This is a genomic window from Pseudocalidococcus azoricus BACA0444, from assembly GCF_031729055.1.
In the GTDB taxonomy this organism is placed as follows: domain Bacteria; phylum Cyanobacteriota; class Cyanobacteriia; order Thermosynechococcales; family Thermosynechococcaceae; genus Pseudocalidococcus; species Pseudocalidococcus azoricus.
This window is the reverse complement of record NZ_JAVMIP010000024.1, coordinates 1-47,011: the sequence shown is the minus strand read 5'-3', so window position 1 is coordinate 47,011 and position 47,011 is coordinate 1. Positions and strand designations below refer to the sequence as shown.

The 47,011-nt window shown below is 47.6% G+C and carries 44 protein-coding genes and 3 pseudogenes; 18 read left to right on the top strand and 29 right to left on the bottom strand.

The window, feature by feature from the left end; translation table 11 throughout:
* The 7 genes and pseudogenes from RIF25_RS15650 to RIF25_RS15620 all read right to left on the bottom strand — a co-directional run.
* The coding region (locus RIF25_RS15650; RefSeq protein WP_322879456.1) for a P-loop NTPase fold protein at positions 1–803 on the bottom strand (803 nt) is incomplete at its 3' end.
* 291 nt (positions 804–1,094) lie between these two features.
* Positions 1,095–2,804: an urease subunit alpha gene (gene ureC / locus RIF25_RS15645; RefSeq protein ID WP_322879455.1), complete on the bottom strand. Its 1,710-nt coding sequence runs from the start codon at positions 2,802–2,804 to the stop codon at positions 1,095–1,097.
* Between the two features lie 112 nt (positions 2,805–2,916).
* A complete protein-coding gene (rsmI, locus tag RIF25_RS15640; RefSeq protein WP_322879454.1) occupies positions 2,917–3,789 on the bottom strand; it encodes a 16S rRNA (cytidine(1402)-2'-O)-methyltransferase in 873 nt (290 codons plus the stop codon).
* A gap of 35 nt (positions 3,790–3,824) precedes the next feature.
* A complete protein-coding gene (locus RIF25_RS15635) occupies positions 3,825–4,208 on the bottom strand; it encodes a type II toxin-antitoxin system PemK/MazF family toxin (protein ID WP_322879453.1) in 384 nt (127 codons plus the stop codon).
* Positions 4,201–4,437: a type II toxin-antitoxin system MazE family antitoxin gene (gene mazE, locus RIF25_RS15630; protein ID WP_322879452.1), complete on the bottom strand. Its 237-nt coding sequence runs from the start codon at positions 4,435–4,437 to the stop codon at positions 4,201–4,203. The genes RIF25_RS15635 and mazE overlap by 8 nt, the downstream gene beginning before the upstream one ends.
* Positions 4,438–4,551: 114 nt before the next feature.
* Positions 4,552–5,850 (bottom strand): annotated as a pseudogene (locus RIF25_RS15625) (anhydro-N-acetylmuramic acid kinase).
* 21 nt (positions 5,851–5,871) lie between these two features.
* Positions 5,872–6,549 carry a ribonuclease H family protein gene (locus RIF25_RS15620; protein ID WP_322879451.1) on the bottom strand — a complete coding sequence of 226 codons (678 nt, stop codon included), beginning with the start codon at positions 6,547–6,549 and terminating at the stop codon, positions 5,872–5,874.
* A gap of 187 nt (positions 6,550–6,736) precedes the next feature.
* On the opposite strand from RIF25_RS15620, the gene hisF reads away from it, so the two are divergent.
* Together hisF and RIF25_RS15610 are read left to right on the top strand one after the other, a co-directional pair.
* Complete coding sequence (gene hisF, locus RIF25_RS15615; RefSeq protein ID WP_322879450.1) at positions 6,737–7,504, top strand: imidazole glycerol phosphate synthase subunit HisF; 768 nt, start codon at positions 6,737–6,739, stop codon at positions 7,502–7,504.
* Positions 7,505–7,754: 250 nt separating this feature from the next.
* A complete protein-coding gene (locus RIF25_RS15610; RefSeq protein WP_322879449.1) occupies positions 7,755–10,847 on the top strand; it encodes an FHA domain-containing protein in 3,093 nt (1,030 codons plus the stop codon).
* 19 nt (positions 10,848–10,866) lie between these two features.
* Here the strand turns inward: RIF25_RS15610 and RIF25_RS17435 are convergent, their stop codons facing one another.
* Positions 10,867–11,673, bottom strand: a complete 807-nt coding sequence (locus tag RIF25_RS17435; RefSeq protein WP_407682458.1) for an NUDIX hydrolase — start codon at positions 11,671–11,673, stop codon at positions 10,867–10,869.
* A gap of 15 nt (positions 11,674–11,688) precedes the next feature.
* Positions 11,689–12,282 (bottom strand): annotated as a pseudogene (locus tag RIF25_RS17430) (nicotinate-nucleotide adenylyltransferase); the annotation flags it as partial.
* A gap of 164 nt (positions 12,283–12,446) precedes the next feature.
* Between RIF25_RS17430 and RIF25_RS15600 the strand changes: the two are divergent.
* The 3 genes from RIF25_RS15600 (at position 12,447) to RIF25_RS15590 (ending at position 15,031) form a co-directional block, all read left to right on the top strand.
* On the top strand, positions 12,447–13,838 hold the full coding sequence (locus tag RIF25_RS15600; protein WP_322879447.1) for an IctB family putative bicarbonate transporter: 1,392 nt from the start codon (positions 12,447–12,449) through the stop codon (positions 13,836–13,838).
* A gap of 64 nt (positions 13,839–13,902) precedes the next feature.
* Complete coding sequence (gene rpsT / locus RIF25_RS15595; RefSeq protein ID WP_322879446.1) at positions 13,903–14,196, top strand: 30S ribosomal protein S20; 294 nt, start codon at positions 13,903–13,905, stop codon at positions 14,194–14,196.
* Between the two features lie 37 nt (positions 14,197–14,233).
* Positions 14,234–15,031 (top strand): TatD family hydrolase, encoded by a 798-nt coding sequence (locus RIF25_RS15590; protein ID WP_322879445.1) that lies wholly within the window; start codon positions 14,234–14,236, stop codon positions 15,029–15,031.
* Here the strand turns inward: RIF25_RS15590 and RIF25_RS15585 are convergent.
* Together RIF25_RS15585 and RIF25_RS15580 are read right to left on the bottom strand one after the other, a co-directional pair.
* The gene (locus RIF25_RS15585; protein WP_322879444.1) at positions 15,028–15,639 is read right to left on the bottom strand and encodes a plasmid pRiA4b ORF-3 family protein; all 612 of its coding nucleotides are present in this window, start codon (positions 15,637–15,639) and stop codon (positions 15,028–15,030) included. The two genes, RIF25_RS15590 and RIF25_RS15585, sit on opposite strands and share 4 nt — an antisense overlap.
* Positions 15,640–15,667: 28 nt before the next feature.
* A complete protein-coding gene (locus tag RIF25_RS15580) occupies positions 15,668–17,395 on the bottom strand; it encodes an NAD+ synthase (protein ID WP_322879443.1) in 1,728 nt (575 codons plus the stop codon).
* Between the two features lie 385 nt (positions 17,396–17,780).
* Here RIF25_RS15580 and RIF25_RS15575 point away from each other — a divergent pair, with 385 nt between their 5' ends.
* Genes RIF25_RS15575 through RIF25_RS15555 form a run of 5 tightly spaced genes read left to right on the top strand, consistent with a single transcriptional unit; the run spans position 17,781 to position 22,766 of the window.
* Positions 17,781–18,908 (top strand): glycosyltransferase family 4 protein, encoded by a 1,128-nt coding sequence (locus RIF25_RS15575; RefSeq protein ID WP_322879442.1) that lies wholly within the window; start codon positions 17,781–17,783, stop codon positions 18,906–18,908.
* 9 nt (positions 18,909–18,917) lie between these two features.
* A complete protein-coding gene (locus tag RIF25_RS15570; protein ID WP_322879441.1) occupies positions 18,918–19,964 on the top strand; it encodes a hypothetical protein in 1,047 nt (348 codons plus the stop codon).
* Between the two features lie 3 nt (positions 19,965–19,967).
* Positions 19,968–21,071: a glycosyltransferase family 4 protein gene (locus RIF25_RS15565; protein ID WP_322879440.1), complete on the top strand. Its 1,104-nt coding sequence runs from the start codon at positions 19,968–19,970 to the stop codon at positions 21,069–21,071.
* A 7-nt stretch (positions 21,072–21,078) separates the two neighbouring features.
* Entirely contained in the window at positions 21,079–21,507 is a 429-nt protein-coding gene (locus tag RIF25_RS15560; RefSeq protein ID WP_322879439.1) for a PqqD family protein, read from the top strand.
* Positions 21,508–21,554: 47 nt separating this feature from the next.
* Complete coding sequence (locus RIF25_RS15555) at positions 21,555–22,766, top strand: glycosyltransferase family 4 protein (RefSeq protein ID WP_322879438.1); 1,212 nt, start codon at positions 21,555–21,557, stop codon at positions 22,764–22,766.
* Between the two features lie 24 nt (positions 22,767–22,790).
* Here the strand turns inward: RIF25_RS15555 and RIF25_RS15550 are convergent, their stop codons facing one another.
* The 3 genes from RIF25_RS15550 to RIF25_RS15540 are packed head-to-tail and all read right to left on the bottom strand — an operon-like array spanning position 22,791 to position 25,619.
* Positions 22,791–23,867, bottom strand: coding sequence for a nucleotidyltransferase family protein (locus RIF25_RS15550; RefSeq protein WP_322879437.1), 1,077 nt, complete (start codon positions 23,865–23,867; stop codon positions 22,791–22,793).
* Positions 23,864–24,550, bottom strand: coding sequence for a glycosyltransferase family 2 protein (locus tag RIF25_RS15545; RefSeq protein ID WP_322879436.1), 687 nt, complete (start codon positions 24,548–24,550; stop codon positions 23,864–23,866). The genes RIF25_RS15550 and RIF25_RS15545 overlap by 4 nt, the downstream gene beginning before the upstream one ends.
* Entirely contained in the window at positions 24,534–25,619 is a 1,086-nt protein-coding gene (locus RIF25_RS15540) for a hypothetical protein (protein WP_322879435.1), read from the bottom strand. The genes RIF25_RS15545 and RIF25_RS15540 overlap by 17 nt, the downstream gene beginning before the upstream one ends.
* Before the next feature lie 428 nt (positions 25,620–26,047).
* Here RIF25_RS15540 and RIF25_RS15535 point away from each other — a divergent pair, with 428 nt between their 5' ends.
* The 3 genes from RIF25_RS15535 to RIF25_RS15525 all read left to right on the top strand — a co-directional run bounded on the left by RIF25_RS15535 (position 26,048) and on the right by RIF25_RS15525 (position 29,185).
* Positions 26,048–26,521 (top strand): low molecular weight protein-tyrosine-phosphatase, encoded by a 474-nt coding sequence (locus RIF25_RS15535; RefSeq protein ID WP_322879434.1) that lies wholly within the window; start codon positions 26,048–26,050, stop codon positions 26,519–26,521.
* 48 nt (positions 26,522–26,569) lie between these two features.
* Positions 26,570–27,568 (top strand): ABC transporter ATP-binding protein, encoded by a 999-nt coding sequence (locus tag RIF25_RS15530; protein ID WP_322879433.1) that lies wholly within the window; start codon positions 26,570–26,572, stop codon positions 27,566–27,568.
* 645 nt (positions 27,569–28,213) lie between these two features.
* Positions 28,214–29,185 (top strand): LysR family transcriptional regulator, encoded by a 972-nt coding sequence (locus RIF25_RS15525; protein ID WP_322879432.1) that lies wholly within the window; start codon positions 28,214–28,216, stop codon positions 29,183–29,185.
* 4 nt (positions 29,186–29,189) lie between these two features.
* Here RIF25_RS15525 and RIF25_RS15520 read toward each other — a convergent pair whose 3' ends face one another.
* On the bottom strand, positions 29,190–29,708 hold the full coding sequence (locus RIF25_RS15520) for a Coq4 family protein (protein WP_322879431.1): 519 nt from the start codon (positions 29,706–29,708) through the stop codon (positions 29,190–29,192).
* A 7-nt stretch (positions 29,709–29,715) separates the two neighbouring features.
* On the opposite strand from RIF25_RS15520, the gene RIF25_RS17425 reads away from it, so the two are divergent.
* The gene (locus RIF25_RS17425; protein ID WP_407682455.1) at positions 29,716–29,946 is read left to right on the top strand and encodes a transposase family protein; all 231 of its coding nucleotides are present in this window, start codon (positions 29,716–29,718) and stop codon (positions 29,944–29,946) included.
* A 192-nt stretch (positions 29,947–30,138) separates the two neighbouring features.
* Entirely contained in the window at positions 30,139–30,339 is a 201-nt protein-coding gene (locus tag RIF25_RS15515; protein ID WP_322879430.1) for a hypothetical protein, read from the top strand.
* Positions 30,340–30,395: 56 nt separating this feature from the next.
* Here the strand turns inward: RIF25_RS15515 and dnaB are convergent, their stop codons facing one another.
* From dnaB to yqeK, 4 genes are all read right to left on the bottom strand, one after another.
* The gene (dnaB, locus tag RIF25_RS15510) at positions 30,396–31,748 is read right to left on the bottom strand and encodes a replicative DNA helicase (protein ID WP_322879429.1); all 1,353 of its coding nucleotides are present in this window, start codon (positions 31,746–31,748) and stop codon (positions 30,396–30,398) included.
* Between the two features lie 6 nt (positions 31,749–31,754).
* Entirely contained in the window at positions 31,755–32,213 is a 459-nt protein-coding gene (gene rplI, locus RIF25_RS15505) for a 50S ribosomal protein L9 (protein ID WP_322879428.1), read from the bottom strand.
* 63 nt (positions 32,214–32,276) lie between these two features.
* Positions 32,277–32,684, bottom strand: coding sequence for a ribosome silencing factor (rsfS, locus tag RIF25_RS15500; protein WP_407682457.1), 408 nt, complete (start codon positions 32,682–32,684; stop codon positions 32,277–32,279).
* Positions 32,685–32,767: 83 nt separating this feature from the next.
* Positions 32,768–33,388 carry a bis(5'-nucleosyl)-tetraphosphatase (symmetrical) YqeK gene (yqeK, locus tag RIF25_RS15495; RefSeq protein ID WP_322879426.1) on the bottom strand — a complete coding sequence of 207 codons (621 nt, stop codon included), beginning with the start codon at positions 33,386–33,388 and terminating at the stop codon, positions 32,768–32,770.
* Between the two features lie 371 nt (positions 33,389–33,759).
* On the opposite strand from yqeK, the gene RIF25_RS15490 reads away from it, so the two are divergent.
* Positions 33,760–35,403, top strand: coding sequence for a serine/threonine-protein kinase (locus RIF25_RS15490; RefSeq protein ID WP_322879425.1), 1,644 nt, complete (start codon positions 33,760–33,762; stop codon positions 35,401–35,403).
* Here the strand turns inward: RIF25_RS15490 and nblS are convergent.
* Positions 35,400–37,361 (bottom strand): two-component system sensor histidine kinase NblS, encoded by a 1,962-nt coding sequence (nblS, locus tag RIF25_RS15485; RefSeq protein WP_322879424.1) that lies wholly within the window; start codon positions 37,359–37,361, stop codon positions 35,400–35,402. The two genes, RIF25_RS15490 and nblS, sit on opposite strands and share 4 nt — an antisense overlap.
* Before the next feature lie 305 nt (positions 37,362–37,666).
* On the opposite strand from nblS, the pseudogene RIF25_RS15480 reads away from it, so the two are divergent.
* A pseudogene (locus RIF25_RS15480) lies at positions 37,667–37,888 on the top strand (transposase); the annotation flags it as partial.
* Positions 37,889–37,943: 55 nt separating this feature from the next.
* Here RIF25_RS15480 and RIF25_RS15475 read toward each other — a convergent pair.
* From RIF25_RS15475 to lepB, 3 genes are all read right to left on the bottom strand, one after another.
* A complete protein-coding gene (locus tag RIF25_RS15475) occupies positions 37,944–39,185 on the bottom strand; it encodes an acetate/propionate family kinase (protein ID WP_407682456.1) in 1,242 nt (413 codons plus the stop codon).
* 89 nt (positions 39,186–39,274) lie between these two features.
* Positions 39,275–40,177 carry an alpha/beta fold hydrolase gene (locus tag RIF25_RS15470; protein WP_322879422.1) on the bottom strand — a complete coding sequence of 301 codons (903 nt, stop codon included), beginning with the start codon at positions 40,175–40,177 and terminating at the stop codon, positions 39,275–39,277.
* A gap of 40 nt (positions 40,178–40,217) precedes the next feature.
* A complete protein-coding gene (gene lepB / locus RIF25_RS15465) occupies positions 40,218–40,880 on the bottom strand; it encodes a signal peptidase I (protein WP_322879421.1) in 663 nt (220 codons plus the stop codon).
* A 175-nt stretch (positions 40,881–41,055) separates the two neighbouring features.
* Between lepB and RIF25_RS15460 the strand changes: the two genes are divergently transcribed.
* A complete protein-coding gene (locus RIF25_RS15460; RefSeq protein WP_322879420.1) occupies positions 41,056–42,375 on the top strand; it encodes an FGGY-family carbohydrate kinase in 1,320 nt (439 codons plus the stop codon).
* On the opposite strand, the gene RIF25_RS15455 is transcribed toward RIF25_RS15460, so the two are convergent.
* The 6 genes from RIF25_RS15455 to RIF25_RS15430 form a co-directional block, all read right to left on the bottom strand.
* Positions 42,355–42,825 (bottom strand): DUF2752 domain-containing protein, encoded by a 471-nt coding sequence (locus tag RIF25_RS15455; protein ID WP_322879419.1) that lies wholly within the window; start codon positions 42,823–42,825, stop codon positions 42,355–42,357. The genes RIF25_RS15460 and RIF25_RS15455 overlap by 21 nt on opposite strands.
* A 14-nt stretch (positions 42,826–42,839) precedes the next feature.
* The gene (locus RIF25_RS15450; protein ID WP_322879418.1) at positions 42,840–43,538 is read right to left on the bottom strand and encodes an HAD family hydrolase; all 699 of its coding nucleotides are present in this window, start codon (positions 43,536–43,538) and stop codon (positions 42,840–42,842) included.
* Between the two features lie 604 nt (positions 43,539–44,142).
* Positions 44,143–45,375 carry an RNA polymerase sigma factor gene (locus RIF25_RS15445; protein ID WP_322879417.1) on the bottom strand — a complete coding sequence of 411 codons (1,233 nt, stop codon included), beginning with the start codon at positions 45,373–45,375 and terminating at the stop codon, positions 44,143–44,145.
* 5 nt (positions 45,376–45,380) lie between these two features.
* The gene (locus tag RIF25_RS15440; RefSeq protein ID WP_322879416.1) at positions 45,381–46,001 is read right to left on the bottom strand and encodes a glutathione S-transferase family protein; all 621 of its coding nucleotides are present in this window, start codon (positions 45,999–46,001) and stop codon (positions 45,381–45,383) included.
* 17 nt (positions 46,002–46,018) lie between these two features.
* Positions 46,019–46,354: a YciI family protein gene (locus RIF25_RS15435; RefSeq protein WP_322879415.1), complete on the bottom strand. Its 336-nt coding sequence runs from the start codon at positions 46,352–46,354 to the stop codon at positions 46,019–46,021.
* A 318-nt stretch (positions 46,355–46,672) separates the two neighbouring features.
* The coding region (locus tag RIF25_RS15430) for a transposase (protein WP_322879414.1) at positions 46,673–47,011 on the bottom strand (339 nt) is incomplete at its 5' end.

The window sequence follows — 47,011 nt, the reverse complement described above, 5'->3', positions numbered from 1 at the left end:
TTTGACACAGCTTCAGAAAAAGTGTACCAACTTAGCGAGGAATATGCTGTAAAAATACGTATATTAGAAACATTGAGAATTTGAAAAACATTTACAAAATCCTCAAAGAATAGATAATTTAACTCAAACACTTTAAGAAGGTTGTCTCTTATCGTAGGTTGATATTCAATTTCCAGATCGACAACCTTCTCTCGATATTTATTAAATTCTTCTAAATCCCGTTGACTAAGAGTTTTGTCATTCAATATCAGAATAACCTTGCATTTTTTCCTCTTGCTTATCTCATCAACATAACCCATGATCTGTCTTATTGTTAAGTCATCTTCTTTACGCTCAATGTCATCTAGACAAATTAAGTAATTATTAATCAGACTATATTCAACTAAATCAATTATCGGGGAGAAGTCTTTTGACTGCGGTAAGAGTTTGGAAATTTGAGAGATTCGACCTAAAGATCGCAGAAGATTTTGTCCGCTTGATCGTATATCCAGCATGGCTCTCAAAATCTGGTTCTCTTCCTGAGATGAATCTTCAAGTTCTTTTTCAACTTCTTTCTTGGTTTTCAATATCTTGCCAACACGAAAGATCCTAGATTTCAACTCGGATAAGCCGTGTAGGCCAAATAAAGATACGTAAGAGTAGGCTGTCTGTTCTATTTCTTTTTTATTTATTTTTTCTGATATATAATTTTCCCAAAAATAAGTTTTCCCAATACCCCAAGCTCCTCTTAAAACAAGTACTGAAAATTTATTTTCACTAAAAAATGAGTTTAATGTATTTTCTATGGTTGCTGTACTGTTCATATCTATAAGCAAACGATGACCTTGAACGCCAACAAGTAACCCAAGGCTGAACCATATAACTAGGTATTAGGCTGAAAGATTCCACCTAAAGGGATGATTAAGGTGTTTAGGCTGAATGTCAAGCCTTTACCTCAGAAACCTATAAGGAGGAAAATACAAAAAGCTTCCGGCTAATTATTTTTACCATATAGAAACTCATCAATATTATGCTTGATAGATAAATCAGCATTAATTTCAAGCTTAGCAAGCTGTGTCTCCTCCTAAAAACTGCCACATTAGGATACAGCGTGTTTAGAACAAAAAGTATCGCTGGGCCATCGGCAAGACAGTAGCAGGCTCGCAAGTGAGCAATTCCCCATCGGCCCGAACTTCATAGGTTTCCGGATCCACTTCCATCACAGGGGTTGCGGTATTGAGTTTCAAATCTAACTTACTTAAATTCCGGGTTTGGGACACAGCGACGACATTTTTTTGTAACCCCAACTGTTCTTTGATGCCATTGTTCAACCCGGCCTGGGAAACAAAGGTTAAAGCAGTGGCATTTCTGGCTCCGGCAAAACTGCCAAACATGGGCCGCATATGGACGGGCTGCGGCGTGGGAATACTGGCATTGGCATCTCCCATTTGGGCATAGGCAATCAAGCCGCCTTTAATCACCAATTCCGGTTTGACACCAAAAAAGGCCGGCCGCCACAGGCACAAGTCTGCTAACTTGCCCACTTCCACCGACCCGACATAATTGGCAATGCCGTGGGTAATCGCGGGGTTGATTGTGTATTTAGCCACATAGCGTTTGGCTCGGAAATTATCGTTGCGTTGGGAGTCTTCCGTTAATGCCCCCCGTTGGACTTTCATTTTGTGGGCCGTTTGCCAGGTGCGAATAATCACTTCCCCCACCCGACCCATGGCCTGGGAATCCGAGGAAATCATACTAAAGGCTCCCAAGTCATGCAAAATATCTTCGGCGGCAATGGTTTCCCGGCGAATCCGTGACTCGGCAAAGGCGACATCCTCAGGAATCCCTTCATCCAAGTGATGACAGACCATGAGCATATCCAGGTGTTCATCCAAGGTATTGAGGGTATAGGGCCGGGTGGGGTTGGTAGAGGAGGGCAGCACATTCATCTCGCCGCAAATTTTGATGATGTCTGGGGCATGGCCACCCCCTGCGCCTTCTGTGTGATAGGTATGGATGACTCTGTTTTTGAAAGCAGCAATCGTATCTTCGACAAATCCGGCTTCATTGAGGGTATCGGTGTGAATCGCCACTTGGACATCCATCTCATCGGCCACGCTTAAGCAGGTATCAATGGTCGCTGGTGTGGTTCCCCAGTCTTCATGGAGTTTTAAGCCACAGGCCCCGGCTTGGATTTGCTCCCGTAAGGCTTCTGGTTTTGCGCTATTTCCTTTCCCTAAAAAGCCCAAATTCATCGGAAAAGCATCGGCCGCTTGCAACATTCGGTATAGGTTCCAGGGGCCGGGGGTGCAAGTTGTCGCGTTGGTTCCTGTGGCTGGCCCGGTTCCGCCCCCGATCATGGTGGTCACGCCTGAGGCAATGGCGACTTCAATCTGTTGGGGACAAATAAAGTGAATATGGCTATCAATCCCGCCCGCTGTCAGGATCATCCCTTCTCCGGCAATCGCTTCTGTGCCTGGCCCGATCACAATCGTCACGTTGTCTTGAATGTTGGGATTTCCAGCTTTGCCAATGGCGGCGATTTTCCCATCTTTAATGCCCACATCGGCTTTGACAATTCCCCACCAGTCGAGAATCAGGGCATTGGTAATCACGGCATCTACGGCCCCATCAGCATTGGTAGTAGGTGCTTGGCCCATGCCATCCCGAATTACTTTGCCGCCACCAAATTTGACTTCTTCGCCGTAGGTGGTGAAATCCTGCTCGACTTCGATAACTAGCTCGGTATCAGCCAAACGCACCCGATCTCCGACTGTGGGGCCATAGGTTTCGGCATAGGCCTGGCGGGACATGGGGTAACTCATAAAAGTAATCCAGAGATGATAATTTTTGACAAGTTAAATTGAACTGTACCAAATTTGCGATTAACCAGGCCCCCTCAGTTATGGAGAGTTATCCAGTTTTGAGATTTGCCCATTAAGATTCAGCCGAAAATTCATCATTTAGCTCCAAGGCCAGGCCATAGACATAACGCCGGGACAAACCCATTTCTAATGCCAATTCCCGACTGGCCTGGGATGGGGAAAGCCCTTGTTGGAAATGGTGTTGGAGGGCAGTTTTAATATCTTCTGAGGAATGAGTTTTTATTGTTGGGGTTGAGCCAGCCAGAATAATCGTCAGTTCCCCCTTGGCCGGATGGGTTTGAAAATAGCTGATTGCTTCTCCTAAGGTTCCCCGCCAAAATTCTTCGTAGAGCTTGGTTAGTTCTCGGGCAATCACAATTTGTCTGACAGGGCCAAGATGGGAGATCAATTCAGTTAAGGTTTCGGGGAGGCGGTGGGGGGATTCATAAAAAATAATCGTCCGGGGTTCCTTGGCCCAGGCCTGGAGGGTTTCATGTCTGACTTTGGGCTTGGTAGGTAAAAATCCCTCAAAAATAAACCGATTAGTGGGTAATCCCGAGGCAATTAGGGCTGTGAGGGCAGCATTAGGGCCTGGGAGAGGAATAACCGGAATCGCCGCGTCAATGCAGGCCACGACCAACTCATAACCGGGATCAGAAATACCTGGCATTCCGGCATCAGTCACTAAGGCAATGGATTTTTCGGCTTGCAGGAGTTCAACTAGCTCTGGAATCCGCTGTTGAGTATTGTGCTGATGAAAGCTAATTTGCCGAGTTGAAATTTGGCAGTGCTGCAACAGGCGGCCGGTGTGACGGGTATCTTCTGCGGCAATTAAATCTACGGTTTGCAGAATGCCCAATGCCCGCGCTGAAATATCCGCCAAGTTGCCAATGGGGGTCGGAACTAGATACAAATATCCGGGAATTGCTTGACTGGAATTGCCCATTTTTAGGAACTATTTAGGAAAAACTCTGCCATTGCTTAGATTGGGGGTCGCAATTGAAACACCGGGCCGAAACCCAGTTCAATCCCCACCGCTTTCTCAATTTCTGGCCAATAACGATCTTCTAAAACCCCTTGTTTATGTTTGACTCTCTCGGCATCTACGGCGCGCATTTGACTGAGGTTGAGATAGCGGGGCTGATCCAGGCCATTCTCCACAGTTGGCGTAATATTGACCACAAATGGATATTTTTTCGCCCCTGGTAACAAGGGAGCAACAATTGTAGTCGTCCCATTTTGATTGCCAATATTATTTTGCAGAATCAGGCAGGGGCGTTGTTTATCCGTTTCATGGCCGACAACGGGGTTTAAGTCCACCCACCAAATTTCCCCTCGCTGATACGTTAATGTTCCCTTAGGCATCTTCATCTTCCCCTAAGCCATCACCAATTGTTGTATCCCAGAGAGAGGCTTCGGCTTGAAATTCAGGATCACCGGCCTGGTCTTGGTAGGCTTCTGCTAACTCTTTCATGAAAATTCGCTGTTTTTCTTGCCAAAGTAGGGTATTAATAAACTGGCTGCGATTATTTGTGTTCTGATCGACAAAATCCAACACTTCATTATCGAGGGTGATGCTAATCTTTTTACTCATTGCTCTCCACCGCCCAGACTCATTGAGTAGGATACAACTATCTTACCCACCAATCCGACTCTACCCATTCAGCTAGAAGAATCAGCAAGTTGGGTCTAAATATAGGGACAAATTTTAGGGTTGATGCAAAGTACCTAAGGGAGTTTCCCGAGACGCGCCAGTAACAGTGGGTAAATTTCCGGGTAAATCGTGGTACTTCCAATAGGCTAAAACCGCAAAGGCAATCGCTTTTTAGGGTTGATGCAAAGTACCTAAGGGAGTTTCCCGAGACGCGCCAGTAACAGTGGGTAAATTTCCGGGTAAATCGTGGTACTTCCAATAGGCTAAAACCGCAAAGGCAATCGCTTCTTTACTTTCCACAGGCACTCCAAGCTCAGTGGTTGTTAAAACTGGAATCGGCTCTAACCAGGCCCCCAGTCGGGATTGTAAATAACTATTCAAGGCTCCTCCCCCGCAGAGAAAGACTTGATCCGGCATTTGGGGCAGAAAACTCTCATAACTACGGGCAATCGAGGCGGCGGTCAATTCTGTCAGGGTGGCCAAGGTATCTGCTGGGGTTAGGTGGGCAGCATCCTTAAGGCAATCTTGGAGATAAGCGGGGCTGAATAATTCCCGGCCTGTAGATTTCGGTGGGGAGGCTTGAAAATAGGGGTGTTTTAACCAGGCCTGGACAAGATTTACATCCGCCGTTCCCGAAGCAGCCCAGGCCCCGTCGTGATCATAGGTTTGTTGTCCCTCGGAAAAATAATCCACAGCCAAATCAATCAGGACATTCCCCGGCCCCGTATCCCAGCCAAACACCCCAGCCCCAAATACCTCTGCATCTTTTTGAGCCGGTAAGTAGGTGACGTTGCCAATTCCGCCAATATTTTGGACACAGCGCGTTTTTTCTGGATGCCCCAATAAACAGAGATCAATCCGGGGAACAAGGGGTGCACCATGACCGCCTAAGGCAATATCCCCGGCCCGGAAATTTGAGACAGTTGGAATTTGGGTGATCTGGGCAATTACTTCTCCCCGACCAAGTTGGACGGAATAACCGAGTTGAGTCTGAGCAGATAGATTAAGGAGATTTTGAGCCGGGGGGCGATGGAAAACGGTTTGGCCGTGGGAACCTATCAAATCAATCGGCTGTTGGTCTCGGAGTTGGCGTTGAATCTGGAGCGCGGCCTGGGCAAATTCTTGAGCAATCTGATCATCTAAAGCGGCAAAGTCCTGAATTGAGAGGGCTTCCCCAGCACAGACTGCTAGGATCTTATTCCGCAACGATTCAGAATATCCATAGGTGGCACTGGCCTGGACATTGATTTTGAAATCTTGATCCGTCCCCTGGAGATCAACGACAACCGCATCAATTCCATCTACGGAGGTTCCACTCATTAAGCCAATGACACGCATCCAGTCCCCTTTCATCCGGTGTTTTAGCTTGGGAGATCATCGGGATTTGCGCCCATAATCTGCCGGAATTTCACCCCAGTGTACTGTATCCCACTTCAGAATTGGGTTGGTATAGGTGTTTTCCTGCAACCAGGCCAAGGCTTCATCAATCCGCTGAAAAATTTCCTGATTTCCAGGCCGGCGGGCTAATTGGGTTTGGACGCGCTTTTTTTTCACCCAACTCATCCCCGTAGCTGAATCAGAATAAATCGGAATTGTTAACCCCTGGGCCTGGAGATATTGCAACCCATCCACAATCGCTAAAAATTCGCCGATGTTATTAGTTCCATAGGCTAAAGGCCCGACCGCAAAGAGAACTTCTTTCGTTTCTGTATGCACCCCGCGATATTCCACATCCCCCGGATTCCCTAGGCAAGAAGCATCAACAGATAAACTATCGAGAATATAGGGAACAGAGCCATCCGGTTTATTTTGGGTATTTTTAGCCGTTAAACCAGGCCTGGGCCGGGAATTTACCTGAGAGTCTAATAAAAATAATTCTGTTTGGGAGGTAGCTAGGTTCATAGAGAGGGCTGTTTCAGCTTCAACACGGGTGGGAAACGACTTATAGCGGGCCCCCTGATAGCCTTTCACTTGGGCTTCACAATCCGGCCAGGTGAAAAATAATCCCGTTTGACGACCCGCAAAAACCGCATAGAATTTCTTAGGCTTCATCACTAACCATCAACCCAAACATCGGCCGTCACGATTATCCACTAGAGATCACTCCAATTCCCAGACTAAGCTGGATTATGCTCAAAACAGGGCCTGCCTAACTCAGCAATATGGTTCAACGGCTGCTGTCATTGGTTTATTTGGCAACAGTGATCCCTATAATTTCGTCGTTCATCAGGAAAAATAAATGTTAGCCAAGCGAATTTTGCCCTGTTTAGATGTCAAAAACGGACGGGTTGTCAAAGGGGTAAATTTTGTCGAATTGCGGGATGCTGGAGATCCAGTTGAACTGGCCCAGGCCTATAACAATGCTGGAGCCGATGAATTGGTTTTTTTAGATATTACAGCCACCCATGAGGAGCGGAATATTTTGATTGATGTGGTCTATCGCACCGCCGATCAAGTCTTTATTCCCTTAACAGTGGGCGGGGGCATTGATTCATTAACTACCATTAAGGACTTGTTACGGGCCGGGGCCGATAAGGTGAGCCTCAATTCCGCGGCGGTTCGTAACCCTGATTTCATTACCCAGGCCAGTGAACGCTTTGGTCAGCAGTGTATTGTGATTGCCATTGACGCTCGGCGGCGCGAGAGTTCTGAAAATCCGGGCTGGGATGTCTATGTCCGGGGGGGGCGGGAAAATACGGGTTTGGATGTCCTGGCCTGGGCGAAGGAAGTTGAGAGTCGCGGGGCCGGTGAAATTTTGCTGACCAGTATGGATGCCGATGGAACCCAGGCCGGGTATGACATTGAACTGACTCAAACCATCGCTAATCAAGTCACCATTCCTGTGATTGCCTCAGGGGGAGCCGGAACCTGCGATCATATTCGCGCTGCCCTGACCACTGGCAAAGCCGAAGCCGCCCTCTTAGCCTCACTCCTCCATTATGGTCAACTCACCATTCCTGAAATTAAAGCCCACCTCCAGGCCCATGCTGTCCCCGTGCGCGCCTAAATCCCTCCATTCCCGCCTATTTTATCTAAAGGCACAATTAGCAGAATTCCAAGGAAACCCCTATAATTCAGGCAGCATTTTAGGGATAACCAGTTGCTTTTTGGCAGTACGCTTCTAACCTAACCCCTGCGGCATGGATTTTCAGGGTAGTCATTCAATTGCATATCTGGCTTGCCCTGGAGAGAATATCAGCTTGTTGCAGCTTCACCGATAAACATTTCAGGAATTTTATCAATAAGGACTCTTTGTTGTGAAAGCATCCCCGGCCTGGTTAACGATTCTAAAAAGTGCTCCCGATTACGGTTTTCCCATTGCCCAAGATACGCTCACCATTGGCCGAACTCCCGAAAATACCATTATCCTTGCGGATCGATCTGTATCACGCCAACACGCCCGGATTGAGTGGCACAACGGGGGCTTTAGTATTACTGACCTTGGGAGTACCAGCGGCACGCGGATCAATTATCGGCCCTTATCTCCTCACACCAGCGAGTCCCTCAATGATGGAGACTTAATTCAAATTGGCGATTCGGTGCTGCGGTTTTCCTTAGAACGGCCTGAGCAAAGCCAACCGCGGGCTAGTCGAGTGCCATCAGTTTTAGTCAGAACCGAGGCCTGGGCACAGGAATTTATTTTAGAAATGCCGATGGTTTTGCTAGGCTCCCATAGTTCAGTTGATATTTTGGTGGATACGATTGGGATTGCCCCAGTCCACATCCGGCTTCAAGAACAGAGTGAGCACTGCTTAATTACTTACTTAGGAGACGCTCCCCAGGGACTGATGTCAGGGGGACAACCCGTCACAGAGTGGCAATTGCGTAAGGGGGAAACGATCAATCTTGGCCCGGCCGCTACCCTCACCTACGAAGGCTTAAAACTTCCAGAACAGATTAAACGCGAACGAGTTTGGCTAGATCGCCTCGCTGCAACTCAGATGGCGTTGACTGGGGATCAGAATATTCCAGTGGCAACGGAAGTCGGACTACCCGAAGAGGTGGATCTGACCACGCCGATGAAAACAGTCGCCTTATCCAGACTGAACACCCTGAGTATTGGCCGCGATAGTAGCAATGATCTTGTTATTGAGCATCCCAGTGTCTCTCGGTTCCACGCCAAGATTGACCGTCAACAGGGGAGTTTAGTCCTCACAGATTTAGAGTCCTGTAACGGAACATTTGTTAACGGCAAAGCGATTACTGAAGTAACGAGTTTACGGGTCGGTGATGTCATCCGGATCGGTAGTGATCGACTAATTCTCAACATTGATGAGACGTTAACCCAGTATGTCGAAGCCGGACATTTGCGTTTGGATGTAGTGGGCTTAAGCAAGGTCATTGGGGATGGCAAGCGGATTTTAAATGACATTCCCCTGTCAATTCTACCGCGAGAGTTTGTTGCTATTCTTGGCCCCAGTGGTAGTGGTAAGTCAACTCTCCTGGATGCCCTGAATGGTTTGCGCCCAGCCACCAATGGCTCTGTAATGATTAATGGGACTGATTTATATCAGAACTATGATGCTTACAAAACGCAACTTGGCTACGTGCCTCAGAAAAACATTATCCACGAAGAATTAACCCTCTTCCAGGCCCTTGACTATGCAGCCCAACTCCGCATGCCTCCCGATACAACTTCCACTGAACGGAAAAAGCGGATTCAGGTCGTTTTAGGAGAGTTAGGGCTATCCCATCGGGCCGATGTCCCCATTCGGCAACTCAGTGGCGGTCAACAACGACGGGCCTGTATGGGGGCTGAATTACTGACCCAACCCAGTTTATTTTTCCTGGATGAAGTGACATCGGGCTTGGATCCAGGCACGGAAGCGGACATGATGCAATTGCTCCGGCAACTGGCGGATCAAGGACGAATCATTTTAATTATTTCCCATGCCACCCAAAATATCCGCGAATGTGACCTCGTGATTTATATGGCGGCTGGGGGCTATCTGGCCTATTTTGGTCCACCGGAGCGAATGCTGCCCTATTTTCGGGAAACCTTTCGGGATCGCTTACAAGGAGTCCCCCTGCGAGATTTTGCCGATCTCTATCGCGCCTTAGATAGAGAGAAAAATCCTAACGCGCCCACCGCGACGGAATTGGCCAATCGTTATCAGCAATCCTCTCTCTGTCAAACCTTTATTGCCAATCGCCAAACCTTTCTGAGCCAAATTCCCAAAACTAACACCAAAACAACGATCCGTAGCCCGAAGAAAAAGCAGCGGCGAGTATCCCCCTGGCAACAATTTTTAGTTCTGAGCCAGCGAAATTTGACGATTCTTCGCCAAGATCGCACCCATCTCCTGCTGACCCTCTTGATTGCCCCAGTCCTGGCCCTCTTGGATTTTATTACCTGGGGACGAGATATCTTCGACTCAGCCCAGGGAAGTGCTGATGAAGCCTTAACGATGCTCTTTGCCACCGCCTTAGTTGCCGTCATGATTGGTTCCATGACGACGATGCGGGACTTGGTGCGAGAGATTGAAATTTACCGCCGGGAGCGAATGACGGGGCTCCAAATGCTCCCCTATATTTTCTCTAAAGTGGCTGTGGCCCTGATTTTAGCAATTTACCAGGCCGCGACCTATCTTTTGGTCACTAAGCTTGCAGTTAATATACCGGGGGGATGGGATATTACCTTCCAGATTTATATCACCATCGTCTTGGCCATCTTTGGCGGGATGATCATGGGGCTACTGGTTTCGGCGGTGGCTCCGAATCAAAACATTGTGCCGCTGATTTTATTATTTTTCTTGGTTCCGCAAATCATCTTTAGTGGCGGCATCCAACCCCTATCTTCCTTGGGGCCAGTTGGGCAAGTTTTGAACCGCGTCACCGTCTTGAAATGGCCCTATGAAACCTTAGTCAGTCTCAGTGGCCTGGGGCGGGACGTGGCTAAGGATGCCTGCTGGCAAAAAACCAGTGAGGAGCGAGACAACTTAACCGAGGCCCAGGAAAAGGACTGTGCTTGCTTTGGAGAAAGTATTTTTCGACAGTGTAATTTTCCGGGCATCCAAAAGCAATACAACAGTGCCGTGGATCAAGCCGAGCCGCCTAAGCCCAAAAGCCCCGGAGACCCACCCAGTAATCCAACGGAGCTAAAATCCTATAGTGACGATCTCAAAACCTATCAGGAACAAATGGACACCTGGCAGGACGATTACACAACTTGGCAAAAACAACGCAGCAAAGCCATCAATGGGGCTGAGGAATTAATTAATCAAATCAATAAAAAACAGGGGCATATGTTTGCCGTGGATGTGGGGCGCCATTGGCTCTATCAAGGATTTGTGATTGTTGGGATGTTAATCCTGATCCCGATCCTCCAACGCCGCCGGGATTTTAGTTAGGGTCGGCCGAGGTTGAAAACTAGACAAAAACTAACGGTGTCTCTTGGAGCGGGGCAAAGGCGATGGGGTCAAATCGATATAAACTGGCTGGCCGGCCGGCGGCTCGAATGACTTTTTCGCCAGTATCTTGGAGGATGCCGAGTTTGAGTAAACGACTGCGAAAGTTGGAATAGTCGGCAAAGTTTTCCCCCAGTACAGTGCTGTAGAACTGATAAACCTCATTCAGGGTAAATTTTGGTGGCAGGACATCAAAGGCAACCGGGCTATATTCCAGCTTATTTTTGAGGCGACGATGCCCATAGGCGAGAATATCGGCATGATCAAAGGCCAAGGGAGGGACTTCATGGACTGGAAACCAGGCCCCACCCGCTTCTGCTGAAACCATTAAGGCGGCTGCCCCATAGGGAATCAAGGCAAAGTAACTGACGGAAAGATAGCGAATTCCAGAGCGAACGCTCTCTGGGGTTTTGACTGCGTTGATCGGTTCACCCTCGGCCTGGGATCGGGCAAAAGGCTGGCGTTTCCCCAGGCCATCAAAGGTATAAAGCTGTTCCAAATAGAGGGTTCTCAAGGCCAGCTTCTCCGCCAAGACCCGATAGGCCGCCGCTTCCAGGCCCTCCCCTGCCCGGACTAAGGTTCCCGGTAAACCATACCACCCCTGATAAGGAGCTTGCTGTCGTTGACTGAGAAGGACTAAGAGCCGATTAGCCTGACTATCCACCGCAAAAACCACATTATCGACCCCAACTGTAAATTCAGCTTTGTCACTCGTGGGGAAATGGGTTGCTGGAGGTTGAGTTCTGGGCGCGTTGGCTGGGGCTGTCAGGGAAGCTTGATAGAGGCCATGCTGAGACACATATTGGGCAATCACCGGTAAGAGATTCTCCGGTTGGGCCGCTTGGCGGGAGACCGTTGAGGAAATGTCCGGCCCCGTAAAGGCTCCGAGTTGAAATCGTCCCCCCCGAACAGTCAGAGAGTTAATCAAACTGGTATCCAGGGGAGCACCCGGCCGGGCCAAGACGAGAAAATCCACTAATTGAAATAACAATTCCACCTGATGCCATTGCCCCAATTTCGGGAGAATATCACTACCCACAACCAAGGTAAACTGGCTTTGGGGCCAGTAGCGATGAGCGGCTTGAACAGAGTGCAGGGTATAGGGATAACTCAGGGCCGGCTGGTGTTGAATTTGCCCATAGGTGCTTTGGAGTTCTCCCACCAACAGTCCGAGCATGGCCTGGCGATGATGGAGGGATGTTTGTTCCGTCTTAAAGGGATTATCTGCCGCCCAAACAATGACCCGTTGAAATTGGGGAGCTAACCACTGCATGATCTCTTGGTGGGCCTGCGTGGGTGGATCGGCACTCATGCCAAAAAGGGCCAGGCCAGTTGGGGGAATATCCCGATCTAAAGATTGTGGCTCAAGGGCGTGCATGAATGCTTGGGGATGGTGAGGAAGGGTGAGCTAATTTTAAGGATAAAACCCGGAGCAATCACCGAGATTTTACCAGGCCTCGCTCAAGAAGACCGACTGACCCGATAGACTGACTACTGTGCCCTATATTTAATCTTGATTGATCTCCAAACGGTAAGCCACCCATGACCCTCTGGCAGCAGATTACCCTCAGTACAATTCCCTGGTCACAGTGGCGGCAAAAAAGTCTCTTGGGGCAGTGGATAGGACTGATCCAGGCCTGGCAGCGGGGGAGTATTTTATGGCCCTGGGTGCAGGGATTAGGGGGGGCACTGGCCGGCCTGATTTTAATTCTGGCCCCCTTTGTCCCCAGTGGGATGATCGGTGTTGTCCTCTTGGCCGGGGTGCTGTTTTGGGGGCTGTGGACAGTCAGCACTGCACCGGAAAACCGCTTTACCCCGATTCATGCCTTGGTGGCTCTCTACTGGTCTATTGCCGTTGTGGCCACAGCCTTTTCCCCCGTTAAAGCCGCTGCTTTTCAAGGACTGATTAAACTGAGTCTCTACATGGGCTTTTTTGCCTTAGCCGAACGGGTGATGCGCTCTCCCAAATGGCGGTCGGGGTTGATCACGATCTATCTCTTAACTGCGTTGGTTGTCAGTATTTATGGGGTGAGGCAATGGATTTTCGGGGCCGATGCCTTAGCCACTTGGACAGACCCCCAATCTGAACTGGCCAACACCACGCGGGTGTATAGCTATCTGGGCAATCCTAATCTCCTCGCCGGGTATTTATTACCAGCTATTCCCCTCAGTTTAGCGGCGGTCTTTGCTTGGCGGGGCTGGCTGCCAAAGCTCTTGGGGGGGGTGATGTTGGGGCTAAATACCAGTAGTTTGATTTTTACCTTTAGTCGCGGTGGTTGGCTGGGCCTAGTGGTTAGTTTGAGCACCCTCTCTCTGTTGTTGCTCTACTGGTTGTTACCCCGCCTGCCTCGGATTTGGCAATTTTGGGCTTTTCCGGCGTTACTGGGGGGCCTGGCGGTGTTGGTGGTAGCTGCAATAATTCTTGTCCCAGCAATTCGGGGGCGGGTCTTAAGTATTTTTGCCGAGCGCAGTGATAGCAGTAACAATTTCCGGATCAATGTTTGGGCCGCTGTCCAGGAAATGATCCGCGACCGCCCAATTTTGGGGATTGGCCCGGGAAATGAGGCCTTTAACAAAGTTTATCCCCTCTACCAACGGCCTGGGTTTACGGCTCTGAGCGCGTACTCCATTTTCTTGGAACTCCTGGTGGAAGCGGGGGCGATTGGGTTTGCGGCATTTGTCTGGTTTTTGCTGACAACCTTGACCCGGGGCTGGCAGACCCTCAATCATCTGCGGGAGATGCGTCATCCTGATGGTTTTTGGTTAATGGCGGCCCTGGCAACCATGTTGGGGATGTTGACCCATGGCCTGGTGGATACGATTTGGTACCGCCCGGAAGTCGCGACCCTCTGGTGGTTGATGATTGCCGTGGTGGCCAGTTATCCAGCCTTTTCCCAGGCCCGGCCCCTGACGAATCCTGATGCAGAAGTTTGATCCAGGCAGGCAATCTGTTATGATCAATATCCGTCTATAGAACTTGGGATAAAAGAGTCTTACCGTGGCTAATATCAAATCTGCCATCAAGCGTGTCGAAATTGCCGAGCGCAACCGCCTGGAAAATAAGGCCTATAAGTCAGTTGTCAAAACCATGACCAAACAGTACCTCCAGGCCGTCCAAACCTATACTAGCGAACCCACCCCAGAAGCCCTTGCCACGGTTCAAGCAAAAATGTCCATCGCCTACAGCAAAATTGATAAGGCGGTTAAACGGGGCGTGTTGCATCAGAATACTGGAGCCCGGAAAAAAGCTCGTTTAGCCCGGATTCTCAGCAAAGCCACAACCACTGCTTAAGATTCAGTTTTGTTGATTAGATTCAGGAGGGCCTGGGATGTTACCGCCATTGGTTGATACCCATGTTCACCTGAATTTTGACGCGTTTACTCCTGATTTAGCGGAAATTGCTCAACGCTGGCGAGATGCGGGAGTTGTTGCTTTAGTCCATTCCTGTGTCGAACCGAGTGAATTTGCCGCAATCCAGGCCATTGCCCACCAGTTTCCCGAAGTTCATTTTGCGGTGGGACTCCATCCCCTTGATGCGGATCAGTGGCAACCAGACTATCAAGCCCAAATTCAAGAGTTAGCTAGTTCCGATCCCAAAGTGGTGGCCATTGGCGAGATCGGCCTGGATTTTTTCAAGGCTGATAATGTGGAGCGGCAAACCCAGGCCTTTTGGAGCCAGTTGGAAATTGCCCAGGCCCTGAACTTACCGGTGATCATTCACTGTCGGGATGCAGCCGCTCAAATGCGCTCACTTCTGGAAAAATTCTGGCAAACCCAAGGGGCCGTTAAGGGGGTAATGCATTGCTGGGGCGGCACACCAGAAGAAACTCAGTGGTTCTTAGATTTAGGCTTTTATATCAGTTTCAGCGGCACAGTCACGTTCAAAAATGCCCACAGCATCAAAGCCTCAGCCCAAATGGTATCGGAAGATCGCCTCTTAATTGAAACCGATTGTCCCTTCTTAGCCCCTGTTCCTAAACGCGGTGAAAAACGCAACGAACCCAGCTATGTTCAATATGTCGCCCAGCAGGTTGCGGAGTTACGGAATATCTCGGTGATGGAATTGGGGCAACAAACAACTCAGAATGCGGCAAAACTCTTTGGACTGGAGATTAAACTAAATTAGGTCTTAATGCTTTTGAGGGCTGAGTTAATGGCCGCTAAATCCACAAAAACCGGATCAAAACCAGGCCCCCCTAACCATTCGACAATATCCTTATGTTCCGGGTGATTGGTATCCTTCAGAACCTCTAGCATCCCCATATAACCCCAAATGCCACCGCAATCTTCTGGAGGACAGGCCCGCACGGCTTTAATACAGATGGGATGAGGCATGGGAGCCGGGGGCAGAATTTTTTCAAGCGTTATCAAATGTTCCCAACTATCCCCAAAATCATATTCATAAATAATCGTTTCTTTTTCGGCTTTGAGTAACTGGTTTAACTTGAACTTGCCTTCATCTAAAAAGGTGTTCAGTTCATCGTCTTTCAAAAAATCATCATCAAAAAGAGCAGGTGGCTGATAAAAATAAATGTGTCCCCCATCTCGACTGCGGCGATCACCAACCATAAAGTGATGCAGGTGATAATCTTCCCAGGCCATGATGGCTTGAATAAGTTGATGCAGTTTAGGTAGCGTGATGGAACTTTTCACCTGAACTCGCCGCCAAATGGGAGGTTTACTATCTCGGATCGTGATCTTCAATTGGTAAATGTCGCTGGTGGCTTTCGGCATAAAGTAATTTCTCCTCCACTGAAAGCTTTTAGGACACAAATTTACGTTTCGCAGCAATGGGCATCCGCCAGCCTGTTCCAAAGGCGCGACTGGTAATTTTCAGGCCGGGGGCAGCTTGATGACGCTTAAATTCGGCCCGCGTGACCATTTGCTGAACTTGGGTGACAATTGCTGGATCATGGCCGGCTGCAATCATTTCCGCTGTAGATTCATGGCGATCAATGAACCGCTGGAGAATATCATCCAAAATCTCATAGGCTGGCAGAGAGTCTTGATCCAGTTGGCCAGGTTTGAGTTCCGCACTGGGGGGCTTGATGAGGATATTTTGGGGAATTACTTCAGGGGCCGTAAAGGGAAAATTTGGGGCAGTATATCCGGCCTGGGCCTGGTGGTTCAGCCAATGACACAGTTCATAGACCAGGGTTTTCGGCACATCGGCAATTGCGGCCAGGCCCCCACTCATATCGCCATAGAGGGTACAGTAGCCCACAGCCAATTCGGATTTGTTGCCCGTAGAAATGAGTAAGTAACCAAACTTATTCGCCACCGCCATCAATAAATTCCCGCGGATCCGGGCTTGAATGTTTTCTTCCGCAACTCCGGGTTGAGTATTAGTAAATAAGTCCTCCAAGGCCTGGTCATATCCTTGCATCAGGTTGGCAATCGGAATGGTGTGTTGGTCAATGCCTAAATTTGTCACCAGTTGACGGGCATCGCGCAGAGAATGATCAGAACTGTAGGGGGAGGGCATGAGAATACCAAGGACATTTTCCGGCCCCAATGCCGCCGTTGCTAAAGCCGCCACCAAAGCCGAGTCAATCCCGCCACTCAGACCAATGACAGCCTGCCTAAAGCCACATTTTTCGGCATAGTCTTGAATCCCTAAAACCAGGGCGGCCCAAATTTGCTGATGGTCATCCCCGAGGGAATTGGCTAAGATTTCACTGCGTCCTGATAGCTTTCCCTCTGACCAAGTAACATAATCCAAACTGGTCTGAAAGCCGGGGGCCTGGGCCACAAGCTGGGCCTGGTGATTGAGGGCAAAACTATGGCCATCAAAAATTAAATCGTCATTGCCACCGACTTGATTGACATAAATCACAGGGCAACCATAACGCTGAACCGTATGCGCGAGCAGGGCCTGGCGAAAGCTAGGTTTAGACACTGTAAAGGGGGAGGCGGAAAGATTGATGATCAGTTGGGCTTCGGCACTGGCTAACTCGGCTATGGGGTTGGTGGGATAAAGCCGTTTCCCTAAAAATTCCTCATCGTTCCAAATATCTTCACAAATGGTTAGGCCGAGGCGGATGGTTTGTTCTCCCTGTTGGAAGGTCAAGATATGGGCTTGGTGGCCACTGGCAAAGTAGCGATCTTCATCAAATACGTCGTAGGTGGGGAGCAAGCGTTTGGCAAATTGATCAATGATCTGACGATTTTGAATGACTACGCCGACATTTAACAGTGGTTTTGCACCAATATTGGCATCGGGGTTGGGGGCAATAGTGCCGATGATTGCAGTGAGGTTGGGGGGAAGTTCTCGGCTCAGGGTGTGGAGGTTTTTTTCACAGGCCTGGCAGAAGCTGCGGTCTAACAGCAAGTCTCGGGGTGGATATCCACAGAGGGCCAGTTCTGAGGTAATGAGAATATTGGCTCCCTGTTGCTGACTGGCCTGGGCGGCGGCTAGGATTTTTTGGGCGTTCCCCTCCAAGTCCCCAGTAATTGGGTTTAGCTGTGCTAATGCCAAGGTAATAGACATGAGTATCCGGCTATCTGAGAAAGTACCCGGCCTGGAGCCAGGGTTGTCTTATTCTAAATCTCTTCAGGAGCCGTGATGAGTTATGGATACAAGCTGTTTTCAGCACGAGAAGAGTAGTTTTGGTCTCACCGATTCTCTAGCGGTAGGAGGTTTGTTAGGTATTTTGCTCAGGCGTTACCTCGTCTTGATTGTTATGTAGGCAAGTGGTTGTACTATACCCACATGGAATCTCCTATCTCCTGTTAATCATTGGACAACTTAATCTTAGGAACAATGTAAATTCTACAGCCCTAAATTGAGTGATGTTCATATTACCGCTTGCCAGAAATATTTGACAAGAATAGGAAAAACCTAATGATAGAGAATACTCAACGCGCTCAAGCTCATGAATCCCAAAATCCTTTTTTGGACGCAGTTATTCTGGCCTTATATTGGCGGCGTTGAAGTTCTCAGTTCACATTTTTTGAGAGAAATAAAGTGCTTAGGGTATAACATTATAGTTGTTACATCCCATGGAAGTCTAAGTTTACCCAATCAAGAGGAATGGGAAGGGATCACGATTCATAGATTCCCTTTTTTAAGGACTCTGGAAACTAGAGATATTGCTACTATCTTTGCGATCAAACAGCGGTTGATCGCATTAAAGCAACAATTCCAGCCTGATCTAATCCATATCAACTTAAGTGACCCCAGTCTTTTCTTTCATTTATCCACTGCGTCAAGTCCAGCGATTCCCACGCTAATTTCAGCCAAAATTTCTTTTGGGCGCACACCCTTGACATCTGATAGGCTTCTCTATAAGGCCCTAGAATCTGCTCATTGGGTTACGGCTAATTCCCAGGCCATTTTGACAGAATTACACCAGCTATTTCCGCCTCTGGTCAAAAATTCTTCTCTTATTTACAATGGCTTAAAAATACCTCCACTCGCACCCACACCCCTGATTGCCACTCCCCCAAAACTCCTTTGTTTGGGCCGAGTGGTTCCAGAAAAGGGATTTGATTTAGTGATTTATGCGCTGAGAGAGGTTATTAAAGCTCATCCCGACACTCGTTTAATGATTGCTGGAGATGGCCCCCAACGCCCGGCCCTAGAACGTCAAGTTACCCTGCTTGGGCTAACAGATAGGGTCGAGTTTCTTGGCTGGATTAAACCGGAGGATGTGGCTGCCTTGATCAATCGTTCTACCTTAGTGTTGATGCCATCACGCTGGGAAGAGGCTTTTGGGTTAGTTGCTCTAGAAGCAGCTATGCAGGCTAGACCAGTGATTGCCAGCCGTGTAGGGGGGCTACCTGAAGTTGTTATGGATGGTGAGGGAGGTATTGTTGTCGAGAAAAATAATCCCCAGGCTTTGGCTACAGCTATTTGTACTCTTCTTAGTAATTTGCCCCAGGCAAAAATGATGGGAGAGCGAGCCAGAACCAGGGCGGCAGAAATCTTTGGTTGGGAACGCTATGTCTGGGCTTATGATGCACTGTATCGTCAACTTTGTCGGTCTAAATTTCAACCCTAAGTCTAAGCTGTGAAAAAATTCAACGGTGCAATTGAGGCTACAGCAATTATTGAAGGGTTTAACCAGGCCTGGACAATTGCTGTAGAGGAGTATCATCAAACTACGATAGTTTTAGCCGGACGACCTGTACGCCTGCGGGTAGTTGGGACTTTGTTGAATGAAAAATTGTTAGCAGTCTGGCAACACCTGACTTTAGGAGCCGATACAAATCAAACTGCCGACTTAGAAATCCTGCTTTGGGATCATTCTCTAATGAGTAGAACTGAGGATACCCGTATTAATCTACCGGATAGCCTCGGAGCTAGCGTCGAAATTTCCACTAACAATCGTTATGTCCTGTCTCGACAACAAGGGTTAACTACCCTTTTAGATCGGGATAAATCGCGCTTAATTGGATACTTGTGTGCTAACAAAGCTCTCTCATTTCGTGCTCAAGCCCGTCCTCTAGAACAATTGTTAAGACTTTGGCATCGAGATTTGGGGATTAATGTAATTCACGCCGCGATGGTCGCAAAAAATAATCAAGGAGTCCTGCTTGCAGGTCCAAGTGGTGCAGGAAAATCAACCTCTGCCTTGGCCTGTCTAACGGCTGGATTTACCTATTTAGGAGATGATCAAGTTGGCCTGGAAGTCAGCAATAATCAGACTTATCTTGGTCATAGCCTCTATAACTCAATTCTGCTCAATCAAGATAGCTTAGATAAATTTCCAGATCTGATTGGTTATGCCATGATCGATCGAGATCAAAAGGAGTCAAAAAACTTAATAATCCTATCTCAAATCCCTCAATCCCTTACTATAAAGTCCACACTGATTAGAGTTATTATTTTGCCTCGGATGAGTCAAGAATCCGTCACTTACCTCTGTCCGGCCAAGCAGTCTCAAGCTCTGATGCAGATGTTGCCTAACTGCCTAACTTTATATCCAAGTTGGCATCGCCATGACTTTAATACATTGGCAGCACTCATTAAAGATATACCTGCTTATTGGTTGAATTTAGGCGGAAATCCAGTGGATGTTCCTGAGTGTATTCATGAAGCAATATTAAAAAGTTAAGAAATGAAAATTCTCTTTTTTAGTGCCCACTTTTGGCCTTATATCGCCGGTGGTCAAATTATGGGTGCTCAGCTAGTTAAAGGATTACAACGAAACGGCCATGAGGTCACGGTTGTCACAGCCCATGATACGTTGGCACTACCTGATAAAGAAAAATTTTTTGAAGTTCCCTTATATCGATTTAGGTTTTGGCACGCGGTAAGAGACCGTAATGCCGAGCTAATTTTTAAGCTCCGGCAAGACCTTTATGATTTGAAAAAGTCTCTGGCCCCTGATTTAGTTCACATGAGTAGCATTTCACCAATAGATTTATTTCATTGGCACACGGTCAGAGCCGCCCCAGTTCCAACCCTCCTCACCATTCAAGGATCGATGCCAACATGGGGTTCAGGAACAGAAAGTATTGCGATTCAAACCCTCAATAGTGCTGACTGGATCTGCGCTTGTTCTACCGCAACTTTAGATGAGGCTATTCGCTTAAGTCCGACGATTCAATCCCGTACATCTATCATTCATAATGGCAAAGAACCAACAGATATTGTTCCCGCTCCCCTACCCAGCAATCCGCCGCACATCATTTGTATTGGGCGTTTAGAGCAAGAAAAAGGGTTTGATCTGGCCATTAATGCCTTTGCTAGAGTTTTAAAAATCTTCCCTACTAGTCGTCTTACGCTAGTTGGAGATGGAAGTAAACGAAAAGAATTAGCCACTCAGACCCAAAAGTTAGGAATCTCCGAACGAGTTTTTTTTAGAGGTTGGGTTGCCCCTGAACAGATACCTGACTTAATGAACAGTGCAACCATTGTGTTGGTTCCCTCTCGGCGTGAGGCCTTTGGCCTGGTAGCCTTGGAAGCAGCCTTGTTAGCTCGCCCAGTTATTGCCAGTGCTGTAGGTGGTTTACCCGAAGTCATAGTTAATCGAGAAAGTGGAATTCTAGTCCCAATAGAAAATAGCCAGGCTCTAGCCCAAGCCGTAATAGACTTACTTCAACAGCCTGAAACAATGATCCGCCTGGGTAAATTTGCCCGCCAGCACGCCATCGATCATTTTAGTTTTGATCGTTATCTAAAAAACCATGTTATTTTATATAAGAAACTAATCAAGTAAGGCTAGAATGTCGATTCTATTAAAACAACTTAAATCCAATCAAGCTGAAATAGCTGCACAAGTGTTAGATGGTGAGTTGATTATTATTAATTTATCGGATGGTGTCTACTATAGCATGGATGCAATTGGTGCAGACGTTTGGGTTTTGTTAGAGCAGGGTTACAGTTTATCGGAAATTAGTCAGACTCTCAGTGTGGCTTATAACATCCCCCAAAATACTATCGAAGATGATCTACAAGACCTAGGTCAACAACTGATTTCAGAAAACCTGGTAAGAGTATCAGAGCAAGATTTAACTACGCAATCTAGCCTGCCTCAATTAGAGACTATTCGAGACTCTTATCGCTCGCCGATCTTAAATATTTATCGAGATATGGCTGATATGCTGGCACTGGATCCACCGATGCCTGATCTTAAAGAAGTCCCTTGGAAATAGTTCAAAAATTGTGAATCTAAACTAATACTTAAGCAAAGTAAGAGCTTGTGTCACAATCAACAACATTTATTCTCTTGACCACAGATTTCAAGCCTCTAGTTGGTGGAATTTCCGAGTATCTCCATCAACTTTTTCAAGAAATAGCTGAGTATTATCCTGTTGAAGTTTGGACAACTGTTGAGACCCTACCTGATCAACGCTCGGCTTATCTACGTAAGCAACTGCCATATCTCCGGGAATTAATGTCGGAGCAAGAGCGAGAAAGATTCCAAAATCTTAATTCTGGTCAATATATTTATCTATTAAAGAAGTACAATGCTCAACAATTGCAGTCAATTCTTAAAAGGGAAAATTTAGCAAAAATTGAAGTATTTATTGGTGTTTGGAATCTTATTGCATCTTGTTGGTGTCAGACTTTACGTCAAGTTGGCCTGCGTTACTCGATCTTTGCCTATGGCACTGAGTTAATCTCTCCCCAATATCTAAGTGTAGATCGCTGGCGTAGGACAGATTTTCAACAGGCAAAGACAATTTACGCTTGTAGTCAGGGAACTGCCCACTTAGTTACTCAAGTGATGCAAACAGAAATTCCTATAAATGTAGTGAATCCGGGTATTAACCCCGATCTAGTTCTACAAAATTTCTCGACAGCTATCTGTTCTTGGCAACCTCAACTCAATATCAAAACTCATTGTAATCAACTAACTCTGCTAACTGTAGCTCGCCTGGTTCCCCATAAAGGTATAGATTTAGTTCTAGCAAGTATGGCAACCTTGACAGCTGAGTTTCCTAATCTTGGCTATTGGATTGCAGGCAATGGTCCAGATCAGAATCGCCTACAACAGTTGTGTCAAGTCTATTCCCTAGAAGATTACGTCTATTTCCTAGGAGAAGTGGATGAACTAGAGAAGCAGGCTCTTTACAAAGCTTGTGATATTTTTATTATGCCTAGCCAGAGTCATAAGCATCAAGAATGGGAAGGTTTTGGGATTGTCTTTTTAGAAGCAGCATTAGCTGGGAAACCATGTATTGGGAGTAATCAGGGAGGTATTTCCGACGCAATTGTGGATAATGTGACGGGATTTTTAGTTGAGGCTGAAAATGTTGAAGCGATAAGCCAAGCAATTCGCTGTCTCTTACTCAACCCAAACTTAAGGGCCGAATTTGGCCGTCAAGGACTGGCTCGGGTTAGAGAAACTTTTACATGGAAAATCATAGCTCAAAATTTTATACGTTTGCACCAAATAGAGGTAAGTTAGAGTTATATTTTTATCTTGTTTAAATCATTTTATTAGATGCTTAATTTTTCTTGCTAATACTATTGGTCCAAGTTCTTTAATAAGCCAGAATTTTTCATAATGATTTTGAGTTAGTTTTAATAAATATCTTAAGCTCTTATGCCGTCCTGTAGAGTTTTTCAATAATACGAAAATCTCTTCTGTTGGGGATGTAACTTGTTCTACTAATTCAGATAAAAATGCTTCGGGAACCGGGGACTGGAAAGACTGTTGTAAATATTGCAACATTACCCAAAGTGGGAGTGAAAACCCGGCAGACTTAGCATTATCCAGTAAATTTTGCCAATCAATTTGAGGAAATTGCTGAAGTAAAAAGTATGCATCATAAACCCATGTTAGGGATTGACAACTAGATGAAGTAGCTGCGTGCCCACATATATGTAGCAACAAATCTGTAAAATTAAGACTATTAACTTCTTTGTTCATGATTAATAGAGGCTTACTAGCCACTAACATTTTATTTTGTACCCTGTTATAGACTGCGTTAGCAAATAGGTTACGATGAATGAAGACCGGAAGGCCCGATGGGTGTTTTAACTCAATATCAAGCTGTTGAACATCTGAACTAATCAACCTTAAGTTAGCTTGTTTAAAAGCCATAATTGCTTGTTTACATTCCATAGATCGAATGAATAAATCAATATCATGACAGTGTCTTAAGCTTGGATGTGGATATGCAATTGATGCAGTTACAGAACCCTTTAATAAGAATGGCCGTATATTTACTTTATGCAAAACATCTAAGGTTTGATATAAAATTCTTTCATAGGTTTTATTTCTCAGTTGTTCACGCATTACTGCTGTACGTAAGACAGTTTGTAGTGTATTAGAGATTTTAATCTCATTTCTTATTAACCCATAATAGAGTAATGGCAAATGTCTCTTGTAGGGCTGTGATTGCTTTTTAATTGCTATGAGTGGTTCCTGATTTTTCTGTTTCCAGGCCTGCCATGCTTTTTCTCCAGCATCTCCTGTTAGTAAACATGTTTGTAAGAAGAGCGTATAATCTAGCTTTGGCAAAATAACATTTAAAATACCAGCAAGTTTTGTAATAGATTTCATATTTTTCTCTGATTATCTAAGTTCGTTTTAACAATTTTGAGGAATTCCTGTTTACTCTCTAATGAATGTCGCCGGGTTAAATTTTTCTGATGCATTCGATGATACGTGAGGACATCAGTTACAATAGCAAGCTTTAGTCCAGCTACTCTGGCCCGGATAAACCACTCGGTTGCGTCAGTAAACCATAAGTTAGTATCAAAGTTACCAATCAATTCAAAAGCTGTGCGTTTAGCCAAGAGACTTGGAGTTGCATAACCGGGAATGGGTTGTGAGCGTGAATGATTCGCAAAATAAATCTTCTCACAATTTAAAGACTCTGACCAAAATCGCTCAACATAAGTAATACAAAGACTTAGCTCTGCGTCATTACAAAATGCAGTCATCTGCCGAGTTAGTTTTTCAGGATGCCATAGGTCATCCGCATCTAAAAAAGCGATAAATTCACCCTGGGCATGGCTGAGTCCTAAATTTCGAGTAGCAGCCGGTCCAGAGGTAGGTTGTGAGTAAAAGCTGATGGACGCAGAGTAACTAAGAGCAATTTCTCGAGTATTATCCGTAGAGCTATCATCAGCGATAATAATTTCTAGTGGCCGCCAGGTTTGATTGAGAATACTTTCAATCGCTTCATCTAGATAGCTGCCGGAATTAAAAGTAGGAATAATACAGCTAACTATTGGACTCATTATTAAAACTCTTAGTGCATTGTTGACTTATAGAATTTATATATTCGCTTGATTCTTGTTTACCTAATCGAGCTAATATAACTCTTCTATAAAATAGAATATCAGGATTATTTGGATGTTCTTTGAGAAGCTTTTGGGTAATTACTAATGCTTGCACTATTCTTCCCTTTTTTAAAAAACTTTTGATTATTGATATGCTATGGTTTAAGCTTGGCTTACCTGAAAAAAATAAGTAATGTTGGTGACTATACTCTCTGTCTAAAATAACTTCCGATGGTGTAATTAAGGGAAAATCCAGATCATAAACATCTAAAAAATCTTTAAGTATTGGATTTTTTGTGTTTGTAGAATCGAGACTTATGCCAACATTTTTAACTAGATTTCGAGATGGAACTACTGATAATCCTCCCTGCGATAGTTGTGCAAATGACCATTGATAATCCCAACAATGGCTGAGATTCTGGAGAGCAAACACACACCCTTTTTGAAAATGCTGAAATTCTTCTGGATGGTCAATTAACTGAGCAATTGATTGCAGAACATTTGATTGTGAGTATGCTGATATTCCATGGTCATAATATTTCCAGGCCCGCTTCCAAGTAGCCCACCCCCAGGCACTTCCATAAAGAGAAAAGTAATAACTCTGTTCATTTGATTTCCATTCTCCTAGTGGATTTGTACCACAAATTTGAGTAACCCTATGATCCTCTCGATATCGTCCTAAAAGTTCTGAACAGAACTGGAAAAAACTTGGCACAGGCAAGCAATCATCCTCAAGGAAAATAGCTTCTTCAACTTGTGTAAACACCCAATTGATTCCTTTTGAAATGCAATAACCACACCCCAAGTGATGATCAGCATAGTTCTTGACAACTTCACAGGGCCAATCAATAGTTTCAATAATGGCTCGGACTTTTTGACATTGATCTATTTCTTTTGAATGGATAGAACGGGCTTTGTCTGCAACTATAAATAATATAGTAGGTTTAACAGAACGTAAACAGTCAATAAGTCTTTTTGTAGATTGAGGTCGATTAAAAACAAATATAACAATCGGAATGTTTAGCATCTAGACTAACGTCATACAAAACACGGTAGTGAAAATGAGGTAATGACTACTTATGCCAAAAGCAGCTATTAAAAAATTATATAGCAGTCTGTCTTCATTTGTGAGAATGATTGATTATCACCGGCTTAGGCAAGGGGCAGCCCTTCAGTGGGACTAGACTCAAATCAAAATTTTCATGAAAAATAAATATAACCCCAATCTCACAAATCATTACTGTTTGCTATATTCTTTAGTAGGTTTGGTGCTGAGATACTTGTCTTAGCCGCAGTGGTTGCATAGGACTTGTGATCAGCAAAACCGCCATTGAGCTTGAACAGTGAGCGGCCGCCTTAATATCTCGTTCCAGGCCCTGGCAGTGAGTCGAGGGGATCGAGAGTGAACAAATTTGAGACAATAAACGGGGAAATTCCCCTTGATTGGAGGCTCTGATGACGAAAAAACTGCTCTTTGTCTGTCTGGGTAATATTTGTCGCTCCCCGGCTGCAGAAGGCATCATGAAGCATTTAGTCCAGGAGGCAGGCTTAGGTCAGGAGATTTTCTGTGACTCTGCGGGTACCAGTAACTATCACATTGGCGAACTCCCCGACTCCCGGATGATGATGATGGCTAGACAAAGGGGAATTCATCTGGAGAGCCAGGCCAGGCAACTGCACCCGGAAGATTTAGAGAAATTTGATTTGATTTTAGCAATGGATAAAGATAACCTCGCGGATATTTGCCGTCTTGATCCTCATCAAAAATATCAGGACAAAATTAAATTGATGTGTGACTATTGCCAAACCTCGGACCTTCAGGAGGTTCCCGACCCCTACTATGGCGGTAAGCACGGCTTTGAACTGGTGTTGGATTTACTCACAGATGCCTGCCAGGGCCTATTAAATTCCCTTTCTGTCAAAAAATAACTCGCTGTTCTTAAGGCCAGATGCCAAACCAAATGCCATAGGTGTACCGTGACCATTATTCAATGTCAGGCCTTGTCTAAAGTCTATACAGTCTCGGATAAAGCCTCGGGTCTGAAGGGGACTCTAGATCATTTTTGGCGGCGCAAATATCGGCAAATTCCAGCAGTTCAAGATGTCAGTTTTGAGATCCGGCCGGGGGAAGTGGTGGGTTTTTTGGGCCCCAATGGTGCAGGCAAAACCACGACCCTGAAGATGCTTACGGGCCTGATTCATCCCACCGCTGGACATTTGACTGTGGCGGGACAAATTCCCTATCAACGCCGCCCCAGTTTTCTGAAGCAAATTACGTTGGTCATGGGGCAAAAACAGCAGTTAATTTGGGATCTCCCGGCCTGGGACTCATTACGAATTAATGCCGCGGTCTATGAATTGTCAGAGCGCGAATGTCTGCAACGGGTTGGTGAACTGGCCGAAATGCTGGATTTAGGGGACAAACTCCGACAGCCAGTGCGGAAGTTATCCTTGGGGGAACGGATGAAAGCTGAACTCTTGGCGGCCCTGCTCCATCGCCCCCAAATCCTATTTTTAGATGAGCCAACCCTCGGCCTGGATGTGAATGCCCAAATGAGTGTGCGCGCCTTCCTAAAAACCTATAACGAACATTTCCAGGCCACGATTCTCCTCACCAGTCACTACATGGCAGACATTACGGCCCTCTGTGAACGGGTCTTGCTGATCCATCAGGGTGAGTTAATTTATGATGGGCAGTTGGATGACCTTTTAGATAAATTTTCCCCCTATCGCCAAGTCAAGCTGGAACTCAATCAATCTGTCCCAGCCAGTGAATTACAACAATTTGGGGATATTGAAGCGGTTCAGGAACGGGATGTGCGCTTAATTGTCCGCCGAGAACACCTCACCGAAACCGTCAGTAAAATTTTGGCTCAACTGGATGTTTGTGACCTGACCATTACGGATCCACCCATTGAGGAGGTGATTGGGCGGGTATTTTTAAGCCTGGATCAAACCCATGCAGCTTCTCAGTGACCAGAAATTCTTGGGTACAAGCCCGGCACTACTTCGCACGCACGCTACAGGGCGGGGAGGATGTCAACTACTTGAGCAAGAGACTTTAGCATTTCTAGCAGGGATGATGTACAAATCTTTCAGGCTATTTATAGTCATTTCGATAAAGAATGGGACATTAGGCAGCACAACAGTTTCGGATAATCTCATCAATCGGGGTTTCTAATTCGGCGTACATTCTGGCTCACTTAAGGGCGTTAAAATCCTGCTCTATCTTCTGGTAGATCAACGACTATGCGAAGCCGTCAGGCAAGTATCGCCAGTTCCCTCTGTTGAATATAGGAGCTAACTCGTTGTCGTAAATCTAGACTGTTGCTCATGCAGGTAGTGAGAGAATAGGCACAACGCTTGAATTGATCGCCTGATATATTCCCAGTGTCCCACTCCGGCTTGGAATGACCATATCATCCTACACAAACTGTTCTGAACAACTCTTAATCCCAAACGCAAAATCCCTTCAGCACTATTTGGTTGAGGTGTGCCTAGCCGTAATATCCGTATGACCCTGAGCCGACTTTTACTCGAAAAGCTAAATAGCAGCCTTTTGTTTGATAGAATTTAGTCTATGTGAAGTCGTGATATATCTCTTCCAAGGAGAATTTAGGTGTGAAGCAAGCCACCCTGCACCAACTGAAAGTTTTTGAAGTCACCGCCCGTCATGGCAGTTTTACCCGAGCTGCAGAAGAGCTTTTTTTAACCCAGCCGACTGTATCCATTCAGATGAAACAACTCACGCGGGCGGTGGGGCTGACCCTGTTTGAGCAAGTGGGTAAACGACTTTATTTGACCGAAGCCGGTAAAGAACTCCTCGCCACTTGTCAGGATATTTTTGAACGGCTGGATCGCTTTGACATGGCCATCGCAAATCTGAAAGGTCTCAAGCAAGGGCATCTGCGTCTGTCTGTGATCACCACTGCCAAATATGTGATTCCCCGGCTGTTAGGTCCCTTCTGTCATCGCTATCCGGGCGTTGATGTTTCCCTAATCGTCACCAACCATGAGCAAGTGGTGGAACGTCTCCGGGATAATCTGGATGATCTCTACATTCCCAGCCACACCCCGGAAAATATTGATGTTGATCAGCATAACTTTTTGGATAATCCCCTCGTTGTCTTGGCTCCCAGTTCCCATCGTTTGGCTGGCCGGCAAAATATCCCCATCCAAGAACTCAACGGTGAGGCTTTTATCATGCGAGAGGTAGGATCAGGAACGCGCCAGGCCATTGAACGGTTATTTGCCGAGCATGGAATTGAAATTCAAGTCCGTCTGGAGTTGGGCAGTAGTGAAGCCATTAAACAAGCCATCGCGGGAGGCCTGGGAATTTCGGTGATGTCCCGTCATTGCTTGGCCTTGGATGGAGACTCTGGACAATTTACCATCCTAGATGTGGAGCATTTCCCGATTCAACGCCATTGGCAAGTGGTGTATCCGGCCGGAAAACAGCTATCTGTGGTGGCCCAGGCCTTTTTTGACTACATGATCCAAGAAGGTCGGACGGTGATTGAGGACAACTTAGATCGCCATGCACCACCCCATCACCCCCCCGCTGTAGATGTCTATGCCGCTGTTCCCGCCTGAGTGTCTAACTGCCGCTTGGAGCGACTTTTAATTCTGCCCGCCAGTCAGTAACAGGTTTTTCCCAGGCCAACTCCCACTTTTGCCCCCAAAATGGCCCGGCATTCTGTCCCAGTTGATACCCCTGATAAACCTTTTCGACAGTCATGTTCAACTGATCTGGGTGCTTAATGGCAGCCATGATGCCTGACACGATAATCAAAACGGCACTGGGATAATGCATCTGGGCCAGGCCAAAGGCTTGAATGGCAATCTCCCCGGCCTCATCTGTGCCAAAACCCGTTACCACGTGCCAAATGTCATGGGTTTGCCGGACTCGTAAGCGAATGTAATCCAGCACATCATCCGTGGGAACCCGCGGGAAGAAATCCGCGTTGAATCCCCCTTGGGTCAGCATATTGGCATATTGAAAGCCCAGTGACTCTCTGGGTAACTTCAAAAGAGCCTCGAGGTCAAGGCTATCCAGGTTTTGGTCTAGGGCAAACACATACTCAGAGAAGTAAAGATGGGAGGGTAGAGTTATCAAACTAGCTATGACTCCGGTTACGGAATCGGGTTCAATCTTGCAAGAGCACTTCCAGAGTCTAGAAGACCCAAGAGCCTTGAATCTATTAGAGCATCAGCTTCTGGAGATTATTGGGTTAACCATCTGCGCCGTCATTTGCGGAGCGAAGACATCATCACCATTGATGGCAAGACCGTGGGTCACTCCTAGGACTGGGGCGGGAAAAAAACGCCAGAACAGTCCCACTCCCTTGGTTTAGCCTCACCCTCCTCGACTGGAGTTTCGTGGCATTCATTGCTGGGACAACATCTCTCCTGGTTAATTTCGGCCTTGGGTGGAACAGTGGAAATCGAAGCCGAGACCAAGCGATTGCGGCAAGAAACCATGAAATTGAAGCTCGAGAACGAGAGATTAGACGGGGTTTATTGGCAGACGAAGAACGAGAACGCGCATGCTGCTGCAAACCAGCCTGAGCGCAGAAACGATACGGGGTTTATTGGCAGACGAAGAACGAGAACGCGCGGCTCGCTGGGCTAGAATCCAAAATCAATTTATTATTCTCCAAATACGGAATCAACTCGAACCCAGTCAACAAACCCAAACAGCCCTGAAAGATTTTCTGGTGTTCTTAGAAGAGTACAAAGATGTCTAAGCCTGACTGTACAAGGCTCGTGTTTTAGGGGCATTCCATTACGGTAAGGAAGGGGATTAGCGATCCCGAGCTAGGTTCTCAAACCGAGTAAATTGCGGATCAAACAAAAGCTTGACGGTTCCCACAGGCCCATTCCGGTGCTTGGCTAAAATTAATTCGCAAACCCCTCGATCCGGCGTGTCAGGATTGTAGTATTCATCACGGTATAGCAATATCACTAAGTCCGCATCCTGTTCGATGGAACCCGATTCGCGTAAATCTGACATCAACGGACGTTTGTTTTGCCGTGCTTCCACCCCCCGACTTAACTGCGACAGGGCAATCACCGGCACATTCAACTCCCGCGCCAGGCCCTTGAGGGAACGGGTAATTTTTGATAACTCCTGGACGCGTCCTTCATTGCCATCATCACTGCCCATCAGTTGTAAATAATCCACCAAAATTAGGCCCAGGCCCCCTGGATGTTCAGCTTGGAGGCGGCGGGCATTAGAGCGAATTTCTCCCAAACCAGGATTAGGCGAATCGTCTATATAGATTGAAAGCTGGGAAAGAGTACCAATGGCGCGACTCAGAGGTTCCCATTGATGTTGACTGATCCGCCCGGCCCGTAAATAGTTACTGTCAATGCGCGCTTCACTAGCCAAGAGCCGTTGAATGAGTTGCTCCTTAGACATTTCTAAGCTGAAAACCGCGACCCCTAATTTATGAATTTCAGCAATTCGTTTGGCAATTTGGAGCGAAATCGCCGTTTTACCCATCGAGGGCCGCCCGGCAATAATTACTAAATCCGAGCGTTGAAAGCCTTGGGTTAAGTTATCGAGGTCATAAAAATTACAGGATAGGCCAGGAAGAATATTACCAATCGAGCGTTGTTCCAATTCCGCAAAGGCACTGGCCAAAATTTCTTCAGTGGCCACTAGCCCCTGCTGGACACGATCTTGGGTCACACTAAAAATCTGCTGCTCGGCCTGATCCAAAATCGTATCCAGACGAGTAGAGGTATCATAGGCGGCCTGGGCAATATCGTTGGCAGATTGGATCAGCTTGCGGCGCAGATATTTATCTTTGACCAGGCCAGCATATTGATCAATATTGACAGCACTGACGGTGCGATCCACCAATTCTGCCAGTTTATTTTGCCCACCCACTTTTTCCAGTAAGCCCTGATCCTGCAACCAGGCCGTCAGACAGAGTAAATCCGTAGGACTGCCGCGCGCGTGGAGGGTTAGGGCCGCTCGGTAAATATCTCGATGTGCGCTCAGATAAAAGGCATCCACAGGCAACAAATCAGCAATCCGACTAATCGCCTCTGGATCCAGCAAAATTCCCCCCAAAATAGACTCCTCAGCTTCGAGGTTCTGGGGCGGAATGGGCGAAAAATCGGGACGGAAACTGGGTTCCTGTACCATAGGAGATTATTCAGGCACAACCAAAACCGTAATCGTAGCTGTGACTTCCGGGTGGAGTTTGATTTCTGCGGTGTAGCTGCCAAGCTTGCGAATTTCGGGCATGGTAATTTCCCGCCGATCCACGGTTTCTTGGGCAATGGCTTGAATCGCGGCGGCCACGTCTTGGTGGGTGACACTGCCAAAGAGAGCATCTTTTTCCCCGGCCGGCATCGCAATCGAGAATGTGCCAATGGTCTCTAAGGTCGCTTTTTGTTGCACAGCCACGAGTTTTAACTCAGCAAAGCGTTGCCGCTCTTGTTCTTGAAGCCGAGCTACTTGTTTGAGGGCCCCAGGAGTGGCGGGTTGGGCCAGGCCCCGAGGGAGTAAATAATTCCGGGCATATCCGGGAGCAACTTCGACAATGGAGCCGACTTTACCCAGTTTGTAAATATTTTCATTCAGCACCAACTGCATCCGTTTGGCCATGACGATCCTACACTCTTAGAATTTGACTAAAATTTGACAGTATTCTTGATTCTAACCTTTCTCTTAGCCTTGCTGCGCTTTGACAGGGGGAAAGGGAATCACCTCAGCATGGCCCCAGAAGGCCTCAAGGTTGTAATATTCCCGCTCTTTCGGTAGCAAAATATGGGCAATCACATCCCCGTAGTCCAACAAAATCCAGGTACAGTCAGATAACCCTTCCGTGCGGCCTGGTAGGCGTTGATAGTGGAGTTCTGTGGCAGCGGTGATGGCCTGGGCAATGGCCCGCACTTGGGTTTTAGAGTGACCCGAAGCAATCACAAAGTAGTCAGCCAAATAAGAGACATTGCCCACGGCCAGAATTTGAATGTCAACGGCTTTGCGATCATCCGCCGCTTCGGCCACCGCATAGGCCAAGTCAAGGACTGGATCCGGGGGATAGGCAGGGGCAGTAGCTAAGTTATTCAAACGCAAATCTTCAAGGGGTGAGGGAATCTCGGTCAAGTTGGCTATTGGTAAAGGGCAGTTTTAACAGGGATGATATTCCTAGGATAGCGTTAAGATTTTGATTTGTTCTTGGGGCCTGGGGAGAGTTGTAAGGCCCAGTTTCGGGTTGCAATCATCCGGGGATGAATCAGGCGTTGATGGGTGATCAGATGTGCGAGGGTACGATCACAGGTTTTCCAGACGGCCTGATGGAGGTCAGTTTTGGCCAGATCCCGTAACGCGTCCAGTTCTGGGCTATTCCCCCGGCCAGGTTCCAAACTATCCGCCAGAAAAACTACACAACTGAGCAACCCCATCCCCGGTCGTCCTAAGGTGTGATCCGCCACCGCTGCTAAAATCTCCGCATCCGTCACCTGAAATTCCTTTTGAGCAACCAAGGCACTGACATCGGCATGGAGAAGATGGGGGTCGGCAATATCCACATCCGTGATCTCTAAACGGCTAGCTTCTGCCAACTTAAGGAGTTTTTCAGGGGGGAAATATTTAGCTAAGTCATGGAGTAACCCGGCCTGGGCGGCTGTTTCTGGATTGAGGTGATGCTGAGTGGCTAGGGCCTGAGCCATCTCCTCAACCCGTAAAATGTGCTGTTGCCGAGGCGCGGGGACATGGTGCTTGAGCCAGGCCAAGACCTGCTGCCGATCTAGCACTTGCCTTGAGGAAGATACAGACATTGCAACCCTGATAGTGCCAACAAACCCTTCCGTAAATTTATACTTCTTTGGGGGGAGCGGTCAGCCGTTGAGGGGGATCAGACTATTCTCATTTCAGAATGATATTAAGCTAAACCCTGCCTCGCCAGATTGTAGTCCCGGAACTCACCCCTTGATAGACCATAATAAGGTAAGTCTTATCCCTAAAACTCTGGACTGCGGGGGCATCTCAGTCAACACTCCGTCATAACTTCCGTAATTTTACGGATATGTCACTTTCTTCAAGAGAGAGTATCGTATAAATACGGAAATCGCTGTCAGGTTTCGCCCCCAGGGTTTAGGCTCTCGGCAGTTCAGCGTCATTTTGCTCAACTACTTGTATTCCCAGGCTTATGAGTTACTGCTACAACCCTGCCTGCACAAATCCAGCTAACCCTGATGATGCAACCCTTTGCCAGGCCTGTGGAACAAACCTTCTTCTTCATAATCGCTATCGCTGTACTAAAATTCTTGGTCGGGGAGGATTTGGCACGACCTTTTTAGCGGATGATATGGTTCTTCCTGGCAAGCCCAACTGTGTCATTAAGCAACTCCGCCCTGCCGCCTCTGCCCCCCACATCCTAGATATGGCCCGGCAACTCTTCCAGCGGGAAGCAACAACCCTCGGGAAGGTGGGTAATCATCCCCAAGTTCCGCGTCTGTTGGATTATTTTGAACTGGAGCCAGAGTTTTATCTAGTCCAAGAATATGTTAGTGGTCTCACTCTCCAACAAGAAGTCAAACGCAACGGGCCCATGTCTGAAGGGCAAGTCCGACAAGTGATGTTAGAGGTATTACCAATCCTCGACTACCTCCACAAAATCGAAGTGATCCATCGTGATATTAAACCCGCCAACCTCATCCGGCGCGAGATTGATGGCAAATTGATCTTGATTGACTTTGGGGCGGTTAAGGATCAAGTCAGCCAGGCCATGATGGCCAATCCCCAGGACTACACAGCCTTTACGGCCTTTGCGGTGGGAACCCCTGGTTATGCACCGCCGGAACAAATGGCTATGCGCCCTGTCTATGCCAGTGATATTTACGCCCTAGGCGTAACTTGTATTTACCTGCTCACCGGCAAATCTCCCAAGGATCTGGGTTATGACAACACCACGGGGGAATTTATCTGGCGCAGTCGGGTCAACATCAGTAATGACTTGCAGAACGTGCTTGAAAAAATGACGGAAGTTTCCATTAAGCACCGTTATCAAACCGCTCAGGATGTTCTTCAAGATTTGCAGTTAGTCCAAAAGCGGCTCGATCTACAGCAGTTTTCCAGTCCCTCATCTGTAGGTAGCGACATCAACCAAGGCCTGGCAACGGGGCCGCTCCATTCCCGTCCAGATCCTAGCTCTCGCTCGACGGGAAGTCTGCCAACAACGGTTTCCCCGGCCACCCGTCATGCAGCCAATGCAGCCCGATCTCAGCAAGCCCGCGCTGGCCTACAACCTAACTATTCCCGCTTTGCCCCCCCTTCAACTCGAGTCCCAGCCCGCACCAGTGGAGCCGCCCAAACTCCCCCCAGTCAAGTGAGTTATGACAATAATCCCCACGGCGGTAGTCGTTTAACCCCGCAAACTCTCATGGCTGCCTACAACCGGGGTGAACGGGACTTTTCTGAATCTCGGTTAGATAATTTGGTTTTGCGTAAGGCTAATTTATCCGATGCCCGCTTTGTCCAGGCCTTTCTGCAAAAAGCGGATTTGCGCGGCTGCGTGATGATGAATGTGGACTTTGGGCGAGCCAATTTGGGGGGGGCTAACCTCCGCGATTGCGACTTACGGGCCTCCTACTTTGTGAATGCAGATTTACAGGGGGCTAACTTACAAGGAGCGAACCTGAGAGAGGCTAGCTTGACCAATGCTAATTTGCGGGGCGCGAATCTTCAAAACGCCGATTTAACTGGCTCAAATATTACCCCCAATCAAATTGCCCAGGCCCGCACAAACTGGTTTACGATTCATCCCAATGGCAAACGGGGCATCGGTATCTAGGCTTTGGCAGTAGCAGCTTCAGCTAACATTACATCCAACGTTTCTGGGATGTGAACGGGTAAATCGAACCAAAAGGTACTCCCCACCCCCACTTCGCTGATCACATGGATTTGGGACTCGTGTTTTTGGACAATATCATTGACGATACACAGGCCTAGGCCAGTCCCTTCTAAGGTATGTACCCGGTTCTCAACCCGGACGAAGCGTTCAAAAATCTTCGGTTGATCTTCTGGGGCAATGCCCATCCCTGTATCTGCCACTTCAATCCGCACGGCCTGGGCTGCCAAATCGGCCTGGGGATGCAGATGATAGGCCCGAATCGTCACCTTGCCACCTTCAGGGGTAAACTTAAGGGCATTACCCACAAGGTTTGTGAATACTTGCAAGAGTAAATCATAGTTGCCGCGAATCAGGGGCAGCTCCGGTGTTGACTCTTTAACCAAACTAATTCCCTTATTCTGGGCATTGAGTTGATAGGTGCGCAGGGTTTGTTCAATGGCCTGGCTGAGATCTATGGCCTCAAACTGATAGGAGCGTCCCGATTCCAAACGGGCTAAATCCAAGACATCATTGACCAAGCGCGTCAGCCGATCCGTCTCCTGATTAGCCGTCATCAAAAATTCCTGCTGGCTTTCCACCGGCAAATTATTCCCAAACTCCTGAATCGTCTCAATAATAGACTTGATATTAAACAGGGGAGTGCGGAGTTCATGGGAGACATTACTAATAAATTGACTTTTAGCCTCATTCAGTTCCGTCTCACGGGTAATATCCTGCACCGTAATCGCAATCCCCTTGGGTGTATCGCGACCATCTAAGACTGTTGCCAATAGAATTCGTAGGGTGCGCTGATTGGGTTCGCGCAGTGTGACCCGGAATTCTCCCCCCTCACTTTCCCCACTGGCGGCCTGGAATAGGGGACAAGTTAACCGTTCTGTGACGGCTGCTGGTAGATAGTAAAGAGCATTGCCCCCGAGGACAGGCATCCCTTCCCAGTTAAATAACCGCTGTGCGGCCGGATTCACCAAAATAATCCGCATTTGGGGATCCAGTAGAATTGCGCCATCGGCAATGGTTGAGACCAGGGTTTCTAGTTTTGCTTTTTGGGCCGTCAGTTCCTCAATGTTGTGTTCTTCATAGACCTCTAAGCGTTCCGCCATCTCGTTAAAACTAGAAATTAATTCCCCCAATTCCCCCCCAAAGGGCAAATCAATTCGTTGCTTAAAGTCTCCAGCCGCAATTTTCTTGACCCCTAAGACCAATTCCTTAATGGGTTGGGTAATGGTCAAGGCATTGAAGACACCCCCTAAAATCACCATTACCCAAATCGCCACAAAGACAGCTACGGTTACATTCCGAGTCAAGGCGGCTGATGCGACTACGGTGGGATTAGGATTGATACCAATGGCCAACACTCCCAAGTACTTTTCTTGATAGGCCAAGGGGACAAAGACATCAGCAACTGTGCCATCGGGGGTCGCGTGCTGTCGAACCAGGGGTTCTTTACTCTGGGCATAGCTAGGGGGCAGTTGCATCCGTCGCCGTAATGCGAGGGCACTATTCACTGGTGGGGCGGTGTAGGGGATGCCGTAATAGATCTCCCCATCGCTGTCGGCATAGAGCATATAACGGATACTGGAGCTACGGTTATAAAACTCTTGGGAGAATTCTGCCACTTGAGAATAATCTCCTTGGGCAACCAGGGGGGCCACATCAGCAGCCAAGAGAATCCCTAAGTCACGACCGTAGCGGGTATCGTTGAGCCGGGCTTCTTGTTGAATACTGTTGACCGCCCAAAAGGTGACCGCACTGGTCATTACCGAAACAATTAGCGTAACGGCAACCAGGAGACGGGTTTGAATCTTAAACTCCGACCACCAGCGGGTAATCTGGTCTCGCCAGGAGGGAATAATTTCTGGTTTGGCTATCTGATTGGGGTCAAGCTGGGGGGGGGTCACTGGCTACTATTGCCCTAAACTGTAAACAATCTAATTAAATTATGAAGGTTTATAGCATTAGACAGCCTGTTCTAAGTTGGTAGACATCTCTAAGGCCTGGCAGATCAGCAAAATTGACTGACAACATTGGTAGAGAATCCGCTGTAAGTTAATAAAGCTTTATAATGCATCTATTTTCCAGCATAGACGCAAGAGTCTATGGTCTAAATTATTCCTAGACGGCCAGCATAATTCAATTGCCAACAAATTTCCAGGTTAATTGTTCTTTAAAATTATTCAGACGTGACTTGAGCCAGCTTACCCCTATGCGACGCTATGCCTTGAGAGATGACCAGTGGGCGAAAATAGAACCTCATTGACCGGGGCGACAGAGTCATGTAGGTCGAACTGCAATAGATAGCCGTTTATTTATCGAAGCGGTACTCTACCGATATCGGGCTAGAATTCCCTGGCGTGATTTGCCTGAACGGTTTGGAAATTTTGGGGTTATTCACAGTCAGTTTACCCGTTGCTCTGGCTCTGGAGTCTAGGAACGAGTGTTTAAATCCTCGCCGATGCTGCTGACAATATAGACTGCTGGTTTTATGTTCTTGTTAGATTCTCCCAACAGGCCTGGGCAATGGCCCAATCTTCTTGGGTATGGATCACTAACACCCGGATATGGGAATGAGTCATAGCAATATCCTGATCACGGGGGTGTTGGGAATTGAGGGCTTCATTGAGGTCTAATCCCAACCAGGCCAGGCCATGACAAACATCTCGCCGCACTTGGGGAGAATTTTCACCTACACCGGCCGTAAAGACTAAGGCATCTAAGCGGCCCAGGGCTGGAATTAAACTGGAAATCTTGGCTTGCAGGTGATAAATATACAGGTCATAGGCCAGTTGGGCCTGGGAATTCCCGGTTGCTACGGCTGCCAAAATCTCCCGCAGATCACTACTAATCCCCGATACCCCCACCAGGCCCGATTGACGATTGATTAACTGATCCAACTCCTCAGGGGAATAGCCTTGGCGGGCCAAATACACTAAGATGCCTGGATCTAAGTCGCCACAACGCGTCCCCATCATTAACCCGGCCGTGGGCGTAAACCCCATAGTCGTATCCACACAGCGGCCCTGCTTAACTGCGGCCAGGGAACAGCCATTGCCTAAGTGACAGGTAATGAGGGCTAGATCATGGAGATCACGGTTGAGGATGAGGCTGGCCTGGTGACTGACATGGGCGTGACTGATGCCATGAAACCCATAGCGTTGAATCCCCTGTTCAAAAAGGGCATAGGGGAGGGGATAGATTTTGGCCACAGGGGGCATCTGCCGATGAAAGGCCGTATCAAAGACCGCAACTTGGGGGACGGTTGGGCCTAAGAGTTCCTCCATAACCCCAATTCCATTCAGATTGGCTGGATTGTGGAGGGGGGCAAAGGGAATCGCAGCCGTAATTTCCTGTTTGACAGTCGGGGTAAGCCGCTCTGGACGGGTATAGGTAGGCCCACCATGGACAACCCGATGCCCCACACAATCAATCTCATCAACAGACGTGATCACCGCGGCTGGGCCAGTCCAAAGAGTAGCTAGGAGGGCTTCAATAACGTGGGTGGGAGAGGGGTCGTTGATGTTCCAGGCCAGACTCACCCCAGCTTCGTCAGCACCCTCTGGGTAGGACTGAACCGTTAATTCCGCGTGATCGTCATAATGGCCCCAATCACCACAGCCAGACCAAAGGGGGGGAATCGGTTTTTCCGGCCAAGGTGCATCGTGGGGAAGCTGGTAAAGGCAACATTTCTGACTACTGGAGCCAGCATTGAGGACTAAAATATTCACCAATTGATTCTCAACCCCAAAGGCAAGCAACCCCATGTTAGCTTTGGCCAGGCCGGGGGGAAGCAGACCCAATCCTCAGGGACTCAAGATCAGGTGGCCGATTCGGTCAGTCCCCTAATCCAAGCATCAATGATCCGATTGACATCTTCAGGCCGCTCATCATGAGGACAATGCCCCGCATCTACCAACTCTAATTGGGCGTTGGGATAGTAGGTTTGCAGTTTTTCTGCTTTTTTGACAGACATCCAGGGATCAGCTTCCCCCCAGAGTAAAAGCAGCGGCGTTTGCAATTGGCCCAGAAGCAGATCCAAGGCTCGGCCGGGGGGAGACTTAAACACAGCCCCAAATACCCCCAAGGCCCCTGGATCAAAAGCCGGACGATAAATTTCTTCCACCAAGCGATCAGTCACCGCCGTGGGGTCTTTGTAAACCTTGAGCAACACCTGACGAATTTTGGCGCGTTGTCGCATTTGCATGAATAGAAAAAAGCTGGCAATTTCAACCACAAAGGGTAGTTTTAGAATCGCCCGTTGCAGGTTAAATTTTTCAGGTTGTTGTTCATCACTAAAGGGGCCAGCACAGTTGAGGAGAATTAACCCCTGCACCCATTCAGGACAATCCACGGCAAAACACAGGGCCCCATAGCCTCCCAGGGAATTTCCGGCAATCACCACTGGAGCTTGAATCACCTCTTGGCAAAAATCCCGCAACTGATCCCGCCACAGTTCGCCCGTATAGGTGAGAGTTGGTTTCTCGGAACGGCCAAACCCCAACAAATCAATCGCCCAAACCTGATAGTGCTGGGACAATTCAGCAATATTTTTTCGCCAGTGATCAGTGGATGCGCCAAAGCCATGAACCAGTAAGAGATGAGGCCCCGTTTCTCCCTTTTGGACATAGTGAATCCTATAGGCTCCCCAGGCCCAGTAGTGAGACTCAAGCTGAATATCGTACTGATCTGGTTCCCCAGCCACCTTAACTGCCGTTGTCATGACCCTATTCCCATGCTTTATTAACTTATGTTAAGGGGTTTTAAGGATTTTGGTGGGCCTCCACTTGATTGCCATCGGGGATTACAGACCAACGGCTGGGGGGCCAAAATCGAAACGCGGCCCGCCCAATGATGTGATCTCGCGGCACAACCCCCCAACAGCGACCATCCAAACTATTACCTCGGTTATCTCCTAAGACAAGATAGGAATTGGGCGGAATGGTTTGGGGTTGTCCAAGAAACGGGGTCATCCCGGCGCAGGTATCAATGGTGGTAAAGACAGAGTTGGGTAGATAAGGCTCAGGAAAGGGTTGCCCGTTAATTAAGACACGCCCGGCCTGGATCGCAACGGTATCCCCTGGCATCCCGATAATTCGTTTAATAAAAGCATCCCGAAAGCCCACGGCCTGGAGTGTATCCGTTGGATTAAAGACGACAATATCGCCGCGATGGGGGGGATGAAAGTAGTAGCCAACTTTTTCCACAATCAAGCGGTCGTTAATTTCCAAGGTCGGCTCCATTGATCCAGAGGGGATATAGCGAGCTTCTGCCACAAATGTCCGAATCCCAAAGGCTAGGATTAAAGCGAGTCCCAAGGTTTTAAGAACTTCAACCCACCAGGCCTCAGATTTTTCCGGGGGCGTGGTTTGTAGGTTCAAATCGGCATGATCCTTATCTGTCGGCTGGAGGCCACCATCAGTCATAGTTATGTTCCGTTATGGGAGTTTAAGCAGCAGAATTAAAGACGTGACCCACCGAGGAAAACCAATTGGCCACAAAAATTCATAAGCTAATTCTATCAACTAGACCCGCAGGATTAAGGATAGGTCAGGATTACCGCGCCAAGGCAGGGACAGCCTATCTGGGTCAGGAAACATCATGAGTTATTACTTAGGCCTAGACTTTGGCACATCGGGGGCAAGGGCCATTGTCATTGATCCAGGCCAAGGAATTCTCCACCAGGCCCAGGTCAGTCATCCCCTCAACATCAGTTCCGCATCCTGTTCACTGTGGCAAACTCAACTGGATCAGCTATTGCAGCAAATTCCTCACGACCTGAAAGGGAACCTGGAACGAATCGCCATTGATGGGACTTCCAGTACGGTCTTAATTTGTGATGGACAGGGACATCCTCTCAGGGACGCACTTTTATATAACAACAACCAGGCCGGGGATGTTCTCAATACCCTGAAAATTATTGCCCCTGCCGATCATGTTGTTCTTGCCGCCACCTCCAGTTTGGCCAAGTTACTTTGGCTCCAAGGCCAGCCGGAGTTTCCCGCCGCACGATATTTCCTCCACCAGGCCGATTGGTTAGGATTTTTACTCCATGGCCAACTCGGAATCAGTGATTATCACAATGCCTTAAAACTGGGCTATGACCCGGCCCGTGAAGTCTATCCCGATTGGTTTCAACATCCAGTTTTAGCTCCACTTCATCCCTTCTTGCCGAAAGTTGTTGCCCCTGGAACAGTCATTGCTCCCATTAGCTCCCAGGCCGCAACCCGATGGCAGATTAACCCTACCTGTGCAATTTGTGCCGGAACAACGGATAGTATGGGGGCATTTTTAGCATCTGGGGCCACGGCATTGGGTACGGCTGTCACCTCTCTTGGCTCCACCTTAGTCCTAAAACTCATTAGCCCAATCCCGATCCAGGCCAGTGCTTACGGCATTTATAGTCATCGCTGCGGAGATTACTGGCTTGTGGGGGGGGCCTCTAATTGTGGGGGAGCCATCCTGAAGGAGTTTTTTACGGATCAGGAATTAGAGTCTCTCAGTGCAGCCATTAACCCAGATATTCCCAGTGAATTGGATTATTACCCCCTCCCTCAGGCGGGTGAGCGTTTCCCAATCCATGACCCAGATTTACAACCCCGCCTCGATCCAAAACCTGAGCATCCCCAAGAGTTTTTACATGGCCTGCTGGAGAGTTTGGCCCGGATTGAAGCCCAGGGATACCGGTTATTAGTTAGTTTGGGGGCCAGTCCGCTGAAAAGGGTCTATACCGCTGGGGGTGGGGCCAAAAACGGGGCCTGGACTAAGATTCGCACCCGAGTGTTAGGTGTACCCGTTCAAGCCTCGCCCCAAACCGAAGCCGCCTATGGGACTGCATTACTGGCTTTACGGGGCCTGGCAGCCTATGAAAACTTAGCCCAGAAGTTGCCCGCAAGTCCCTTAAAAGTATTGGGTAATTAACTGCCAGGGATGGGCGTAAAAGTTGCCAATATGAGTTAAGCTCGCAATCCGTAATCCGTAATAAAGTAAATAAACTAGAAATATATATTTCCAGGTTGCAAAATAGGTTAAAGGATGAAATGGAGTTTTAGTTAAGCGGCGATTTTGGCTCAACTCCAGGCCCATGCAAATGGCAATACCCACAAAGGTGAGGAAAAATAGCGGGCCAAAGGCATGAAAACTCAAAGCCTGATGCATATCTCCCCGGACTAGGGCCATAAACGAGCGACTTAAACCACAACTGGGGCAAGGGATTCCGGTCCAATTTAACATCGGGCAAATGGTAAATCCAGGTTGTAATCCAAAGTTGAGAACTACAGCCCCGATTAAGGGAAATGTCGCCAGGCCCAAAAATCCCCAGCGGGTGCGCTTTTCTTGGGGACTTAAAACTGCTGTGGCAAAGTCGAACATTAGCCAAATTACTCCTACACACAGGCCTGGGCTAAGGGTAATAATTCCCCCAAGCGAGCATCTGTAAAATCTTGAATACAGGCTGAAGCTCCCTTCTCGATCAATTCTGGCTCTGAGTGGAGGGTTAAAACGCCCCAACAAGCCATCCCGGCCCGCCAAGCTGCTTCCACCCCGGCCACGGCATCTTCAAAAACTAGGCAATCCTTTGGCTCCACCCCCAACCGTTCGGCCACCAATAAATAACACTGCGGATCCGGCTTTCCCTGCTGCACATCCACTTCCGTCACCCGCACTGGAAAGAAATCCCCCAGGTTTTCCCAGGCCATGATTAAATCCACATTCTCTTGACTGGCCGAAGTCCCCAGGCCCAGCTTCAATCCAGCGGCTTTAGCACCCTTAAGAAACTCTAAAACTCCAGCTAATCCCGTTAACTCTGGGGCAATCAACTCCCGAAAGATGGCATCCTTCTTCCGCCCCAATTCATCAACCTCAGCTTGACTGACCGGCCGCCCCAATAATTCCGGTAATAGCTCACAGTTACGTTTGCCCCCCATCGTTTGCAGTTTGGCCCGATCCACCGCCGCCAAGGCCGGAGTCCGCTGAATATAGGTATGCCAAGCCTGTAGATGGTAGGCCATCGTGTCACAAAGAACCCCATCCATATCAAAAATCAAGGCCTGGGGCTGAGGACAAACGTGGGGCGCAAAAGCCATGAATTACACCTCAAAAAATTAGGATTGGGTCACAAAGGCAGAATGGTTATGCCAAGACGGGTGTATTATCCCATCCCTTGGTTAAAATTTGTTTCAACTTGGACTGAATACTGCTTTTAAGTTCCTTATTTTGGATGTAGGAGTTTTATTCCTGCAAGATATTAGACAGAAGGTAGCATCAAATAAAAGACTGCTTTAAATTTTGTGGTACTGATTCTGGGGGCTAGATTTAGCACTCTGATTCGATCAATTTTTTCCAATTCGCTTGCTCTGTGGATGTGATCTTCTCAATTGCCATATCTAAATCGATTCCAATCAGAGGCTTGACCGGTTTCTGTATTAGATGAATCAGACCCAGAAGCGTTATATTCTGTTGTAAAACTCCTGCTCACAACCCAACTAAATTCAGCAATTAGACTATAATTTGCGAAGCAAGATTAGCTCTGGGAGTAATTTATTAATGCTGACGCACTATGTATCCAGAGGTGTCTCCACACAAGCTTTTTTAGTAGTCTATGTGGCTGGATTTCTGGCATCAAAACTTCCTTAGACCTTATACCATCCGCTCCACTGTGTTGTTATTCTGTCGCAAATTTGTTACATCTCAAGCATCCAATCTAAAAGATTGAGCCAGAAGGAACTCGCGTATAGCCGAGTTTTCTGTCAAACCGATCGCCCTCGAATAGGCTTGTTGAGCGGCAGATTGATGCCCTAACCACTTGAGTAAGTGAGCTTTCAGAGCCCAATAGGGTTGGTAATTTTTCACGCCTTCGGGAGGGAGTGTTTCGAGTAGTTGTAAGCCACGGTCTAATCCTTGCGTTTCGACAATCGCCGCAGCATAGCTCACCAATGCCCCTAGAGTCGGTGAAAGCTGAATCAAACCCTCATATAGCAATGCCAGTGCATGCCAATCAATTTGCTGAGTTACCATACGCTGGGCGTGTAGGGATTGGATGGCTGCTTCAAGCTGAAAGCGTCCTAATTGCTTAAACGTGGCCGCATGAGCCAATTCCCACTCGGCTTCATCGATCATCGGTTGTGACCAGAGAGTCATATCCTGCTGTAGCAAAGGCACATAGCCACCCAAATCATCGCAACGAGCTTCACTGCGGGCTTCACAGTAGAGCATTAGTGCCAACAGTCCTCGTGCTTCTGGTTCTGCCGGCATTAGTTGAACACATAGGCGCGCTAACCAGATTGCTTCTGTTGTGAGTCCCCTGTATCCTGGATCGCTGCCAGCCACCGTCTCCCACCCCGTCGTGTAGGCGACATAGATGGCTTCCAGCACCGCGGACAACCGCAACGGTAATTCCTCTACCGTGGGTAATTCAAAGCCAATGCCTGCATCTCGAATTTTTGCCTTTGCCCGCACGAGTCGTTGCCCCATTGTGGCGGGTGCGACTAAAAAGGCTGAGGCAATCTGAGCCGCATTTAGACCAAGAACCGTTTGCAGCATCAAAGGCGTATGGAGCGATGTATCAATGGCAGGATGGGCACAGACAAAGAGTAATTTCAGACGATTATCAGGGAAGGCAACATCTTCTAGAGCACGGCCAGATTGGTCTTCCAGCACTGATTCTGCCAGAACATGGAGGGCGAGATTTTGAACTTGGCTGCGCCGCGCGGTATCAATCAATCGATTCCGCGCTGTTACGAGCAGCCATGCTTCAGGATTTTCAGGGATGTTGCTCTCTGACCAGGTTTTTAAGGCAGCCAGAAAAGCGTCGCCAAGGGCATCTTCTGCCGCCCCAATGTCCTGCGATCGCGCCGCCAAATAAGCAATAAGACGACCATAGGAATTGCGTGCGGCTAATTCTGCTGCTTGATGTGCATCCATCCGTTTTACTGGCCTCCTGGTACGGTTTTTTCCCAGGCGGGTAACTGCTCAATGCGAGCATACCAACTGCGAATGTGAGGATAATTCTCTAAAGGAAAGCGCCCTGGTATGGCATAGGTCAAATCACTGGCCACCGAAAAGTCAGCCAAGGTCAGGCTGTCGTTCACTAAGAATTTGCGTTCTGCCAGATGAGCATTTAGTGGGATCGCCGCTTTGTGGAATTGCTCTGTTGCCTTTTCAATCACATGGGGATCAGGATCGCCCAGTTGCAGCAGGGGTTTGACAAAATTCTCATATTGCAACGGCTGACAGATGGGATACCAGTGAGCAAGTTGCCAGCTTTGCCAACGCATAATATCTGCACGGCTCCTCCAATCCTCAGGCCAGAGCGTGTTCGGGAGTAGACTCGCCAGATATTGCATAATCGCAGTGGATTCCCAGAGGATAAAGTCTCCATCTTGTAAAACCGGAGTCCGCCCTGTAGGGTTTAATTTGAGAAATTCCGACGCGCACTGTTCGTTTTTCTGCAAATTCACCAACTGTAGTTCCAGAGGAAGTTCTAGATAAATAGCGACAGCATGAGCTTTGCGCGTGTTGGGAGAGGGGGGAAAGTAATATAGTTTCATTCGAGGTTTTCCTAGCACTAATTCATGGGTAATAGAGGTCGGACTTCCACAGCACAGTTGCTTGCGGCGGGACAGCGTGCGGCCCAATCCAATGCTGCATCTAGATCAGCGACATCGATAATAAAGAAGCCACCCAGTTGCTCTTTGGTATCGGCATAAGGGCCATCTTGCACATCCCGTTGTCCGTTTTGGAGACGAACGGTTGTGCCTGTGTGACTAGGATGGAGTGCCGCACCTCCTGCCATGACCCCTGCCGCTACAAGAGCCTGTGAGTAGGCATTGTAAGCAGGCATGAGGATTTCCCGGTTAGCAAAATCTTGCTCTGTCTCGTAAACCAAAATGGCGTACTTCATAATTAAATCCGTCTTGGGTGAACTGATCGCACAGAGGTCTTCTATGCGCTCTATCTCTATAACGGATGAAGCTTAGCTATTTCGACAGGAATCAAGATCTTTTTGGCCGATTGATCTTTAATCATAGCAATCCGTTTTTAAACATGAGAATATAGTATGGATAATCTCATGGACAAACTCAATCAATTTATAGATATAGCAAACAGTAATTATTCATGAGAAAATACCATACATACTCAAATGAGAAGAATGGAGAACAAAATGACTTAAAAACAGTTCAAATAGATATTTTGTAATTTTAAACGTCTTCAATAAGTGTCACACTTTCCTTAAGAAGTTTTTAACTTGCAGCCACACTGCTTCAATCGGATTTTGTTCCGGTGCGTATGGGGCTAATTTGATGCAGTAAATCCGCCATTCTTGTTCTGACTTATCTCCATTGACTTGATGTAAATATTTACGGAAATCATCACTGTTATGATATGCTGCACCATCCCAAATCACCATAATTTTCTGATTCAGATAAGTTGTCCTTATCGCTTTGATAAACTGAATAGTATTCTGACTATTTCCACTCGAATAAGGTTTGACAATTAGGCGACCTGTGACATAGTTTATTGCACCATAATCGGTTCGCCTCTCCTTTATATTCTTGAT

Coding starts and splice junctions, on each gene's coding strand:
- RIF25_RS15635 (WP_322879453.1), bottom strand. CDS start 4,208: ATGCCTAAGGGAACATTAACGTATCAGCGAGGGGAAATTTGGTGGGTG.
- RIF25_RS15450 (WP_322879418.1), bottom strand. CDS start 43,538: ATGGCTTTTGCGCCCCACGTTTGTCCTCAGCCCCAGGCCTTGATTTTT.
- RIF25_RS15565 (WP_322879440.1), top strand. CDS start 19,968: ATGAAAATTCTCTTTTTTAGTGCCCACTTTTGGCCTTATATCGCCGGT.
- RIF25_RS15560 (WP_322879439.1), top strand. CDS start 21,079: ATGTCGATTCTATTAAAACAACTTAAATCCAATCAAGCTGAAATAGCT.
- RIF25_RS15585 (WP_322879444.1), bottom strand. CDS start 15,639: ATGCCGAAAGCCACCAGCGACATTTACCAATTGAAGATCACGATCCGA.
- RIF25_RS15470 (WP_322879422.1), bottom strand. CDS start 40,177: ATGACAACGGCAGTTAAGGTGGCTGGGGAACCAGATCAGTACGATATT.
- RIF25_RS15540 (WP_322879435.1), bottom strand. CDS start 25,619: ATGCTAAACATTCCGATTGTTATATTTGTTTTTAATCGACCTCAATCT.
- mazE (WP_322879452.1), bottom strand. CDS start 4,437: ATGAGTAAAAAGATTAGCATCACCCTCGATAATGAAGTGTTGGATTTT.
- RIF25_RS15545 (WP_322879436.1), bottom strand. CDS start 24,550: ATGAGTCCAATAGTTAGCTGTATTATTCCTACTTTTAATTCCGGCAGC.
- dnaB (WP_322879429.1), bottom strand. CDS start 31,748: ATGGTACAGGAACCCAGTTTCCGTCCCGATTTTTCGCCCATTCCGCCC.
- RIF25_RS15490 (WP_322879425.1), top strand. CDS start 33,760: ATGAGTTACTGCTACAACCCTGCCTGCACAAATCCAGCTAACCCTGAT.
- RIF25_RS17425 (WP_407682455.1), top strand. CDS start 29,716: ATGACTCCGGTTACGGAATCGGGTTCAATCTTGCAAGAGCACTTCCAG.
- RIF25_RS15515 (WP_322879430.1), top strand. CDS start 30,139: ATGCTGCTGCAAACCAGCCTGAGCGCAGAAACGATACGGGGTTTATTG.
- yqeK (WP_322879426.1), bottom strand. CDS start 33,388: ATGTCTGTATCTTCCTCAAGGCAAGTGCTAGATCGGCAGCAGGTCTTG.
- ureC (WP_322879455.1), bottom strand. CDS start 2,804: ATGAGTTACCCCATGTCCCGCCAGGCCTATGCCGAAACCTATGGCCCC.
- rplI (WP_322879428.1), bottom strand. CDS start 32,213: ATGGCCAAACGGATGCAGTTGGTGCTGAATGAAAATATTTACAAACTG.
- RIF25_RS15550 (WP_322879437.1), bottom strand. CDS start 23,867: ATGAAATCTATTACAAAACTTGCTGGTATTTTAAATGTTATTTTGCCA.
- rsmI (WP_322879454.1), bottom strand. CDS start 3,789: ATGGGCAATTCCAGTCAAGCAATTCCCGGATATTTGTATCTAGTTCCG.
- RIF25_RS15455 (WP_322879419.1), bottom strand. CDS start 42,825: ATGTTCGACTTTGCCACAGCAGTTTTAAGTCCCCAAGAAAAGCGCACC.
- RIF25_RS15445 (WP_322879417.1), bottom strand. CDS start 45,375: ATGGATGCACATCAAGCAGCAGAATTAGCCGCACGCAATTCCTATGGT.
- RIF25_RS15620 (WP_322879451.1), bottom strand. CDS start 6,549: ATGAAGCCTAAGAAATTCTATGCGGTTTTTGCGGGTCGTCAAACGGGA.
- hisF (WP_322879450.1), top strand. CDS start 6,737: ATGTTAGCCAAGCGAATTTTGCCCTGTTTAGATGTCAAAAACGGACGG.
- RIF25_RS15460 (WP_322879420.1), top strand. CDS start 41,056: ATGAGTTATTACTTAGGCCTAGACTTTGGCACATCGGGGGCAAGGGCC.
- RIF25_RS15575 (WP_322879442.1), top strand. CDS start 17,781: ATGAATCCCAAAATCCTTTTTTGGACGCAGTTATTCTGGCCTTATATT.
- RIF25_RS15535 (WP_322879434.1), top strand. CDS start 26,048: ATGACGAAAAAACTGCTCTTTGTCTGTCTGGGTAATATTTGTCGCTCC.
- RIF25_RS15600 (WP_322879447.1), top strand. CDS start 12,447: ATGACCCTCTGGCAGCAGATTACCCTCAGTACAATTCCCTGGTCACAG.
- RIF25_RS15590 (WP_322879445.1), top strand. CDS start 14,234: ATGTTACCGCCATTGGTTGATACCCATGTTCACCTGAATTTTGACGCG.
- lepB (WP_322879421.1), bottom strand. CDS start 40,880: ATGACTGATGGTGGCCTCCAGCCGACAGATAAGGATCATGCCGATTTG.
- RIF25_RS15435 (WP_322879415.1), bottom strand. CDS start 46,354: ATGAAGTACGCCATTTTGGTTTACGAGACAGAGCAAGATTTTGCTAAC.
- RIF25_RS15580 (WP_322879443.1), bottom strand. CDS start 17,395: ATGTCTATTACCTTGGCATTAGCACAGCTAAACCCAATTACTGGGGAC.
- RIF25_RS15440 (WP_322879416.1), bottom strand. CDS start 46,001: ATGAAACTATATTACTTTCCCCCCTCTCCCAACACGCGCAAAGCTCAT.